Origin of the sequence: Occallatibacter riparius (assembly GCF_025264625.1) — a bacterium.
Lineage (GTDB): Bacteria > Acidobacteriota > Terriglobia > Terriglobales > Acidobacteriaceae > Telmatobacter > Telmatobacter riparius.
On sequence record NZ_CP093313.1, the window covers coordinates 1324669 to 1380370 of the forward strand.

General features: G+C 61.3%; 56 protein-coding genes and 2 tRNA genes (2 of these 58 running past the window's edge). 28 read left to right on the forward strand and 30 right to left on the reverse strand.

What is annotated here, in order from left to right:
• Positions 1-135, forward strand: the end of a protein-coding gene (locus tag MOP44_RS05205) for a DUF3999 domain-containing protein (RefSeq protein WP_260794849.1). 1125 nt of this gene lie to the left of the window's left edge; only the last 135 of its 1260 coding nucleotides appear in the window; its start codon lies off the left edge, out of view; it ends in the stop codon at positions 133-135.
• Positions 136-137: 2 nt separating this feature from the next.
• Here MOP44_RS05205 and MOP44_RS05210 read toward each other — a convergent pair whose 3' ends face one another.
• Positions 138-569, reverse strand: a complete 432-nt coding sequence (locus tag MOP44_RS05210) for a hypothetical protein (protein ID WP_260794850.1) — start codon at positions 567-569, stop codon at positions 138-140.
• Between the two features lie 143 nt (positions 570-712).
• Here MOP44_RS05210 and MOP44_RS05215 point away from each other — a divergent pair, with 143 nt between their 5' ends.
• On the forward strand, positions 713-1024 hold the full coding sequence (locus tag MOP44_RS05215; RefSeq protein WP_260794851.1) for a hypothetical protein: 312 nt from the start codon (positions 713-715) through the stop codon (positions 1022-1024).
• Between the two features lie 203 nt (positions 1025-1227).
• Here MOP44_RS05215 and MOP44_RS05220 read toward each other — a convergent pair whose 3' ends face one another.
• Positions 1228-1677 (reverse strand): hypothetical protein, encoded by a 450-nt coding sequence (locus tag MOP44_RS05220; protein ID WP_260794852.1) that lies wholly within the window; start codon positions 1675-1677, stop codon positions 1228-1230.
• Between the two features lie 246 nt (positions 1678-1923).
• Between MOP44_RS05220 and MOP44_RS05225 the strand changes: the two genes are divergently transcribed.
• Positions 1924-2706, forward strand: a complete 783-nt coding sequence (locus MOP44_RS05225; protein ID WP_260794853.1) for a hypothetical protein — start codon at positions 1924-1926, stop codon at positions 2704-2706.
• Positions 2707-2920: 214 nt separating this feature from the next.
• Positions 2921-3490 (forward strand): pyridoxamine 5'-phosphate oxidase family protein, encoded by a 570-nt coding sequence (locus MOP44_RS05230; RefSeq protein ID WP_260794854.1) that lies wholly within the window; start codon positions 2921-2923, stop codon positions 3488-3490.
• Positions 3491-3547: 57 nt separating this feature from the next.
• On the opposite strand, the gene MOP44_RS05235 is transcribed toward MOP44_RS05230, so the two are convergent.
• Complete coding sequence (locus MOP44_RS05235; RefSeq protein ID WP_260794855.1) at positions 3548-3832, reverse strand: hypothetical protein; 285 nt, start codon at positions 3830-3832, stop codon at positions 3548-3550.
• Between the two features lie 381 nt (positions 3833-4213).
• Here MOP44_RS05235 and MOP44_RS05240 point away from each other — a divergent pair, with 381 nt between their 5' ends.
• From MOP44_RS05240 to MOP44_RS05285, 10 genes are all read left to right on the forward strand, one after another.
• Positions 4214-4561 (forward strand): hypothetical protein, encoded by a 348-nt coding sequence (locus MOP44_RS05240; protein WP_260794856.1) that lies wholly within the window; start codon positions 4214-4216, stop codon positions 4559-4561.
• Positions 4562-4709: 148 nt separating this feature from the next.
• Positions 4710-5522, forward strand: a complete 813-nt coding sequence (locus MOP44_RS05245; RefSeq protein ID WP_260794857.1) for an SDR family NAD(P)-dependent oxidoreductase — start codon at positions 4710-4712, stop codon at positions 5520-5522.
• A gap of 237 nt (positions 5523-5759) precedes the next feature.
• Complete coding sequence (locus MOP44_RS05250; protein WP_260794858.1) at positions 5760-6566, forward strand: hypothetical protein; 807 nt, start codon at positions 5760-5762, stop codon at positions 6564-6566.
• Between the two features lie 132 nt (positions 6567-6698).
• A complete protein-coding gene (gene fabZ, locus MOP44_RS05255; protein WP_260794859.1) occupies positions 6699-7223 on the forward strand; it encodes a 3-hydroxyacyl-ACP dehydratase FabZ in 525 nt (174 codons plus the stop codon).
• Positions 7220-7990, forward strand: a complete 771-nt coding sequence (gene lpxA / locus MOP44_RS05260; protein ID WP_260794860.1) for an acyl-ACP--UDP-N-acetylglucosamine O-acyltransferase — start codon at positions 7220-7222, stop codon at positions 7988-7990. The genes fabZ and lpxA overlap by 4 nt, the downstream gene beginning before the upstream one ends.
• Before the next feature lie 52 nt (positions 7991-8042).
• The gene (locus MOP44_RS05265) at positions 8043-8303 is read left to right on the forward strand and encodes a DUF4160 domain-containing protein (RefSeq protein ID WP_260794861.1); all 261 of its coding nucleotides are present in this window, start codon (positions 8043-8045) and stop codon (positions 8301-8303) included.
• A 3-nt stretch (positions 8304-8306) separates the two neighbouring features.
• Positions 8307-8561, forward strand: a complete 255-nt coding sequence (locus tag MOP44_RS05270; RefSeq protein ID WP_260794862.1) for a DUF2442 domain-containing protein — start codon at positions 8307-8309, stop codon at positions 8559-8561.
• A 37-nt stretch (positions 8562-8598) separates the two neighbouring features.
• Positions 8599-9465 (forward strand): LpxI family protein, encoded by an 867-nt coding sequence (locus tag MOP44_RS05275; RefSeq protein ID WP_260794863.1) that lies wholly within the window; start codon positions 8599-8601, stop codon positions 9463-9465.
• A gap of 200 nt (positions 9466-9665) precedes the next feature.
• Entirely contained in the window at positions 9666-10205 is a 540-nt protein-coding gene (locus tag MOP44_RS05280) for a peroxiredoxin (RefSeq protein ID WP_260794864.1), read from the forward strand.
• A gap of 307 nt (positions 10206-10512) precedes the next feature.
• Complete coding sequence (locus MOP44_RS05285; RefSeq protein WP_260794865.1) at positions 10513-10959, forward strand: DinB family protein; 447 nt, start codon at positions 10513-10515, stop codon at positions 10957-10959.
• Between the two features lie 85 nt (positions 10960-11044).
• Here the strand turns inward: MOP44_RS05285 and MOP44_RS05290 are convergent, their stop codons facing one another.
• Both MOP44_RS05290 and MOP44_RS05295 read right to left on the reverse strand, forming a co-directional pair.
• Positions 11045-11656 carry a hypothetical protein gene (locus tag MOP44_RS05290; protein ID WP_260794866.1) on the reverse strand — a complete coding sequence of 204 codons (612 nt, stop codon included), beginning with the start codon at positions 11654-11656 and terminating at the stop codon, positions 11045-11047.
• Positions 11657-11784: 128 nt separating this feature from the next.
• Positions 11785-13569, reverse strand: coding sequence for a lytic transglycosylase domain-containing protein (locus tag MOP44_RS05295; protein ID WP_260794867.1), 1785 nt, complete (start codon positions 13567-13569; stop codon positions 11785-11787).
• 189 nt (positions 13570-13758) lie between these two features.
• Between MOP44_RS05295 and lepA the strand changes: the two genes are divergently transcribed.
• A complete protein-coding gene (lepA, locus tag MOP44_RS05300) occupies positions 13759-15570 on the forward strand; it encodes a translation elongation factor 4 (RefSeq protein WP_260794868.1) in 1812 nt (603 codons plus the stop codon).
• 354 nt (positions 15571-15924) lie between these two features.
• On the opposite strand, the gene MOP44_RS05305 is transcribed toward lepA, so the two are convergent.
• The 3 genes from MOP44_RS05305 to bamA all read right to left on the reverse strand — a co-directional run bounded on the left by MOP44_RS05305 (position 15925) and on the right by bamA (position 20892).
• Entirely contained in the window at positions 15925-16614 is a 690-nt protein-coding gene (locus MOP44_RS05305; RefSeq protein WP_260794869.1) for an OmpH family outer membrane protein, read from the reverse strand.
• A 358-nt stretch (positions 16615-16972) separates the two neighbouring features.
• Entirely contained in the window at positions 16973-17599 is a 627-nt protein-coding gene (locus tag MOP44_RS05310) for an OmpH family outer membrane protein (RefSeq protein ID WP_260794870.1), read from the reverse strand.
• Positions 17600-17931: 332 nt separating this feature from the next.
• Positions 17932-20892, reverse strand: a complete 2961-nt coding sequence (bamA, locus tag MOP44_RS05315) for an outer membrane protein assembly factor BamA (RefSeq protein ID WP_260794871.1) — start codon at positions 20890-20892, stop codon at positions 17932-17934.
• 324 nt (positions 20893-21216) lie between these two features.
• On the opposite strand from bamA, the gene MOP44_RS05320 reads away from it, so the two are divergent.
• The 3 genes from MOP44_RS05320 (at position 21217) to chrA (ending at position 23620) form a co-directional block, all read left to right on the forward strand.
• Positions 21217-21717 carry a glutathione peroxidase gene (locus tag MOP44_RS05320; RefSeq protein WP_260794872.1) on the forward strand — a complete coding sequence of 167 codons (501 nt, stop codon included), beginning with the start codon at positions 21217-21219 and terminating at the stop codon, positions 21715-21717.
• A gap of 46 nt (positions 21718-21763) precedes the next feature.
• Positions 21764-22213, forward strand: coding sequence for a DoxX family protein (locus MOP44_RS05325; RefSeq protein WP_260794873.1), 450 nt, complete (start codon positions 21764-21766; stop codon positions 22211-22213).
• 270 nt (positions 22214-22483) lie between these two features.
• Positions 22484-23620 carry a chromate efflux transporter gene (gene chrA, locus MOP44_RS05330; RefSeq protein WP_260794874.1) on the forward strand — a complete coding sequence of 379 codons (1137 nt, stop codon included), beginning with the start codon at positions 22484-22486 and terminating at the stop codon, positions 23618-23620.
• Between the two features lie 186 nt (positions 23621-23806).
• Here the strand turns inward: chrA and MOP44_RS05335 are convergent, their stop codons facing one another.
• On the reverse strand, positions 23807-24619 hold the full coding sequence (locus tag MOP44_RS05335) for a DODA-type extradiol aromatic ring-opening family dioxygenase (protein WP_260794875.1): 813 nt from the start codon (positions 24617-24619) through the stop codon (positions 23807-23809).
• Between the two features lie 82 nt (positions 24620-24701).
• Positions 24702-25136 (reverse strand): DUF6249 domain-containing protein, encoded by a 435-nt coding sequence (locus tag MOP44_RS05340; protein ID WP_260794876.1) that lies wholly within the window; start codon positions 25134-25136, stop codon positions 24702-24704.
• Between the two features lie 165 nt (positions 25137-25301).
• On the opposite strand from MOP44_RS05340, the gene MOP44_RS05345 reads away from it, so the two are divergent.
• Together MOP44_RS05345 and MOP44_RS05350 are read left to right on the forward strand one after the other, a co-directional pair.
• Positions 25302-25913, forward strand: a complete 612-nt coding sequence (locus MOP44_RS05345) for an RNA polymerase sigma factor (protein ID WP_260794877.1) — start codon at positions 25302-25304, stop codon at positions 25911-25913.
• Positions 25910-26293 (forward strand): hypothetical protein, encoded by a 384-nt coding sequence (locus tag MOP44_RS05350; RefSeq protein ID WP_260794878.1) that lies wholly within the window; start codon positions 25910-25912, stop codon positions 26291-26293. Before MOP44_RS05345 ends, MOP44_RS05350 begins: the two co-directional genes overlap by 4 nt.
• A 242-nt stretch (positions 26294-26535) precedes the next feature.
• On the opposite strand, the gene MOP44_RS05355 is transcribed toward MOP44_RS05350, so the two are convergent.
• Positions 26536-27246 carry an SIMPL domain-containing protein gene (locus MOP44_RS05355; protein ID WP_260794879.1) on the reverse strand — a complete coding sequence of 237 codons (711 nt, stop codon included), beginning with the start codon at positions 27244-27246 and terminating at the stop codon, positions 26536-26538.
• Between the two features lie 57 nt (positions 27247-27303).
• Positions 27304-28362, reverse strand: a complete 1059-nt coding sequence (gene trpD, locus MOP44_RS05360) for an anthranilate phosphoribosyltransferase (RefSeq protein WP_260794880.1) — start codon at positions 28360-28362, stop codon at positions 27304-27306.
• Between the two features lie 109 nt (positions 28363-28471).
• Here trpD and MOP44_RS05365 point away from each other — a divergent pair, with 109 nt between their 5' ends.
• On the forward strand, positions 28472-28909 hold the full coding sequence (locus tag MOP44_RS05365) for a hypothetical protein (RefSeq protein ID WP_260794881.1): 438 nt from the start codon (positions 28472-28474) through the stop codon (positions 28907-28909).
• Positions 28910-28957: 48 nt separating this feature from the next.
• On the opposite strand, the gene MOP44_RS05370 is transcribed toward MOP44_RS05365, so the two are convergent.
• From MOP44_RS05370 to sucC, 3 genes are all read right to left on the reverse strand, one after another.
• Positions 28958-29137, reverse strand: coding sequence for a hypothetical protein (locus MOP44_RS05370; RefSeq protein WP_260794882.1), 180 nt, complete (start codon positions 29135-29137; stop codon positions 28958-28960).
• A 117-nt stretch (positions 29138-29254) separates the two neighbouring features.
• Positions 29255-30130, reverse strand: coding sequence for a succinate--CoA ligase subunit alpha (gene sucD, locus MOP44_RS05375; protein WP_260794883.1), 876 nt, complete (start codon positions 30128-30130; stop codon positions 29255-29257).
• Positions 30130-31308: an ADP-forming succinate--CoA ligase subunit beta gene (gene sucC / locus MOP44_RS05380; protein WP_260794884.1), complete on the reverse strand. Its 1179-nt coding sequence runs from the start codon at positions 31306-31308 to the stop codon at positions 30130-30132. The genes sucD and sucC overlap by 1 nt, the downstream gene beginning before the upstream one ends.
• Before the next feature lie 249 nt (positions 31309-31557).
• On the opposite strand from sucC, the gene MOP44_RS05385 reads away from it, so the two are divergent.
• Positions 31558-32463: a hypothetical protein gene (locus MOP44_RS05385; protein WP_260794885.1), complete on the forward strand. Its 906-nt coding sequence runs from the start codon at positions 31558-31560 to the stop codon at positions 32461-32463.
• Between the two features lie 269 nt (positions 32464-32732).
• Positions 32733-34163, forward strand: a complete 1431-nt coding sequence (locus tag MOP44_RS05390; RefSeq protein WP_260794886.1) for an APC family permease — start codon at positions 32733-32735, stop codon at positions 34161-34163.
• 83 nt (positions 34164-34246) lie between these two features.
• Here MOP44_RS05390 and MOP44_RS05395 read toward each other — a convergent pair whose 3' ends face one another.
• The 13 genes from MOP44_RS05395 to MOP44_RS05455 all read right to left on the reverse strand — a co-directional run bounded on the left by MOP44_RS05395 (position 34247) and on the right by MOP44_RS05455 (position 50179).
• Positions 34247-35140, reverse strand: a complete 894-nt coding sequence (locus tag MOP44_RS05395; protein ID WP_260794887.1) for a cytochrome c oxidase assembly protein — start codon at positions 35138-35140, stop codon at positions 34247-34249.
• 5 nt (positions 35141-35145) lie between these two features.
• Positions 35146-36684, reverse strand: a complete 1539-nt coding sequence (locus MOP44_RS05400) for a cytochrome b N-terminal domain-containing protein (RefSeq protein ID WP_260794888.1) — start codon at positions 36682-36684, stop codon at positions 35146-35148.
• Positions 36624-37298, reverse strand: coding sequence for a QcrA and Rieske domain-containing protein (locus MOP44_RS05405; RefSeq protein ID WP_260794889.1), 675 nt, complete (start codon positions 37296-37298; stop codon positions 36624-36626). Before MOP44_RS05405 ends, MOP44_RS05400 begins: the two co-directional genes overlap by 61 nt.
• Before the next feature lie 39 nt (positions 37299-37337).
• Positions 37338-38108 (reverse strand): c-type cytochrome, encoded by a 771-nt coding sequence (locus MOP44_RS05410; protein ID WP_260794890.1) that lies wholly within the window; start codon positions 38106-38108, stop codon positions 37338-37340.
• Complete coding sequence (locus tag MOP44_RS05415; protein ID WP_260794891.1) at positions 38105-38992, reverse strand: hypothetical protein; 888 nt, start codon at positions 38990-38992, stop codon at positions 38105-38107. Before MOP44_RS05415 ends, MOP44_RS05410 begins: the two co-directional genes overlap by 4 nt.
• Positions 38992-39588, reverse strand: coding sequence for a cytochrome c oxidase subunit 3 (locus tag MOP44_RS05420; RefSeq protein ID WP_260794892.1), 597 nt, complete (start codon positions 39586-39588; stop codon positions 38992-38994). The genes MOP44_RS05415 and MOP44_RS05420 overlap by 1 nt, the downstream gene beginning before the upstream one ends.
• 8 nt (positions 39589-39596) lie before the next feature.
• Complete coding sequence (ctaD, locus tag MOP44_RS05425; protein WP_260794893.1) at positions 39597-41291, reverse strand: cytochrome c oxidase subunit I; 1695 nt, start codon at positions 41289-41291, stop codon at positions 39597-39599.
• Positions 41292-41301: 10 nt separating this feature from the next.
• The gene (coxB, locus tag MOP44_RS05430) at positions 41302-42438 is read right to left on the reverse strand and encodes a cytochrome c oxidase subunit II (protein ID WP_260794894.1); all 1137 of its coding nucleotides are present in this window, start codon (positions 42436-42438) and stop codon (positions 41302-41304) included.
• A gap of 310 nt (positions 42439-42748) precedes the next feature.
• Positions 42749-44647: a M2 family metallopeptidase gene (locus tag MOP44_RS05435; RefSeq protein WP_260794895.1), complete on the reverse strand. Its 1899-nt coding sequence runs from the start codon at positions 44645-44647 to the stop codon at positions 42749-42751.
• Positions 44648-44770: 123 nt separating this feature from the next.
• The gene (locus tag MOP44_RS05440) at positions 44771-47584 is read right to left on the reverse strand and encodes a UPF0182 family membrane protein (RefSeq protein WP_260794896.1); all 2814 of its coding nucleotides are present in this window, start codon (positions 47582-47584) and stop codon (positions 44771-44773) included.
• A 79-nt stretch (positions 47585-47663) separates the two neighbouring features.
• Positions 47664-48566, reverse strand: a complete 903-nt coding sequence (locus tag MOP44_RS05445; RefSeq protein WP_260794897.1) for an aldo/keto reductase — start codon at positions 48564-48566, stop codon at positions 47664-47666.
• A 32-nt stretch (positions 48567-48598) separates the two neighbouring features.
• Positions 48599-49087, reverse strand: coding sequence for a TM2 domain-containing protein (locus tag MOP44_RS05450; RefSeq protein ID WP_260794898.1), 489 nt, complete (start codon positions 49085-49087; stop codon positions 48599-48601).
• Between the two features lie 165 nt (positions 49088-49252).
• On the reverse strand, positions 49253-50179 hold the full coding sequence (locus MOP44_RS05455) for a hypothetical protein (RefSeq protein ID WP_260794899.1): 927 nt from the start codon (positions 50177-50179) through the stop codon (positions 49253-49255).
• 146 nt (positions 50180-50325) lie between these two features.
• Between MOP44_RS05455 and MOP44_RS05460 the strand changes: the two genes are divergently transcribed.
• A complete protein-coding gene (locus MOP44_RS05460) occupies positions 50326-51816 on the forward strand; it encodes a M20/M25/M40 family metallo-hydrolase (protein WP_260794900.1) in 1491 nt (496 codons plus the stop codon).
• A 173-nt stretch (positions 51817-51989) separates the two neighbouring features.
• On the opposite strand, the gene MOP44_RS05465 is transcribed toward MOP44_RS05460, so the two are convergent.
• Positions 51990-52949, reverse strand: coding sequence for a class I SAM-dependent methyltransferase (locus tag MOP44_RS05465; RefSeq protein WP_260794901.1), 960 nt, complete (start codon positions 52947-52949; stop codon positions 51990-51992).
• Positions 52950-53105: 156 nt separating this feature from the next.
• Between MOP44_RS05465 and MOP44_RS05470 the strand changes: the two genes are divergently transcribed.
• From MOP44_RS05470 to MOP44_RS05485, 4 genes are all read left to right on the forward strand, one after another.
• Complete coding sequence (locus tag MOP44_RS05470) at positions 53106-53657, forward strand: TetR/AcrR family transcriptional regulator (protein WP_260794902.1); 552 nt, start codon at positions 53106-53108, stop codon at positions 53655-53657.
• Positions 53658-53693: 36 nt separating this feature from the next.
• On the forward strand, positions 53694-54452 hold the full coding sequence (locus tag MOP44_RS05475) for an ABC transporter ATP-binding protein (protein ID WP_260794903.1): 759 nt from the start codon (positions 53694-53696) through the stop codon (positions 54450-54452).
• Between the two features lie 42 nt (positions 54453-54494).
• Positions 54495-54569 (forward strand) — tRNA-Gly (locus MOP44_RS05480).
• A gap of 72 nt (positions 54570-54641) precedes the next feature.
• Positions 54642-54716 (forward strand) — tRNA-Cys (locus tag MOP44_RS05485).
• A 375-nt stretch (positions 54717-55091) separates the two neighbouring features.
• Here the strand turns inward: MOP44_RS05485 and MOP44_RS05490 are convergent.
• Positions 55092-55702, reverse strand: the 3' end of a protein-coding gene (locus tag MOP44_RS05490; protein WP_260794904.1) for a carboxypeptidase regulatory-like domain-containing protein. It continues 2908 nt past the right edge of the window; the window shows 611 of its 3519 coding nt (coding positions 2909-3519); its start codon lies off the right edge, out of view; it ends in the stop codon at positions 55092-55094.

The window sequence follows — 55702 nt, forward strand, 5'->3', positions numbered from 1 at the left end:
TTCAAGGCGCGGCCGGACGCGCGTCCTTTCACGGAGCGGCATCCGGCGCTGTTATGGATTGCGCTGGGCGCGGTGGTGCTGGTGCTGGGCGGCGTGGCGCTGAGGTCGGTGAAGCTGACGAACCCGGCGGAGTGAGCCTAGCGGCGCTTGGCGCGCCAGAAGGAACTGACGGAGAGGTAGAGGAAGACCAGCGTGAGAGCGGCGAAGACCAGGAACTTGGAGTGGTCGGGGCCGTGGGCATAGTCGGCGTGGAGCTTCCAGGCCCAGTTGCCGAAGAGGATGACGAAGAGGAAGAAGAAGGCTCCGGTGACTTCGAGGAAGACGATGCCGCCGACGCGGCGGAAGGGCTTGATGAAGCCGCCCATGCCTCGGCCGACGCTGACGGCTGCAACTCCTGCTTTCTTCGCGGTTTGGCTGACGGAGGGGCTGGTTGTGGCGGGTCCGCCGGCACCAGCGACCGGGGCCGAAGGAGCCGAGGAGGACGTGGCGGCATTGAGGCTCTGGCCGGCCATGCGTCCCGCAACGCGGAGTCCAACGCCGAGATAGCGGCCAACGGTCTGCGGTTTCATCCCGTCTATGATGTTAGCAGCGAGGCAGGTAAGCCGCGATCAGGCGCTCGGGTTGCCGTTCTTCGCTGCCGGAAGTAAGGTAGATTGAACACTCAAAATTCGTTCGCGCAGGTGAGAGCGCGGCGGCCGCCCGGAGGTAGGTTTTGAATTCTCGTTTGCGCGAACTGATTCAGCAGCTGGGCGAGGCCATTCACGAATCCGTCATTGAGAGCGAGCAGATTGCGGGCGTGGTGCAGGACATCCGGAAGCACGGATTCGACGTGCTGCTGATGCTGGAGGCCACGATCGGGCTGAACGAAGTCTCGTCGAAAGAGTCGGATGCGGAGGATGCCGAGGGCGAAGGCGAGGAGGCCGCGCCGTTCAGCCAGACCGACCGCGACTGGCTGCGCTCGCTGCGGATCTCGGTCGAAGGCGACTACGACGAAGAGGAATCGGCAGAGGGCGAAGGCGAGTAGCGCGGCCGGGGCTCGGCGGTCCAGCCTGTTTACAAATGAGTTACTTTATGGATTTGGCGCTCACTCGCGTCTTCGCTTAAGCTTCGTAATTTATTCGCGATAGGGGCGAAAATCGCGAGTTTGTCTGTTTAGGATTGAGGCTTATTTTCAGTTAGTTAAAAGCACAATTGGACTCGACCAGTCCGCAAAACGAAATTTAGCTGTTATTTTTCTGGTAAACCGTCTTGGGCTTTCCGAGCGGGTCGGCCTCGGGGAGATTGCTGGCGCGGAAGGGCGACCAGGGCGGCACGGGCGATCGACATCAGCTTGACGGCCTCCTCAGCCCGGATGGTTTTGATCAGCGCGGCATGCGCAGCGCAGGCGATGAAAGCCTGGATATTCCCCTCAGAAGTGAGAAACGGCATGGCCGTGCGATAGGCTTGGGCAGCGTGTTCTTCAGCCTTGAACGCGACTACTCCTTTGGCCAGGTCCGCGGCAAGAGTCTGTTGGTACGCGCGACGGCAGTTGTGAACAGCGTCTTTGAGGGACATGACGGGCGTGGCGCTGGAGGCTGCGGGCTGGGTCGACGTTTCCGTGGCTTCCACGGGCGCAGCCGCGGCGGAGGCGGAGGAGTAGAGCGGTACGGCCTTGGTTTCGGTGACTGGATCTGACATTTTGGTTCTCCTGTTGAGGGCAAAAGAAAACGCCCACCGGTAGCCGGCGGGCGTCGTTTTTCTTCTCTATATCTAGTGTGGCAGATTTGATCGGAAATCGGCAATTATTTTTCCACATTTTGTGGTGATTAGATTGTGTGGGTTAGGTGCATTTTCCACAGGTCGGGGGCTTGACAAGATTTCGCAAGGCTTCCGTGAAGCGGTCAAACTCTGGATTCTTTGGAGGCGTTTGCATGAGGGTATTGTATGCCTGAGATTTTCAAAGAAGCGAAGCTAAAGATCCAGCGGGCCGAAAAGCACATCAATGACCTCAATCGAATGATCGATGCTTTTGTCGCAGGAAGAAACCACGAAGTCTTCATTGAGCACGATTCTGATGGAGGAGATGATTTGCTCAAAGTTAAAGCCATTTCCTCGCTCCCTGACGACTTCGCAATGGTTCTCGGCGATGCCGTCCACAATCTGCACACTGCTCTGGATTTCGTCATCAACGAGATCGAGTTTCGGACGACTGGTGAGATGACCGACCACACCAAATTTCCCATTTACCCGACCTGGCAGACCCTTGTAGGTGCCGTTAATGGCGGATTTAAAAAGAAAGCCCCCAAAGAGGTCATCGACTGCATTGTGCAGGTGGTACAGCCTTACATCACTGGAAATGGCGAAACCCTTTACGGTTTGCACCGCATGGACATTGCGGACAAGCACCAACTCCTGCTAACTAAGGCGGAATTCAACTTCATCAACGGCATTTGCTACGAAGACGACGCTGGCATCGAAAACGCGCTGGACACATGGCTTGTCATTCCCGGCAAGGTCGCCTCGATGAGGCTTTCCGGGTGCAGAAATGCGAAGATTACAAACCAAGGAAATGCGGCCTACAGGATAATGTTCGACCAACCTCGGCCGTTCACGTGTTCCCACCCGTTCGCGCACCAAGAAGTGATTTGGGTACTCTACTGCCTCTGGGGGCTCGTTGGTCGCACCATCGGAGAGATTGAGAGAGCATACGCCCTCAGCCAAATCTAAATAGTGCCGCCCTGTCACGGCTCCATCAATCTTCATGATCTCCCCCCATGGTGCGCCAAGTATGTTGTTGCCAGATTTCCACAGGCGCTTCGAGATGGTTGTTCCAGTCGAGCGGAAAATGGGGGGAACAGTCGTCAAAAGAGATGAGTTGGCGGCAATCATTCATTCATCGGGCGGGTGGTAAATTTAGGCTGAGAGCAGCTCAGTTTCCCCCATGGCCAAACACTTCCCCAGCATGGAGCCAACTCATCGCGAGTTTATCTCGCGACAGCGCATATTTTTCACCGCGTCAGCGGCGCGCACCGGACGGGTAAATGTCTCTCCTAAGGACTCCGCTGCGCTGCGCGTCCTCTCTCCGAATCAGGTGGTTTATCTCGACATGACGGGCAGCGGCAACGAGACTGCGGCGCATCTGCTGGCCGATGGACGGCTGACGCTGATGTTCTGCGCCTTCGAGGGCGCACCGCTCATTCTGCGACTGTATGGCCGCGGACGGGTGCTGGCGCGTGGCAGCGCGGAGTATGGGGAATTGCTGGGCACGGAGTTTGGCAATGAGGAGCGACCTGGCACCCGGCAAATGTTCGTGCTGGACGTGGAGAGCGTGCAAACCTCGTGCGGTTACGGCGTGCCGTTGTTCGATTACGTCGAGGACCGGGATACGCTAACGCGCTGGGCTGCTGCCAAGGGCGATGTTGGGCTCCGCGAATACTGGCATGCGAAAAACATGGCCAGCATCGATGGGTTCCCGACTGGGCTGGTGGACTCAGAATCGCCGGTGTCGTAAGAGGGTGGTGCGCCCGGCGTACTTCCGGGAGGGCGACAAACCTCCCTTGACCGCCCTTCAGCGTATCCCGCCCCGTGTCCCCTTCAGCCTGAGCCAGTTGTCGTACGTCGATTCGATCTCGTCCAGTGGCGTGTCGAACCATCGGTCCCATTCCTGGGCCGATAGTCGGAGTCCGTGGCTGATCTCGTTCAAGCAGTTGTTGATAGCAAGGAAACCGATGCTATTTTCCGCGTGGTCGTCAATGTTCGGCCATCGTGCGATTTGATCCTGGAGTTCGTGCGGTTCCAAACCCAGGCGAGCATGCTTCTCCGACTCATGGATATGTGCAGCCGCAGCCTTCATGCACCTGAGCACGATCTCCTTTTCTCTCGCCGACAATCTTTGGAATCCCATATTCATGCAGCTTCGAGTTTACGTTGCTGTCATTGCTATAAGACGGTGTTGCCGCCGATTCTGAAATAACGAAAAATAAGGGCGGATCCCTCCAGTTCCCCTTCGCTGCGTTCGGGGTGTGGTCGGGATGACACCTCCTGGGGGAGCGGGTTTCTTGTCAGACAATCAGATTCCCGGGAGATGGCAGAAACAAAAACAGAGGGCTCGGATGGAAGAGGTCGTGCTTTCCCACCCTTCGTGCGACCTGCTGCGCGAAGGATGGGGCTCCGGAGACGCCGTCGTATAGTTAATTCTGATTTCAATTCGTCAGCCTAGATTCCGGGGAGAGTGATGCCTGTCTGGCTCATTTCGTGGATTGTTTTCTGCGCCGTTGGCGTGGCCTTTCCAGCCATTCTCTTACTACTTGCATGGCGTCGGGGTGCAGCGGTCAATGCACTCACACTCATCCCACTCATCGCGACCATTGTTCTCGCCCTTTCCATGAACCACAATGTCCGATGTGTGCTAATCGGCGCGGATTACACTCGACGACTGTACGCCACGATTCTTGCTTTCGCCGCGCTGACATTGACAAACGCCGCTTTCGCCACGATCCGCAAGTCATGGGCTGTCGCCGTAGCGTCTGGGCTGCTATCACTGGCTTGGCTCTTTGTGGGCGTGGTAAATTCTGTCGTCTGAAAATGCGAGACGAGGGAGCGCCGAGTTGGAAGTTACGAAAGGCAACCGCAGATCCTTCACTTCGTTCAGGATGACAGCGTAGGGTAAGGGCGAAGCGGTTGTGTGACTCCGCCTTTACTTCCCACTGTTAAGCCTTTAGCGTGAGGGCATGGCGGGAGTTGCTCTTGTTTTGGAAGATAAGGTAGCGCTGATCACGGGTGGGTCGCGCGGGATTGGCGCGGAGACCGTAAGGCTGTTTGCCCAGGCGGGGGCGCGGGTGGCGTTCAGCTATCGGCAGGCGCGGGAGCGGGCCGAGGCGCTGGCGGTGGAGTGCGGCGGCGAGGGCCGGTGCCGGGCGATTGAGCAGGACCTGGCGACGCCGGCGGATGGACGGGCTCTGGTGGAGTCGGCTGTGGAGGCGTTTGGGCGGCTGGACATTCTGGTGGTGAATCACGGGATCTGGCCTCCGCACGATGCTCCGATTGCCACGATGGCGGAGGCGCAGTGGCGGCAGACGCTGGGGGTGAATCTGGACTCGGTGTTTGGGCTGGTGCAGGCGGCGGTGGCGCAGATGGAGGCGCAGGCGCGGGTGGGTGGCGAGGGCCGGTCTGCCAAGGATGGGGCCGCCGGGCATATCGTGCTGATCAGCTCGACGGCGGGCCAGAGGGGCGAGGCGTTCCACGCGGACTATGCGGTGACCAAGGGCGCGCTGATCAGCCTGACGAAGAGCTTGTCGAGCGAGCTGGCGCCCAAGGGGATTCGGGTGAACTGCGTAGCGCCGGGCTGGGTGATGACGGAGATGTCGCAGGGAACGCTGAAGGATCCGGAGCTGGGGCCGCGCGTGGCGGCGGGGATTCCGGTGGGCAGGCCGGGGGACCCGCAGGAGATTGCGGGGCCGGTGCTGTTCCTGTGCACGCCGTTGGCGGGGTTTATCTCCGGCGAGGTGCTGAATGTGAATGGGGGAGCAGTGCTGGTGGGGTGATGAGGCAGGGAACAGGGAACAGAAAAGCAGGGACAAGAACAAAGGCAGGGAGTAGGGAGTAGAAAAGCAGGGGTTAGGGGTTAGGGGTTAGAAAAGCAAGGACGAGGGACACGAGGGACAAAGGGACAAGTAGCCATTTGAATTAGGCATTGGGGTTGGATTTGCGTCAAAGGGATTGAGGGCCTGGGGTTCTGGGGGCCGGATCTTATATTTGCCTCGGAGTGAGGAGAAGACTGGATGCGCCGTTTCGGGTTGGTCGCACTGGGAGCCGTGCTGCTGTTGATGCCTGTTGTGCCGCATGCGCAGGATGCGCAGACGAAGTCCGTGGAAGACAGCGCCACGAAGAATGCGCGGCAGGCGCGCACGGTGCTGGATGCGATGCTGCAGGCGATGGGCGGGCAGGCATGGCTGGATGTGAAGAATCGCTACCAGCATGGACATATTGCGGGGTTCTATCACGGCGTGCCGAATCCGGGGACGCTCGAGGTGTTCGAGTATCACGCGTGGCCCGACCGCGACCGCATTGACGCAACGAAGAAGCGCGACGTGGTGACGTTCTATGTGGGGCGCGAGGCGTGGGAGCTGACGTATCGAGGCAAGCGGCCGCTTCCGCAGGAGCAGCTGGATGATTATCTGCGGCGGCGCGACCACTCGATTGAGACAGCGATGAAGGTTTGGCTGCACGATCCGAAGACGATTCTGGTGTATGAGGGGCAGAGGCTGGCGGCGCGGCATTTGACGGACCAGGTGACGCTGATCTCGGCGAACAACGAGGCGCTGACGATCATGATTGACACGCAAACGCACCTGCCGGTGAAGCGGGATTTTCAGTGGCGCGATCCGGAGTACAAGGACAAGAACACGGACTCGGAAGAGTACGACGACTACCACACGTTCGATGGGATCCCTACGCCGATGCGGATTACGCGCTATAAGAACGATGAGATCGTGCGGCAGTACTACATCGACAAGGTGGACTATAACCAGGACCTGGGCGCGGACTTCTGGAATGTGAACGCGACGGCGGCGCGGATCAAGAAGTAGGAGACGATGGCATCGCTGGTTGTTGAGTTGTTGCTGCGGTGTCACGATCTGCGAGGGGCAGGCGCGGAGCGGGGTTCGTTATAATCCTGTTCGAGCGCGGTGCGGATTGCGCATTGCTCTTGGAGCCAGCGAATGACCATCGACATCCAGGAGATCCTGGGCTTTCTTCCTCACCGCTACCCGTTTCTATTGATCGACCGCATCATTGAGTTTGAGCCGCGCAAGCGTTGCGTGGCGATCAAGAACGTGACGATCAACGAGCCTTTCTTTCAAGGACACTTCCCTGGGCACCCCATTATGCCGGGCGTGCTGGTGATTGAGGCGATGGCGCAGGCCGGCGGCATCATCATGATGCACGAGCTGCCGGATCGCAACGAGAAGCTGGTAGTGTTCACGGGCATTGAGCGCGCCAAGTTTCGCGCGCAGGTGACGCCGGGCGACCAGTTGCGCATGGAGATCAACGTGCTCGCGTTCAAAACGAGGGCGGGGCGCATTGAGGGTAGGGCTTATGTGGGCGACAAGCTGGCTTGCGAAGCGGTGCTGATGTGCGCGGTTGTGCAGCGGGTGCCCGAGGCGAAGGCGTCGGCGAAGTCTCCGATCGATGGCGATCCCAATCGAGTTGCAGCAGCGGCCGCAGCGGTGACGAGCACAGAGTGAGCGTTCATCCCAGAGCGATAGTGGCGGCGGGGGCGGTGGTGCCTGCGTCGTGCACGGTAGGCCCGTATTGCACGATTGGCGCAGAAGTGGTGCTGGGCGAAGAGTGCAACCTGGTGTCGCATGTGGTGGTGGACGGGCGCACGAAGCTGGGCGCGCGGAACACGATTTATCCATTCGCTTCGGTGGGTGTGGCTCCGCAGGATCTGAAGTATGCAGGCGAGCCGACGCTGACGGAGATCGGCGACGACAACACGATCCGCGAATGCGTGACGATCAGCCGCGGGACGAACAAGGGCGGCGGCATTACACGTGTGGGCTCGAACAACCTGCTGATGGCGTATGTGCATATTGGCCACGACAGCCATGTGGGGAGCCACTGCATTCTGGCCAACGCTGCAACGCTGGCAGGGCATGTGACGATTGAGGACTACGCCAGCGTGGGCGCGTTCTCGCCGGTGCACCAGTTCTGCACGGTGGGGCAGTATGCGTTTATCGGCGGCGGGACGATTGTGACGCAGGATGTGCTGCCGTACTCGCTGACGTCGTCGCGGCGCGAGAACAAGGCGTTCGGCATAAACAAGATTGGGCTGACGCGGCGGGGGTTCACGCCGGAACGGCTGAATACGCTGCAGAAGGCTTTCCGGCTGCTGCTGGCTTCGCGCCTGAATACGACGCAGGCTGTGGAGAAGATTCGCGAGCTCGAGGGCGAGGATGCGAAGGTGGTGGCGGATTTCATCGAGCGCAGCCAGCGCGGAGTGATTAAGTAAGACGTCCGGTTGAGCATCGGGATATCCTTGAGGAAGAACGAGAGGCGATGAGATGCCAACGATCAGCGTATTCTTTGGTATTTTCATCCGGATGTACTTCAATGACCACGCTCCGCCACATTTTCACGCGATCTACGGCGATAATGAGGCGGTCATCGTAATTGAAGACCTGGCAGTCCGGGAAGGCTCTTTGCCTCGGCGGGCTCTTTCGCTGGTTCGCGAGTGGGCAGAATTACACAGGGGCGAGTTGCAAGCGGACTGGGAGCTTTGCAGAGCCAGGCAGACGCCTCTTCAGATCGCACCGTTGGAGTAGACGATGTATTGGTCAGTGGTTTCAGTCGAGCCCAAGCCACCGTTGGCCATCGCTGTCCGCTTTCTGGATGGCACGGCGGGAACTGTGCGCTTTGAGCCGGGGCACCTCAGCGGAGTTTTCGAGGCGCTGAAGGATCCAGAGATCTTTCGTCAGGTCCATATTGAGTTCGGAGCAGTCTCATGGCCGGGCGACATTGATCTTGCCCCGGATGCCATGTATCGGGAGATCAAGCAATCCGGGGAATGGGTTCTGAGTTAATGCGTGATCGACTGACACTCATGAGCCGAGGCCTGCGGTGAAACTCGGCCTTATTGCGGGGAATGGGCGGTTTCCGTTTTTGATTCTGGAGGCGGCGCGCGCGCAGGGGCTGCAGGTTGCCGTTGCGGCCATTCGCGAAGAGACGGATCTGGAGATCAATGAGCGCGCGCAGGCTGATGCGGGCGTGACGGTGCACTGGCTCTCGCTGGGCGAACTGTCGAAGCTGATCGATACCTTCCACAAAGAGGGCGTGACGCAGGCCGTGATGGCGGGGCAGGTGAAGCATAAGCAGATCTTCTCGTCGATCCGGCCGGACTGGCGGCTGGCGAAGCTGCTCTTGAATCTGCGCACGCGCAATACGGACATGCTGCTGGGGGCGGTGGCCAAGGTGCTGGGCGATGAAGGGATCGAGCTGATCAGCTCGACTTCGTTTCTGGAGCCTCTGCTGGCGCAGGAGGGTGTGCTTACTGAGCGCGGACCCGATGAAGAGGAACGCAAGAACATCGAGTATGGGCTGGGTGTGGCGCGCGCGGTTGCGGGGTTCGACATCGGGCAGACTGTGGTGGTGGCGGCGCAGGCATGCGTGGCTGTCGAGGCAATGGAAGGGACAGACGCAGCGATTGAGCGTGCGGGCATGTTGATGCGGTCTCTGGAAGAAGACGAGCCGGGCGAGGCGTCTACACTTCATCGGCACCTGACGGTGGTGAAGGTGGCGAAGCCGAAGCAGGATATGCGCTTCGATGTGCCGGTGATTGGGATGCGGACGATTGATGCGATGCTGAAGGCGGGAGCGACATGCCTTTCCGTCGAGGCGGGACGTACGCTGCTGTTTGATCGCGAGGCGCTGCTGCGACGCGCTTCGGAAGAGAAGATCGCTATCGTTGCGGTTCCGCGGGGCGAGTAGAGCCGATCCCGCCCTAGCAGAGCTAGGACGGGGCACCCCCACCCGGGGTGATGCGTGGGCGCCAAAATATTGGCTGCGAGGCACGCTGAAGCGATAGCATGTTCGCAGGCGGTACGGAGCCCTCGATTGTGATTGGAGCTCCGGCCCGGCTCTCCCCGGCCCTGATCGCACATCTCGCGCAACACACCCGGAGGTCTCCCATGAAGAAATCCGTATTGCTTAGCTGTGCCGCGGCGCTCGTGCTCGCGGGCACATTTGTAACAGCGCATGCAGCCGACCAGGCGATGCCCACAGTGGGGCAGGCTGCTCCCACGTTTACGCTTCCCTCGCAGGATGGATCCCAGATATCGCTGGACAGCTTCAAGGGGAAGTGGGTGGTGCTCTACTTCTATCCCAAGGACATGACGCCTGGGTGCACGGTAGAGGCGCATAACTTCCAGCGCGATCAGGCGAAGTATGACGCGCTGAACGCGGCGATTGTTGGAGTCAGCGTGGATACACCGGACAGCCACAAGCAGTTCTGCACGAAGGAGGGACTGACCTTCCGGCTGCTCGCCGATCCCGAACACAAAGTCGTAGACGAGTACGGATCGCTGGGGCACTTCGGCGAGATGACGATTGCGCAGCGGAACACGTTTCTGATCGATCCCAATGGAAAGATTGTGAAGGTGTGGACGAAGGTTGATCCGCGAGTGCATTCGGATGAGGTGCTGGCGGCGATTAACGAGTTGAAGAAGTAAGTTGAGCCTTTCTGCCCGGCTGCGGCCCGCGAATGCGGGCCGCTTGGCTTTTGGGGCTGATGACAAATGCCGCGTTCGGGGGATTAAAGCCCGATAATTCATGGGGGGGCATTAGTGCACGACTAAATGCAGATGAGCCCCTGCTCAGTGCGCAAAACCATCCCTCAGGGGCTGAAGCCCCGTGCTTTTCATTGGCTTTTCGGCACGGCTGAAGCCGTGCCCCTTCAAAACAGTGGCTCTGCACAGTTTTGCGCGAGTTTGTAGAGTCGTGGCCTTTCACGTGGTTCTATGGCATAGGGGACTGATCATGATGAGTACCGAAACTGCGATTCGGTTTCGCAAGGGGATGGATGAGGTGCGCGAAGCGCTGCTGGCGGTGAGGTCCGATCTGGCTGATGTTCCGTGGCGGCCGAATGGATGGACGCGCAAGCAGATCGTGGGGCATCTGCTGGACTCGGCTGCGAACAATCGGCAGAGGTTTGTACGCGCGGCGCTGGATGGGGCCTACAGCGGGCCGGGGTATGCGCAGGATGCGTGGGTTGAGCTGCAAGGGTACGCGGAGCAGAGCTGGGAGACGCTGCTCAGGTGGTGGCAGGCCGAGCACGAGATGCTGGCGGCGATTGTAGATCGCATTCCGACGGAGCGGCTGGGGGCGCAGTGCGTGATTGGTGGAGACAAGCCGGTGACGCTCGCGTTCGTGATCGATGACTATGTGCGGCACCAGAAGCATCATCTCGGGCAGATCACGGCCTAGCGCGTTGGGAGCGGCTGAGTACAGACGCAAAAAAGCCCGCCGGGAGGGCGGGCTCTTTTGCTTGCCTGGTTGTTGCCTGGTGTTGTTACTTCTTCTTAGCAGGCGCCTTCTTTGCGGCCTTCTTAGCTGTGGCCTTCTTGGCGGCTGCCTTCTTCGCCGGAGCCTTCTTTGCAGGAGCTTTCTTCGCTGCTGCCTTCTTGGCGGGCGCCTTCTTTGCTGCTTTCTTAACTGCCAAAGGTTTACCTCTTTGCATGGTTTTTTTGGCGCTCCTGGCTGCGGTCTTCTTTGCAGCCTTTCCGCCCTTCGCGCCAGACTTCTTTGCGGCGGACTTCTTTGCGGCCTTCTTGGCCACAGCTTTTTTCGCAGGCGCCTTGCTGGCCGTCGCCTTCTTGGCGGGGGCTTTCTTGGCAGCCTTCTTTGCGGGAGCTTTTTTCGCGGCCTTCTTTGCTGGAGCTTTCTTCGCAGCTTTTTTGGCGGCGGATTTCTTCGCGGTGGGTGCGGGTGTTGCGGCCGGCGTCATGGCCGGGGGCTCATCAGGCACTCCCTCATCATCGTCGGAAGAGGTGAGTACGCTGGAGGTTTCGACTTCTTCATCCTCGTCGTCCAAGCTCTCGTCCTCGTGGTCTCCGTCCACTTCGGCGGGCTCGGTGTTGTCGTCGTCTGCGCTCATCGCGTACATCTTATAAACATCATCCATCGCATTGCCTCCAGCGGCTCGGCGCTGTATTCATCGATGCGGTTCATTACACTCCGCATGCGGAAGCCATTGTAGCAATAGCTTGCAGCAATGGTCATCAAAAGACAAGTGTTGAGTGAGGCACCACGTCATTTTTGCTTCTTCGAGGAGCCCTTTGCATGTGCGCTGCTCTTCGATGAGGACGATTTCTTGTGCGTAGTCTTGCCCGATGACTTCGCGTGGGGGTGCAGATCTTGCGCAGTGATGGTGGTGCGATGACGGCTGCGCGAGCTACGCGCCGCGACGGGCTCGGCTACATGCAGGCGCTGGCCTGGCGTCACCTTTGTGCCGGAAGCGATTTTGTTCCAGCGCCGGAGTTGATCGAGGGAGACGCCGAAGCGGTCAGCGATGGAGACGAGCGAATCGCCGCGGCGGGCCGTGTACATCACGGTATGAGCGGAGGGAGATGCGGCGGGAGCGGTGGGCACCACAACGGCTTCAACACCCGAGAGGCTTTCGCCTGCGGTCAGCTCGTTGGCATTGGCGAGGTCGGAGACGGACACGTGATAAGTGTGCGCGATGGACTCGAGGGTGTCATCTGCGGTAACGCGGTGATAGCGCCACTGGTCGCGCTTGCGCTCAGGGATGACTGCGATGCGCTCCTGAAAGAGCCCTGAGGTGCCGGCGGGAAGATGCAGATCGAAGGGGCCGTCGGGCGGCGTGACCATGCGCAGCAGGCTGGGATTGAGCGCCATGATCTCATCGATGGGCGCGCCCACCAGGTCGGAGACGAGGCGGAGGTCGACCGAGTAGTTGATGGAGACGGTGTCGGTTAGCACGGGCGGGTCGAGGGTGATTTCGTCGAAGCCGTACTGGTGGGGATTGTTGGCGATGATGATGGCGGCGAGGATTTCGGGGACGTAGTTCTGCGTTTCGCCGGGCAGGTTGTGGCGCTTGTAGAGTTCCCAGAAGTCGGCGTAGCCGGTCTTCTGCACGGCGCGCTGGATGTTTCCCGCGCCCCAGTCGTATGCGCCCATCGACAGATACCAGTCGCCGAGCTGGCTATAGAGGAACTTCATGTAGCGGGCGTAGGCGCGCGTGGACTTTTCGGGATCAAACCGCTCATCGACGTAGGCGTTGCGCTTGAGGCCGTAATCGCCGTAGGGCATGAACTGCCACATGCCACCGGCGCGGGATTTCGGATTGATGGCGCGGGGCTGGAAGCCGGATTCGGCGACGGCAAGGTAGATGAGATCCTGCGGAACGCCTTCTTCCGCCATTACGCGCTGAATCATGGCCCGGTAGCGGCCGGCGCGCTGGAACGAGTGCAGCAGTGTGTTGTGACCGCGCTGCGAGTTGGCGAAGAAGTTGATGAAGGAAGCAACATACTCGTTCACCATCAGCGGAAGGTCCGACTTGGTGGTGGCGAGCTGAGCCTTAGCCTTGGCTTCGATGTCGGGATTCGCCTCGAAGGTGACGTCGCTTGCGACTTCACCGGGAGTCTCTTCGACTTTAGGGACGAATCCATTGCCGACCTTGAGGGCTTCCATCTCGAGCGCGTTGACCTGGTCGACGATGCGATCGAACTGCTCTTTGAGAACTGGCTCGCTGTTGATGTCGAGGCCGCTGGAGAGCATGATGTCTACGGCTTTGTCGAACTGCGTCTTGGCCTGGGTAAGCTCTCCGCGGCGGTAGGCGGCATCGCCGGCGGCGTACGCCTTGTTCACCCGTTCGATGAGTTGCTGAAGCTGCTGCTGGTGGATTGCTTGCTTTGAGGGCGCGGCGGGCTGCTGGGGCTGCGGCGCTGCCTGTTCAACTGCGGGCGCGAGGGCCTGCGGAGCAACGGGTGTGTCTTTCTTCTGCGCGGGATCGCACCCCACCAGCAACAAGGCCAATGCAGCGCAGCCAAACCAGCGATAACGATTGAGATCCATGCTGAACAACGCCGCGATTGTTCCAGCGGCCGCACTACTCCAGAGGTGGAAGTGAAACCCTTAGCCGATGATAAGCTATGGGGAGGGCTCTGCTGCGGCAGACGCGCAGATTCAGCTCTCAGTGCGCCTTCCGCGCTGCCCTTTTGAATTGACGAAGAAAGCGCCGGAATCATCACCCGCAAATCCTGAATGGACGCACGTTTCATACGCAATTTCGCAATCATTGCCCACATCGACCATGGCAAGTCGACGCTGAGCGACCGTCTGCTTGAATTGACCGGCTCGCTGACGCAGCGCGAGATGCAGGCCCAGGTGCTGGACGCCATGGACCTGGAGCGCGAGCGCGGCATCACGATCAAGGCACACGCCGTGCGCATGATGTACAAGGCGAACGACGGCGTGACGTATCAGCTCAACCTGATCGATACGCCGGGGCACGTGGACTTCAGCTATGAAGTTTCGCGGTCGCTTTCGTCGTGCGAAGGCGCGCTGCTGGTAGTGGACGCGAGCCAGGGCGTGGAAGCGCAGACGCTGGCCAATGCATATCTGGCGATTCATCACGGTCTCGAGATTATTCCCGTCATCAACAAAATTGACCTGCCTTCGGCCGACATTCTGCGCACTCAGGAAGCGATCGAGAAGGCCGTGGGATTGGACGCAACCGACGCGATTCCGGTGAGCGCGAAGACGGGCCAGGGTGTGGCGGAGGTGCTGGAGGCAGTGGTGCATCGCCTGCCGCCGCCGAAGGGCGATCCCGCGGCTCCGCTGCAGGCGCTGATTTTTGATTCGTGGTTCGATGCTTATCGCGGCGTCATCGTGCTGGTGCGCGTGATGCAGGGCACGTTGCGCAAGGGGCAGCGGATCAAGCTCATGTCGAACGGCAAGGGCTTCGATGTTGAATCGATGGGCGTGCTGACGCCGAAGCCGGTGGAGATAGGCGAACTGGTCGCGGGCGAAGTTGGATTCTTTGTCGCGACGATCAAGACGGTCAGCGACACCAAGATCGGCGATACGGTCACCGACGAGGAGCATCCGGCTGACAGCCAGCTTCCAGGCTTTGAAGACATCAAGCCGATGGTGTTTGCGGGGCTCTACACGGTGGACTCGCACGAGCACACGATGCTGAGGGACGCGCTCGAAAAGCTGCGGCTGAACGATTCGTCGTTCTTCTTCGAGCCTGAAAGCTCGGAAGCGCTGGGCTTCGGATTCCGTTGCGGCTTCCTGGGTTTGCTGCACATGGAGATCATCCAGGAGCGGCTGGAGCGCGAGTACGAACTGGACCTGATTACGACGGCTCCGGGCGTGCGGTATCACATCACGCTGACCGATGGCACCGTGCTCGAAGTCGATAATCCTTCGCGCTGGCCGGAGCCTACGAACATCGAAGCGATTCGCGAGCCGATCATCAAGGCGCAGATCCTCACCAATGAGGAGTATGTTGGCGGGATTCTGAAGCTGGTGGAGGAGAAGCGCGGCAAGCAGGTCAATTTCGAATACGTGACGCCGACGCGAGTGTTGCTTACCTACGAGCTACCGCTGAATGAGATCGTGCTGGACTTCTACGATCGGCTGAAGTCGATCAGCCGCGGGTACGCGTCGCTCGACTACCAGTTGGCGGGCGAGTGGGTTTCGCCCATGGTGAAGATGGACATCCTGGTCTCGGGCGAGCCGGTGGATGCGCTCTCGATCATCGTGCACCGCGATTTCGCTTACGAACGCGGTAAGGCGCTGGTGTCGAAGATGCGGGAGCTGATCCCAAGGCAGCAGTTCGAGGTGGCGATCCAGGCCGCGATCGGATCGAAGATCGTCGCCCGCGAGACGGTCACTGCGCTGCGGAAGAACGTACTCGCTAAATGTTATGGCGGGGACATATCGCGTAAGCGGAAGCTCTTGGAGAAGCAGAAGGAAGGCAAGAAACGCATGAAGCGGATCGGGAAAGTGGACATTCCGCAGGAAGCGTTTTTAGCCGTTCTCCGGGTGGGCGAAGATCAGCAAAAATAGGGCCGTTCGGCCCCTTTTTGCGGAGTTTCATTAATTTTCTTTCACATGCGCCTGTGGAAACCGGTCGAGCTGAACCGGTTATTGTGCATTTGAGGCGCAGCCTGCATAGGCGCAGGTATAACCCGCGTTTGTATCTGAAATTTAAGGACTTACGATTTCTACCAGAAGGGCTGCCTTTTTGGCAACAGTTTAAATTAACCTTTCTTTAATCGGTCACCCGCGGCTTTCCACAGAAATTTCCACAGAAACAGGCCCCTCGGAAAAGGTTGCCTGCGCCTGTCTGGAGCCTATTGAAATTGGAGCGTTTGAGGCCGGATCTGACTGGATCAGATCCGGCCTTTTTGAGCGAGGATTTTACTTCGGCGGGGCGGTGGGCTTGGGAGCTGCCGGACGGGGCGCCTGGCCCGCCGGAGCCGGAGCTGCCGGGGTGCCCTGCGGAGGCGCCGGTACACCGGACTTGACGTTGTAGGCTTCGATCACAGGCTTGGTGATGTCGGTGGAGGGCAGGGCGTAGAGAACGGGCGTCTGCTGGCCGGCGACATCGAGCACCAGCGTATAGCCATTCTGCTGGGCGTAGGTCGAGAGGACGTCGTAGACCTTGGAGGCGGTGCCGGCGTAGAGGTCCTGCATCTCCTGCTGGAAGTCGTTCTGGGCATCCTCGGCGGAACGATCGAGCTGCTTCTTCTTGTCGTCGATCTGCTTGGCGCGGTTGGCGCGCTCGGCATCGCTGAGGGTTGCGCCCTGGGACTGAAGCGCCTTCGTAGAGGCGTCGATGTCGTCGCTGAGCTTCTTGATTTCCTGGCGCTTCGGGTCCCACTTCTTCTGCAGGTCAGCAAAGCTGCGCTGGAACTCATTGGTCTGGCCAACAGCCACCTGGAAGGCGATGACGGCGATCTTGGTGGGGCCGGCGGGTGCGGTAGCAGCCGTAGCTGGAGCGGCAGCGGGCTTGGCGGGCGCCGCGGCTTGAGCAGTGGCGGTCTGAACGGCAGAAGTCAGGGCAAGGCCCGAGGCCATGAGGACAGGGATTAAGGTCGAACGCTTCATTGGTACCTGGAAACTCCTTCGCGGTCCCTGTTTTTAGACTGGCTGCGCGAAAGGCGCGAGAGCAAGCCTCTGCCCGTCTCCGCAGATTTTCTTCTGTCTGGGGGCACTCCACGCCGGACGGAGCGGAGCAGAAGAAGACACGAAAGGAGAGGACCAGGAACTAGTGAGGATTATAGCGCAGGGGACAGGGAACAGGGACAGAGGGCAGGGGTTAGGGTTCAGGGGTTAGAAGGCTAGGGACGGAGTGCCGGAGTTACAAAGTTACAGAGTGACAATCGGGAACAGATAGGAAGAGGGCCGCTCGATGATGAGCGGCCCTTCTCCTATTCCCTACTGCCAATTCCCTGCTCCCTGGTTCTTACTTGCTGGGGGCCTTGGGTGTGGTGGGACGGACGCCTGCGGGGGCGGGGGCTTCCACGGGGGGAGCCGGCACGCCGGACTTCGCGTTGTAAGCATCCACGATGGCCTTGGTGATGTCGCTAGAAGGCGCCGCGTAGAGCACCAGCGGCTGCTGCTGCTGGTTTTCGCTGGCATCGATCACGACGGTAAAGCCCTGCTCCTTGGCGTAGGAGTTCAGGACGTCATCGACCTTCTGGGCGACCTTACCGAAGGTATCCTGCATGGCCTGCTGGTAGTCGTTCTGGGCGTCCTCGGCGATGCGCTGAGCCTGCTTCTTCTTGTCGTCGATGGCCTTTGCCTTGTTGGCGCGATCGGCATCGCTGAGGGTGGCGCCCTGCGCCTGGAGCTGCTTGGTCAACGAGTCGACTTCGTCGCCCAGCGACTTGAGCTGGGTGCGCTGGGGTTGGAACTTCTTCTGCAGGTCGCCGAAGTCGCGCTGGAATTCGTTGGTCGCCGTCACGGCTTGCTGGAAGGCAATCACGGCAACCTTGGGCGCGCCGGCAGAGGCTGCGGCGGGGGTTTGGGCTGCGGCGCTCAGGGCAAAGCCCGAGGCGACGACGGCTGCAAGGACAGATACACGCTTCATGCGAATGGAAAACTCCTTCTCAGGTTCCCGCTACTGGCACGCGCTCAAATGCGGAGCCGCTTTCTGCCTGAGGTTGAATCTCTCTATTCAGGCGTTGCACCGGAAGGGCACAGGCAGGAAAAGACTCGACTCACAGTAGGCCGGAACTAATTCGGATTATAAGACAGGGAGTGGGGATGAGGGAACAGGGGGTGCCAGGGACAGTGGCGGAGTGGCAAAGGGACAGAGGGACAGAGGGACAGAGGGACAGAGGAAAGGGCCGCTCTTGCGAGCGGCCCTTGTTTCTATTCACTTCTGCCTGATCCCTACTGCCTGCTTTCTACTCCCTGCCTTTAGAAGGTGGTGGAGACGGTCAGGCGGAAGGTCTTTCTGGGTTCGCGGAAGAGGTTCTGGGCGCCGTAGCCCTGCTGGGCCTGCTGCCAGGTGAAGTCGCCTGCGCCGCCCGGGGGGAACAGGTCACGGGTGATCAGCTGAGCCGAGCAGCTCTGGTTCTTGGAGCTGTTTGACAGATCGGCGTTGCAGTAGGGCCGCTCATAGAGGCGCAGCGGGTTGTATGCGAAGTACAGCCGGAACGGTGCGTTGATGATCGGCATGAGCACCGAGATTTCACCGCCCACCGACATACGGGGAACGAAGTTGGTGCCGGCGACCGGGTGAACGTTCCTCTGGAATCCAACCAAGGAGCCGGGGATGCCGCCCTGGCAGGAGCCGTTGTTGTAGACGGGGCAGCCGTAGAGCGGAGCGGTCAGTGAAGCGAAGCCCTCAGGGCTTTGCTTGAGCTGGCCCTTGTTGAGCGCCGCGGTGATTCCGAAGTCATCGAAGAACGCGAACGTCACCGGCCCCGCGATGGGGATGCGGTACTCCATATTGGTGACGAAGTTGGTGTCGCCGCCGATGGAGGCGATGCCATACACCGGAATGGGAACCAGGATGCACTGGTTGAGCTGCGGATTGTTTGGATCGCGCGGCACGCAGGTGCCATCAGGATTGGTCAACTGCACCGTAGCGCGGTTGGGAACGTAACCGTAGGGCGTCGCTCCGCGGATATCGAATCCGCGCAGGTCGGCTTCACCGCCGGAGTAGAAGCGGTTGTTGGGCGGAGCCACGTCGCCGCCGAAGCCCTGGATGTAGCCGAGCTGGGCGCGGATGCCGAAGACATTGCGGCCGTCCGCCCTCGGCGTGAGGTAGTGCATCGAGGTGAAGCTCTTGTAGGCGACGAGCGGCGAGAAGTAACGCAGGTTGCCGCCGATGCCCGAGAACTGGAAGACACCCGTGATTTCCCTGCCGGAGCGCGGACGCACCGGATTGTTCACGGTGTTGTACATGTAGCTGAACGAGGCCGAGCTGTTGACGATATTAGTCAGCGCGTTGGATCCAACAATGCCGGACCGGAAGCTAATGGTCTGGAAGAAGGTTTGCGACGCGGTGCTGAAGGCCGTGATATCGGACTTGGTCAGCGAATAGGTAAGGCCGAGGCGCTGGAACGAGTGCTTCTTCAGCGGGTAGTTGATGCTGAAGTTCAGGCCCGTCGAGGACTGATTGTAGTTCTGCACCAGCGATTGCTGCGCGGAGCTCAGGTTCGCCGCCTGGCCGGTGGTGGCCTCGTAGTTCTTGGCGGCGTTGTAGTCCTGCTTCTGGGAGAAGATCTGGAAGCCGAGGTTCAGCGGGCGGTTGTGAACGTAGGGCTGCGAGAAGCCGAAGAGGAACTGGCGGCTCACGTTGCCGAGGTTGCCCTGCACGCTGAGCGTTTCGCCGAGTCCGAGGAAGTTATTGGTCTGGTAGTTGACACCGAGGAACGCGCCGGAGAGGCCGCTGACGCCGCCGTTCAGGCCGATGGAGTTCTTGCCCTTTTCCTTGACCTTGAGGAGCAGGTCAACGGTGCCGGCATCGGGATCCTGGTGTGCTTCGGAATCCTGCTCGACCTTGAGCGGTTCGAAGTACTCGAGCTGATTGAGGCGGAGGAGGCTGTACTCCCATGCCTGGGAGTTGTAGACCTGTCCTTCTTCGAGGAGCAGTTCGCGACGGATGACGCGGTCGCGCGTGATGGTGTTGCCCTGGAACTCGATGCGCGATACGTAGAACTGCTTGCCCTCGTCGATATCGACGGTGAAGGAGACGGTCTTCTTCTGCTCGTCGTAGTGAGGCGTGGGGATGGCGCCAAAGTTGATGTAGCCGAGCTGGCCGTAGGCCTTCTTCAGGTTCTCAAGGCCCTTGCCCATGGCGGTGGCGCTGAAAACGTCGCCGTCTTTAAGCGGGAACTGCGCCCGCATGGCGCGCACGTTGTTGAACGCCTTGTAGCCGGAGAAGGTGATGCTTCCCAGCTTGTAACGCGCACCCTCTTCGATGGGCATGAGGATGTCAATGCGCTTGCCCTTGTTGGGGCGGAAGGTGAGCCAGTTGAGGCCGCCCTGATCGCGAATCTGCGTCTGCGGCTCTTCAACGGCGGCATTGGCATAGCCCTTGTCGCGGTAGGCCTGGCGGACGCGCTCGGAGTCCTCTTCGAGCTTCGACGAGTCGAAGGTCTTGGGGAAGAGGTTTTCGAGGAACAGCGAGTAAGGAATGCCGATCGGCTTCAGGTTCTTCATGGAGCGGCGCAGCTGCAGCGAGCTGATGTGCTCATTGCCCGTGAAGCGGATGTTGCCAACCTTTACGGTAGGGCCTTCCTTGATGTTGAAGTTGATCTGCACCGAAGCCGGCGGGATGGTCTTCACGTCGGTCTTGATGGTGGCGAACTGGTGGCCGTGCTCGGCGAGCATCTGGCGCAGCACCGCTTCAGCCCGCTTCACCTTGGTGGGGTCGTACTGGCTCTCCACCGAGATGGCGACCTTCTCCTTCTTGAAGCGGTCGAGTGCGTCGGAGACCGAGAAGGAGTTGAGGCCCTTGTAATTGACCTCGCGGATGGTGGGCTTCTCCGTCACGTAGACGTTCAGGATGATGCCCTTCTCCGAGTCTTCGCGTTCGATGCGCAGGTTCTCGAAGTAGCCGGTGTTCCAGAGCGAGTTGAAGTCGCGCTCGACAGAGATGGGATCGTACTGGTCGCCCACGTGGGTAAACAGGCGCGCCAAGACGGTTTCCTTGGGAATGCGCCGGTTACCGATCACACGAATCTGTTCGATGGTCTGAGAGCCCTGCGCCAGAACGGCAACAGAAGAAAAAATGAAGGCAAACAGCAGCAGCGCGCACGCCGCTTTGTTGGCGATCCGGAGGGCCCGGCCTGAAAGAATGTGCCGCATCTTCACCGTGGGAAACCCCTTCGGCGAGCGCACATCATACTGGTGCGGTCGATGGTTCAAGTTCACGGGAAGAATATGCACACCCTCATTGCTCAAAAGAATCTGGTTCTGCCCTCGCGGAAAGATTGATTATATTGGACCGCGGCCACCCGGCCCAAACCCGCGTCGCCCCAGCGTGGGCCGAGGAGACTGCGTCTCCAGGCCGCACGCAGATGCGTGACCCGCGCCACGGGCCTGGGAACAGGCAAAAATGAACCCTGACCCCAGTCTAAAGGACGCACCCGGCGCAGCGGGGACGGTCAACCAAACTCCGCTTATTTGTGTCGCACGGAGCTTAGACGCAGCACATCGAAACATGACATCCTCAAAGCTGTGAGGAATTCGATGACCGCCGAGAAATCGCCCCTGTACGAGATCACCGCAGACCTGCTCGACGGCCATCCGCTGAAGCTCTCCTATTTTGCAGGGCGCGCGCTTTTGATCGTGAACACAGCGAGCCAGTGCGGTTTCACGCCGCAGTACGCGGCGCTCGAGCAGCTCTATCGCGATTTCAATCCGCGCGGATTTGAGGTGCTGGCGTTCCCTTCGAACCAGTTTGGTAACCAGGAGCCCGGCACAGCGGCTGACATCGCTACGTTCTGCGAACGCAATTACGGCGTGAGTTTCCCGGTGTTCGCCAAGATTGACGTGAATGGGGCGAATGCGCATCCGGTGTTTCGATTTCTGACTGGGGCGCGCCGCGGGTTCTTCGGCACGAAGCGCATCAAGTGGAACTTTACGAAGTTCCTGGTGGACCGCAGCGGGAATGTTGTGGGCCGCTATGCGCCGTCGACGGAACCGGCAAAGCTGCGCGATATGATCGATCTGCTCCTCAAGCAGCAGTAATTCTGTTCTTGAAAAAACAGGCTTGTAGAATGCACGCGAGGGATTAATGCGCCGCAACTTTCCGCTGTTGCTTGTCCGCATCATTGTGGGAATCGTGTTCCTCACAGAGGGCATTCTGAAATTCATGCAGCCGGAGGAGCTTGGATACGGCCGGTTTGCTCATATTGGACTGCCGTTGCCGCACATGCTTGCGCCGGCGGTCGGGATCGTGGAGATCATCTCCGGTGCGGCGGTAATGCTGAACCTCTATACAGGCGAGGCTGCAGTCCTGCTGCTCGGCGTGATAATCACGGCGCTGATCACGACCAAGATTCCCATTCTGCTGGGGCATTCTGTGGGGCGGTTCGGTGTGCCGAGGAGTGTGGCGCACACCGGGGTGCTGGCGTTTGTGCATGAGGCGCGCACGGATCTGGCGATGCTTTTCTCGCTGGTTGCGATCCTGATGGACTCTGGCATGCACGTGGTGCGGCCGCGCGAGTGGTGGCAGCGCCGGTAGGGTGTACCGACATATACGAGTGGGCAGCGTTGCCAGCGAAAATCCGGTCAGGCGAAGCGGAGGCCGATGGCTGTGGCGAGTCTACCGTCGAGACCGAGGATGAAGTATAGCCGGATTTTCGCAGCAACCCGAAGGGACGGGGCCATTTTTACTCATTTCGTTGTCGCTCGTCGCTAACAGACACTCGGTATGCGTCACTCCTCGCTTCTAGAACTGAGAAAAAATGGCTCCCGTCGCTGCACACTCGTATATGTCGATACACCCTAGAGCATGACCGAGATCGCCCCATCCCGATTGCCGGAGCTGTCTCGGTTCTTTCTTCGACTGGGACTCACGGGCTTTGGAGGCCCAGCGGCGCATATTGCGCTGATGGAGACTGAGGCCGTGGAGCGCCGCGGCTGGATCACGCGCGAGCGATTTCTGGACCTGCTGGGCGCGTGCAATCTGCTGCCCGGACCGAGCTCGACGCAGGTAGCGATGGCGCTGGGCTACACGCGCGCAGGATGGGCGGGGCTGGCGATCGCGGGAGCGTGCTTCATTACGCCGGCTGCGACGTTCACGCTGGCGCTGGCGTGGGCTTACGTGCGCTATGGACACCTGGCGCAGGTGCAGGGGCTGCTGTATGGCGCCAAGCCGGTGATGGTGGCGATTGTGCTGCAGGCGATCTGGCGGCTTGCGCGCATGGCGCTGCGGACGCGGGCGCTGCTGCTGACTGGGGTTTTGTGCCTGGCGGCGAACCTGGGCGGTGTGACTCCGATTGCGGTGCTGCTGGCGGCAGGCGCGGTTTTCGCGGCGTGGGCTGCGCGCGGGCGCGTGAAGGTGACGAGGGGCGGGGTGTTTGCGTTTGCTCCGGTGGCAGGAGTTGCGGCGGGGCCGGGGTCGCCTGCAGTGCTTTCGATTGTGCTGGTGTTCCTGAAGCTGGGCGTGGTGGTGTTCGGCTCGGGGTATGTGCTGCTGGCATTTCTGCAGGCAGATTTAGTGGATCGCCTGCACTGGGTGACGAAGACGCAGCTTCTGGATGCGATCACGGCGGGCCAGGTTACGCCGGGGCCGCTGTTTGCGACGGCGACGTTTCTCGGATACCTGCTGCACGGGTATACGGGGGCTGTGGCCGCAACGTTGGCCATCTTTCTGCCGTCGTTTTTCATGGCGGGGCTTGTGGGAGCGATGGCGGGGCGGCTGCGGAAGTCGCCGGCGCTGGCGGGGTTTCTGGATGGAGTGAATGCGGCGGCCGTGGCGCTGATGGCCGTAGTCACTTTGGCGCTGGGGCGCGCGGCGCTGGTGGATGTGTGGACATGGGGGATCGGGCTGGTGAGCGCTGCGCTGCTGTTGCGATTCAGGCTGAATGCGACGTGGCTGATTCTGAGCGGGGCAGTGCTGGGGATTGTGCTGCAGGTGATGCGCTAGGCACATCGGATGAAAGATGGATTTCAGAACGCATCCCTTAGCGGCTAAAGCCCCAGTCAACCAAGGGAGCACCATGTGGGCTGCCTGAAGGCAGCCCCTGGTACAAAGCCTGTTCCGAACGGCTTTTCGGCAAGCTGTGAAGCCGTCCTCGTTCAAACTTCGACTTATTTAGAGATTTCCTCAGTGCTAGCCGTCGAAGCGGTAGGCGGTGATGGCTGCGCCCATTGGCTGGTCGTGAAAGATGCGCTTGCCGGGAGCTTCGCCGCCGGCGCCTGCTGCGACCATGAGCGGGATTAGGTGTTCGGCACGGGGGTGCGCGAACGAGGCGTTGGGAGCATTCTGCCAGTAGCGGAGCATCTCGTTGCGCTGCGGCGCGGAAGATTCGATTGCTTTGGTGAGCCAGGCGTCGAACTGGGCGGCTGGTTCCGTTGTCTCGGGACGCATATAGGCGCGGAGATTGTGGAAGCTCATGCCGCTGGCGATGATTAGCACGCCTTCGTCGCGGAGGGTCGCGAGCACGCGGCCGGCTGCGAGGTGCAGTTCGGGATCGAGGCCGCGGTCGAGCGAGAGCGGGACTACGGGAATCTGCGCCTGGGGAAATGCGACCTTCAGCGGCACGAAGATGCCGTGATCGTAACCTCGGGTGCGGCTGAGGCCGGCGGGCAGTCCTGCCTCGCGCAGCATTTTGGTTACGCGGGCGGCGAGTTCGGGATCGCCGGGAGCGGGCCAGGTCAACTGATACGTGTGCGGCGGAAAGCCGGAGTAGTCGAAGATGAGCTCGGGCTTTTCAACTGCGCCGGCGGTGAAGCCGGGCTCTTCCCAGTGGCCGCTGATGACCAGCATCGCTTTCGGTGGGGCGGGCAGCGTGGCCTGAATGCTCTCGAGAAAGCGTTGTGTGGGGTGCCAGGTGTCGGCTGGGCCCCAGGTCCAGTCCATGAAGAAGCAGGGGCCTCCGCCATGGGGGAGGAAGAGGGCGGGCTGGCGGACGTGCTCAGTCATGGCTGGGCTCCTTGCGGCCGGATATCTGAAAATTAGTCGTTGTCACGACTATCTCTTCGATGCCGGTTGGTGCCGGGCGGATTCAGCGGGGTTCGATGGGGGCCGCCATCGCGAAGACGTAGACCAGCAGAGCCACGCCGAGGAGCCCGGGAATCAGGCCGACAAGGTACGGGCCGTGATCTCTACCGCCTATGGAGTAGAGCATGATGCTCAACCCGATCCCGATGGCAACGTTGACCAGGCCGCCGATCTTCAGTCCTTCGCGCTGCTTGATGGCCTTGATCCGCTCTTCCTCGCGCAGCAGCTCGAGTGCGGCCTTGGCGCCGTCGCCTGAGGCCTCGGCCAGGCGCCGCATCATGTCTGCCTTGTAGAAGGCTTCGCGCTCTTTGCGGCGGCTGTCGATCCAGCTCACCAGCGGAATGAAGACCACGAATAATGCCACTGCGCCGATGGACAGAAACATCCAGAGACCGAAATCCATTGGGAGTCCTTCAAAAGCCATCGCCATGTGTTCCATCTCGCCCTCCTCCAAACGTTGGGGACTTTTCGTCCCTTGCGAACTGTACGACCGGGGGGCTGCGGATGCGGTTGCATTTTTTGAAAGGGGCTTTTGCGGGCGGGCGTGGGAATAAAATGCAACCGGAATCCCAGAGGGCTTGTCGCACCGGATGAAAGATCACCCATGAGTGCGCCCACCGAGACCGCTTCTGCCGATGTGCACGATGTGCAACGCGTGCTTGCCGGGGACGTTCGCGCGTTTGAGGGGATCGTGCGTCGGTGGCAGGGGCCGCTGGTGAATATGGCGTGGCGCTACTGCCGTGACAGGGGCCGTGCGGAGGAGCTGGCGCAGGAGGCTTTTCTGCGGGCGTGGAAGGGGCTGGCGTCGTGGCGCGGCGAAAGCAGTTTTTCGACATGGCTGTTTGCGCTGGCGGCGAACGTCTATCGCAATGACCTGAAGCGGGTGCCAACGGTGATGGTGCCGATGGAAGATGCGCCGGAGCCTGCCGGTCCGGCGGCGCAGCACGATGAGCTGGCTGAGCGCTCGCAGAATGAACTGGTGCGGCGGGCGGTGCTGGCGCTGCCCATGCGCTATCGCGAGCCGGTCATCCTTTATTACTTTCACGAGATGGATGTGGGAGCAGCGGCGCGAACGCTGTTGCTGCCAGAGGGCACGGTGAAGGCGCGGCTGGCCCGGGCGCGAGCGATTCTGAAGAAGAGATTCCCCCGGCTCGAATCGGAGGCCGGCGTGGGAACAGTGGCGCATCCAGCAGCAAAAGAGGAGGTCCTGAGATGAATCGAGACGAGAGAGAACGAAACCGGCTCGACGCGATCCTGGCCGAGGAGGGTGAGATCGTTCCCAGCTCAGGCTTCCTGGCGCGGGTGATGGAAAAGGTTGAAGACGAAGTCACTGCGCCGCCGCCGATTCCCTTCCCGTGGAAGCGCTTCCTGCCGGGTTTCGTGCTGGCGGGCGGGGTTCTGGGCTGGGGCGCGGTGGAGACTGTGCGCTACGCAAGTCAGGCAGCCGCGGGTGGATTCGTGCTGCCGAAGATCCAGATGGCTGCGGCACTGAGCGAGCCGATGCAGCAGGCAGGATGGGTGGTGGGGGCGCTGGCTGTCTCTGGCGCGTCGTGGCTGCTGTCGCGGCGGATCGCGGGTCGGTCTGGGATCTTCTAGAGTGGACTCGGCTGGGTGGTCTCCCACCCTTCGCTTCATGGAAGCAGAGGGGCGGGGGCTGAAGCCCCATGCTTATTGCGTCGCTAGTGGGCTGATTAAAATCAGCCCCTGATACGAAGCTTGCTGGTCAGCCCCTGATACGAAGCTTGCTGGGATGGGTTCGTGGTTTCCCACCCTTGGCGCAAAGACAAAGACGCGCCAAGGATGGGGCACCCGAGATTTGGGGCTGATTCATACCGGAACTATTCGATGGCGTAGACGGCGTAGACGGTGGCGGATCGGGTTACCTTTCCGGGCTCGATCGATAGAGGCTGGTCATTCTGCGCCTTTGCCATCGCCATGACGCGGGGGCGCACGGGCATAATTTCAGGCTCGCTGGTTCTGCTGACGTAGACCAGAGCTCCGAGGCGCACTCCCATGCCTTTGGCAAGCGCCTCCGCATCGGATTTGGCCCGGGTTGCGGCGTTCTCGAGAGCCTGTGCGTCGAGCGCCGCGGGATCCTTGACGGTCCATTCGATGTCGCCGCTCACCGATGCTCCGGCGGTCACGGCCGCATCCAGGATCTGGGCGACGTGCATGGGATCGGTTTTCACGGTCCATTGCTGCACCAGCTTGAACTTGTGCGATTTGGGCACCGTGTAGTCGCGGTCGAGTCGCTGGCTCTCGCTATGAATGTCGCTTTGCTGCACGCCAGCTTGCTTGACTGCGGCGATGATGGCATTGGAAAGCCGTGTGCCCTCCGCGTAGGCCGATTGGGCGTCCGACGGATCGGTCTCAAAGCCGATGTGCAGAATCGCTGTGTCCGGATCAGCCGTGACCTGCGCCTCCTTGCTCACGCTGAGGGTTCGGTTAGACGAATCGATCTTGAGTTCTATCTGTCCCGGAAACTGGGCGAACGAGGCGGTTCCGCAGATAAACGCGAGCGCCACAAACGACAGCGAATGAAAACGCATAATGCTCCTCTCCTGTGTGCCGGGGGTGCCGGACTATCAAAGAACGCCCAGACTGCGTCAGCTTGCAGAGTATTTTTCGCCGAACTGACGGAGCTTGGCGAGGGTGGCCGCAGCTTGGCCGGAGTCGATGGCCTCGTAGCCGAGGGCGACACCTTCTTTGAGATCGCCGGCCAAGCCTGCTGCTACGAGCGCCGCAGCGGCGTTGAGAACGACGATATCGCGGCGCGCGCCGGGAATTCCGGTGAGGACGTCGTAGAGCAGCGAGGCGTTGGTCTGGATATCACCGCCGATGAAGTCTTCGAGCTTGGCGCGCGGAACGCCGGCCATCTCCGGAGTAGTTCGGGCGGCGCGCATTTGCGGAGGGCCGCCGTTGGGATCTTCTTCGATGTGGGCAACCACCGACTCGCCGGTGGTGGTGAGCTCGTCGATGCCGTCGGTTCCGTGGACGACAAAAGCTCGCTTTGCGCCGAGGGCTACGAGTGTTCGGCCGACGAGGAGCACTCGGCTGGGCGCGAGGACGCCGATGACCTGAGCGCGGGCGTGAGCCGGGTTGGTGAGGGGGCCGACGAGGTTGAAGATGGTGCGGAAGCCGAGAGCACGGCGCAGGGGGTTGAGGGTCTTCATCACGGGGTGGTAGAGCGGCGCGAAGAGGAAGACGAATCCGGTTTGGCGAAGGCACTCTGCGGCGAGCTCAGGCGTGAGCTGGATAGGGACGCCGAGGGCTTCAAGGACATCAGCGGCTCCGCAGCGGGAGGTGACGGCGCGGTTGCCGTGCTTGGCGACCTTTGCACCGGCTGCGGCGGCCACGAGCGCGGCTCCGCAGGAGATGTTGAAGGTGAGCGGGCCGCCGCCACCGGTGCCGACGCAGTCGACGAGTTGGTCGCGTTCCTCATCGGTGAAGGGGATGGGTGTGGAGTGCTGGCGCATGACGTCGACGAAGCCGGCGAGTTCGGGGGCTTGTTCGCCGCGGGTAGCCATGACGGTCAGCAGGGCGGCGGTTTCTACTTCGGGCACTTCGCCAGAAAGGATCTCGGTCAGCACCTCGGCGGCCTGTTCGCGGGTCAGCGCCGCGCCGTCTTCGGCCAGCGGCTTCAATAAGTCTTTAACTCGGCTCATCTGATTCGATGATAGCGGGTCGGCTTAATTGAAGCGGACCGCCAAGCTACCCGATGCGGCTCGTCGCATCTAACCCGACCGTTGAGCTTGACCCTCGAGGAGGATATCTATGAACCTGCCGAACGCCGCGATTGAACAGATTGAGAAGCGCCTGCCTAAGGTGGTGGACGCGCGTACCCACGGAATTATTGATTATTGCCACGCCGCATTCTTCTTTGGAATGGCGTGGATGTGCCGCAAGAAGGAACCACGTGCCGCGATGGCCGCGCTGTTGACTGGCGGGTTCATCCTGGTGGAGTCGATGCTGACGGACTACCCGCTGGGCGTGAAGAAGGTGATTCCGTTTGAGACGCACGGGCGCATGGATGCGGCGTTTGCGGGCGCGTCGTTCATGGTTCCCAAGGTGTTTGGCTTTGAAGGTACGACGGCCGCGAATATTTTTGTCGGAAACGGATTTACGGAGAGTGCGGTTGTGGGCATGACTGACTGGAACAGCGAGCAGGCGCGCGCGGAAGAACACGACGGCGGGTTTGCGATCGCGTCGTAGAGCACGAGAAAGGCGCAGCGGTTCGGCTGCGCCTTCTTCAACTGCGAATTAGCCGCCATGCCGCACGGACTGTGGGCGGTCGTCGCCGCGGACGACGTTCGTATCTTTGGCGGTGTCGGAATGGTGGCTGTCCACTTCGGGTTCGTCATCGATGTTCTCGCGCTCGGTGGTGGGAAGGCGGGCATCTTGTTGCGATGTGGCTTTGTGCTTGTGCAGGTCGTCGGACATGTTGCTCTCCTGCGCGCTAAGATGCGCGGGAGCGAGAGACGCGTGGCCCGAAGGCCGAAATGGAAAGGCTCGCCTTGCGGCGAGCCTTTGTTCTTAACGCATGGTTGAGGGCTGTTTCTATGCCTTGCCAATCACGCGGGCCAGGGTCTCACCCATTTCCGCGGGGGAGACGACGACCTCAATGCCGGCTTCGCGCATGGCCTTCATCTTGCTGGCGGCCGTGCCTTCGCCGCCGGAGATGATGGCTCCGGCGTGGCCCATGCGGCGTCCGGGAGGCGCGGTCTGACCAGCGATGAATCCGACGACGGGCTTCTTGACGTTGGCTTTGACCCAGGCGGCTGCGGCTTCTTCAGCGGTGCCGCCGATCTCGCCGATCATGATGATCGCTTCGGTGCCGGGATCGTCGTTGAGCAGCTTGAGTGCATCGATGTGCGTGGTGCCGATGATGGGGTCGCCGCCGATGCCGATGGCGGTGGACTGGCCGATGCCGCGCTGGGTCAACTGATGGACGGCTTCGTAGGTGAGCGTGCCGGATTTCGAGACGATGCCGACGCTGCCTTCCTTGTGAATGCGGCCGGGCATGATGCCGATTTTGGCCTTGCCGGGCGAGATGACGCCGGGGCAGTTGGGTCCGATGAGGCGCGACGACGAGTTCTTGATCTTCGCCCAGACCTTCACCATGTCGAGCGTGGGAATGCCCTCAGTGATGCAGACGATGAGGGGAATCCCCGCGTCTTCGGCTTCGAGGATAGCGTCGGCCGCGAACGGCGGCGGCACAAAGATCATGGTGGCGTTGGCGCCGGTTTCCTTCACTGCGTCAGCCACGGTGTTGAACACCGGCCAGCCTTCGTGTTTGGTTCCACCCTTGCCGGGCGTGACACCGCCGACGACGTTGGTGCCATATTCGGCGCAGCCTTTGGCGTGGAAGGTGCCCTCTTTGCCGGTGATGCCCTGAACGATGAGCCGCGTATTTTTATCTACGAGTACTGACATTACTTCGCCTCCTTCGCGGCTGCTACGACGAGTTCCGCAGCTTCCTTCATCGTTGCGCCTACCTGGAAGTTGAGGCCGGATTCCTTGAGGATCTTGCGGCCCTCTTCGACGTTCGTTCCTTCAAGGCGAAGGACGATGGGTACCTGCACGTTGAGGTTCTTCGCCGCTGCGACCACGCCGGTGGCGAGACGATCGACGCGAAGGATGCCGCCGAAGATGTTGATGAAGATGGCCTTCACGTTCTTGTCGCTGAGCAGAATTTCGAACGCGTGCTCGATCTGTTCCTGCGTGGCGCCGCCGCCTACGTCGAGGAAGTTGGCAGGCGAGCCGCCGGCGTACTGGATGATGTCCATGGTGGCCATCGCAAGGCCCGCGCCGTTGACCATGCAGGCGATGGTGCCGTCGAGCTTGATGTAGTTGAGCGAGTACTTGCTGGCTTCGACTTCGAGCGGATCTTCTTCGTCCACGTCGCGCAGGGCCTTGATGTCGGCGTGACGGAAGAGCGCGTTGTCATCGAAATTGATCTTGGCGTCAAGGGCGAACAGCTTGTCGTCTTTGGTGGTGATGAAGGGATTGATCTCGACGAGCGAGGCGTCGGTTTCGAGCGTCGCCTTGTAAAGGCTCTGGAAGAACGCGACGGCCTGGTTGACCTGCGTGGGCTTGAGGCCGAGCGCGAAGGCGAGTTTGCGGGCCTGGTAAGCGCCCAGGCCGATGGCCGGATCGATGCTCTCTTTATAGATGGCTTCGGGCGTCTTGGCGGCGACCTCTTCGATCTCCATGCCGCCGGCCTGCGAGGCCATGAAGGTCAGTTTGCCGGTGGAGCGGTCGAGCACGATGCCAAGATAGAGCTCGCGGTCGATCTGCGCGGTCTCTTCGATCAGCAGGCGGCGGACCTTCTGGCCCTGGGGGCCGGTCTGGTGCGTGATGAGCTGCATGCCGAGGATCTTCTGCACGTGCTGCTCGGCTTCATCGCGGTTCTTGGCCACCTTCACGCCGCCGCCCTTGCCGCGGCCTCCAGCGTGAATCTGCGCCTTGACCACAACGCCCGATGCGCCCTCCGCGAAGAGCTTGCGCGCCACGGCGGCGGCCTCTTCCGGAGTGTTGGCGACTTCGCCCCTGGGAACGGGCACGCCGTATTTCGCGAGGATTTCTTTCGCCTGATACTCGTGAATCTTCATTGGATTGGAACCGCCACGGCCGCTGAGATTTGGGGTTTCGGAGAGCCTGGCTGGAGGAAATCCGGCCAGTGCAGGAACGAGCCAGCGGTAGAGAAAGCATAAATTGTGGGGGTTGAGGCGGGCAAACCACAGGTGGGACGATGCTGTGGCGATGCGCAGGTTAAGGTGCGGCGATGTACGAGTGGGCGACTACTTATCGAGTGCTCCCACCCCGTGATGGCTGACGGTTCGGCGGTAGACTGGATGGCGATGAAAGCCGCAGTTGTCCTCCTCATAGCAATGACGGCTCTAACCTCCTTGCCTGCCGAGCGCGTCGCCTTCGGACAGGGTCCGATTGTCGGCGTGCTTGAAGACGTGCCAGATGAGTATGGCGGCAATTCCTCTCCTGGTGTTCGAGTCGTGTTTAAGAAAGATGGAAACGATTGGAAGGCGTTTCCAACTTGCGGTGATGTTGACTGTTTAACGACCGTCTCCCAGCAATATCCGCAGCAGGTCACTTGGACCATTGCGTTTGATGGAAGGGGTTTGGGCCAGGTGACAGGACGCATTCCAACTGGATTCAGCTTTTACTCGCGTGTAGGCCTGCAGGACGTAGGGAACGGGGCATTGCCGAGAGTCGGCTCGAGGTCTGCAGCGTATGGAGGGGAGAGCGGCGCATCTGTATATCGTCCACTGGTTGCGAACTCGCAGCCGTATGTCAGCGATCCGGAGTCTTGGCAACCATCGCAACTCACGCCTCAGCAGACCAGAACCGTGCGGCAAGCCTTTCGAAGCCGCTTTCCGAAGCTTTGCGCAATCAGCAAAGCAGACGAATCCAAACTACAGTCATTCCCCTATCTCGACGAAGACTTGAAGCTCGTAAAAGCCTACGAGGGAAAAGGCGGATGGATGATTGCCCGCCTGCATCTCGCTGGAGCGGTTGACTGTGAGGATGCCGAGACTGGTTTTGAGATGAATGACACTTGGTTCACGATTGATCCGCAGAAATCGGTGAAATACCTCGATGAAGGTTTGTGGCTGGTCGACGCTGGCGATTACGACAACGACGGTCAGTCAGAGATCCTGTTCGCGATCAATAGCCATAACCGGGGCGGCTATAAGCTGTTTTACGATCACTTCAAGAAGCACACCACATTCGAATACGCTTTCCACTGAATACTGGATTCCTTGTTCTCGCTGGGTGAAAGGATACGGGTGCTTCATTGAACGGATTGGCGCCTACTCAGACATTCGAAAAGCAACCGCAGATCCTTCGACTCCGCTGCGCTCCGCTCAGGATGACAGCTGGTGGAAGGGTCGAGGTGAACGAGGGATCGGAGTCGAAGCAATCAGAAGAAACCGTCCGCCCCGCACTGACCACTCTGTCGCGTCTCCGCTATGATTCCATGTACTGTTCAGCAAAGTTCTGACCTGCAGGTGTCCGCATGACAATCTCCGCCGGCGATGCCGTTGCGACGAAGTCCCAGCTCCGCAAGACGATGGGGTTCTGGGATGTGCTGCTGTTCAATATCGCTACGGTGCTGGGGCCGCGGTGGATTGCGGCGGCGGGGCACAACGGCACCTCGTCGATCAGTTTGTGGGTGCTGGCCGCGGTGTTCTTCTTTGTGCCGGGCGCGTTCGTCATCAACGAGCTTTCGTCGCGCTTTCCGGAGGAGGGCGGGCTCTACGCGTGGTCGCGCGAGGCGTTCGGGCCGTTTCACGGATTCGTCGCCGGGTGGACCTACTGGATCTACACCGTCTTCTACTTTCCGGGGCTGCTGCTGGCGTCGGCGTCGATGTCGGCTTACATCATCGGCGGCAACGGCGTGACGCTTGCGGGGAACCGCACGTATCTTCTCGTGGTGTCGCTGGCGCTGCTGCTGGTGGCGGTGGTGCTGAACATCATCGGGCTCAATATTGGGAAGTGGCTGCAGAACGCGGGCGGGGTGGGGACGTATGTTCCGCTGTGCATTCTTGTGGTTCTCGGCGCGGTCATCGCGCTCACACGCGGCTCGGCGACGCAGTTCACGGTGCACAACATGATGCCGGCGTGGAACTGGGACACGGTGAACTTCTGGTCGCAGATTGCGTTTGCGTTTACGGGGCTCGAGCTGGTCTCGGCCATGAGCGAGGAGGTGCGCGACCCGCGGCGCACGCTGCCGCGGGCCGTGTTTGGGGCGGGCGCACTGATTGCGCTGATGTATATCGCCGGGACGTTTGCGATTCTGGCCCTGGTGCCTGCGGGGAATATCGATCCGCAGAGCGGCGTGTTTCATGCGATTACGGTGGGATCGACGGCGCTGAAAATCGGGGTGCTGGGCGTGATTGCTGCCCTGCTGGTGACGGCGGGGAATGCGGGCGGCGTGGGCTCGACCGTGGCGGGCATTGCGCGCGTGCCGTTTGCCGTGGGCATCGATCGCTATCTGCCCGCGGCGTTTGGGAAGATCCATCCGAAGTGGAAGACGCCTTGGATTTCGATCCTGGTGCAGGCGGGATTGTCGGGCGCGATCCTGCTGCTGAGCCAGGTGCATACGCGGTCGGCGATTGTGGGCTACCAGATTGTGGTGGACGCGGCGATCATCCTCTACTTCATTCCGTTTCTCTATATGTTCGCGGCGGTGATCGTGCTGGCGGCCCGCAAGGATCGCCGCGAGAATGAACATGCGGTGCTGGTGCCGGGGGGCAAGGCCGGTGTGTGGATCTGCGGAGCGCTGGGATTTGTCGTTGTGCTGGTGGGGATTGGGCTCTCGTTTGTGCCGCCGGGTGGGTCAGATGCGATGGATTTCGAGATCAAGCTGGTGGGCGGTACGGTGGGGGCGATTTTGATCGGGCTGGTGCTTTATTGGCGGGGAGTCCGGTCGAAGGCCGCGGTGTAGGGATAGCAGAGGAGCGGCGGAATCAGTGGTAAAAGCGGGTTCTTCGTCGCTGCGCTCCTCAGAATGACAAGTTGGTAGGGGAGTCAGGCGACTGGAATGCGCCGCGACGCGCTGCTTCCTTGTTGCTGACGGAGAAGAGCAGCGGGCGTCAGCAGTTGCAGGGTGATCACCACGGCGGGTGCGAGCATCACCAGCGAGTTCAGTACCCACATTTCAGAGCCTGCGGCCACTTGATCCTGTAACGGGGTGAGGAATGAGACGCGTTCGGCTGCGGCGTAGGGCGCATAGAGCACGCGGCCCGAGAACGCGAGCGTAGCAGAGAGCACGGTGTTGAGGATGTCGGCGCCGAGCAGGTAGGGGATGACGGTCCATCGGGGCCAGCGCGGCTGCGTGGGCCAGGGCGCGAGGACCACCCACCAGAATGCGACCGAGGTGAGTAAGAAGCACAGGTGCTCGAAATCGTGGATGCGTTCCGAGGTGAAGGTCAGTTCGAACATGGCCGGCACGTGCCAGCCGAGATAAGCGATGTTCATCGCAAGCCAAGCGAACACGGGATGCGTGATCAGGCGACAGATGGCGTGGAACCAGCGCGCGCGGAATACGGGCCGTGATAAGAGGCGGATGAGCGGGCGAGGCAGCCCGCGGAGCAGCGGCACCGTTGGCGCGCCGAGCACTAGAAGTGGAGGCGCCACGCTCATGAGGATGAAGTGCTGCAGCATGTGCGCGGTGAGCAGGTAGTCGTCTAGGGCATCGATAGGCGAGGCTAGGGCGATCCAGAGCGCGGCCGCTCCGCCGACGAAGCACGTTGCGCGCCAGGCGGGGAGCTCAAGCGGGCGCGTGCGGTTTGCGACGAACCATCCGCGGAGATAAAGCGCTAGCATTACCGCGAGGCCGATGAACGGCACCACGGGAAGCGACCAGGCCGCGAGCCAGTTGTCGGGGAGCGGGTCGGAATCGAAGATGACGATCGCGAACATGCCGGTCACTTCGGGGGAATCTGCGTTCCGCCGCGCTGGACGTTTGAGTCGGGCGGCACGCCTCCCTGGCCGGCTACCTGGCGCGACATGTCCTGCGCCTGCGGACGATAACTCGGGCGCAGCGTGATGAGGTACTTGACGAGGGCGGTGGTCTCGGCGGGCGAGAGTGCGCTGCCGTAGGCGGGCATGTTGCCGCCGCCGAGGAGTACCTGGCGGTAAAGCTGATCCTCGGTCAGACGCGTTGCCACATCATCGAGAGCGGGGCCACGCATTCCACCGAGGCCGCCGACGGAGTGGCAGTTGCGGCACTGCTTGGCCTGGAAGACGACTGCGCCTTTGCGCTCGAGCGGGGTGCGGTCTTTCAGGAGATTGGCGGGAATGACGGCGCCACTCCACGCGGTCATCTGCGGGCTCCATGGTGTGTAGGTGCCGAGATGCGTGAGCACGCCGAAGCAGATGGCGAGGAACATCACCATGAATACGGCGACGGGACGCCGCCACCAGCTCTTCTCGCCGACGCCTGCGATGAGCGGCAGCGCGACCAGCGCGGCGACGGCGACGACGGGTGCGATCAGGATGAAGGGCGTCTCCATTTCGGGAGGGAGGAAGGAGAGCACCGAGTATATCCAGAGGAAGAAGAAGTCGGGCTTGGGGACGGTGTTGATGATGGTGGGGTCGGGTACGCCCTTGGGGCCGAAAGGACCGAAGATCGCCGCGCAGATGGCGACCGCAAGGATGATGGCGGCTGAGAAGAAAAGGTCCTTCCACACCGCGCCGGGAACGAAGGGGATGCCGTGCTTGTGCGATAGCTCGTTGTACTCCTCGATGTAGGTTTCGCGGCGCACGACGCGGCCGGGCATGGGCCACTCATTGATACCAAGCTTGAGCACCATCCATACATGAAGGGCTGTGAGGCCGAGGAGGGTTCCAGGAATGATGAAGACGTGGAGCGCGAAGAAGCGCGTGAGCGTAGCTCCGTTGATGATGGGCCCGCCGAGCATGATGTGCACAAGCTGTCCACCGATGAGAGGCACGCGGCCCATGATGGAAGCGCCGATGCCGAGGCCCCAGTAGGCGTCCTGGTCCCAGCGCAGCACCTGGCCGGTGAACGCCATGCCGAGCGTCATGAGCAGCATGAAGACGCCGACGATCCACGTGAGCTCGCGCGGAAATTTGTAGGCGCCGAAGAGGAACACCTGCGCCATGTGGATGAGCACCACGGCGACCATGAAGTTCGAGCCCCAGCCGTGCATGGCGCGCAGGAACCAGCCCAGCGGCAGTTGATGATTCAGAACCTGGAGGGACCCCCATGCGTGCGCGGCCGACGGTTGGTAGACAAGGCCCAGCAACACGCCCGTGACCACCTGCAGGATGAGCAGCGTGAGGCTGGCGGAGCCGAAGACGTACCACCAGCTTGCAGTGCTCTTCGGCACCGGATGCAGAACGGCATCCTTGACCGGCCCTTCGATTTGTACGCGCCGTTCTAGCCAATCGTAGAGGCGTCGGTACCACGGGCCGTGATGGCCGGGGATGTATCCGGGCATGATTCAATCCTTGCGATGAGTGCGGGTTGTTTCGGTTCGGCTGCACCGGGGCAGGGCCCGGACTTGGCGCGATTTTGCAGGGTGGGCATCTGGCCGGCGTTGATCATGAGCTTGCCGTTTTCGACCTTGACTTCGTAGGTGAAGAGGCCGCGCTCGGGCGGACCGGAGGCACGGCTGCCGTCGGCGTAGTAGACGCCGCCATGGCAGGGGCACATGAAGAGTTGCGACTCGCTGAACCAGCGCACCGGGCATCCGAGATGCGCGCAGTTGATGGCAAACACGGTGAAGTTTCCCTGTTCTACACTGCGCACGTAGGCGGGAATTTTGGCGGTTTCGCCGTCCCACGGGTCCGTGACGGGATTGGTGAAGGTGACCAAGCGGGTTTCGCCGGGCGGGAAGTCGGACGCGTTGCCGATCGCGATCCACTGCAGGTATTCCTTGCGGCGGAGCACGGGGCCGAAGAGATATCCGACAACCGGAACTGCAACAAGCGCGCCCACGATTGCATTGAGCGCGACGCCGACGTTCATGAGGAATGTGCGGCGCGAGACGCGTTCTCCATGCAGCCGCTCTTCCTGTTCCTGTGGGCTCGGCGGTGGAAGTTTTTCATCCATTATGTTGCTCCCTTTGGGGAGTGTTGTTCCGATTCGTGATCATGGCTTGCTCGCGCTGGGCTGCGTCTCAACGGGTTTCGCATTGGGCTGCATGTTGGGATAGGGCTGACCGGGACGTGCGGGGCGCTGGGCGATCAGCCATGCGGTCACGTTGGTGATTTCGTCGTCGCTCAGCGGGTGGCCCTTGATATGGTTGCGCCAATCGGGCTGGGCGATGTTTGGGTCGGGGTCAGGGCGGCCGGCGATGATGATGGTGCGCACGGTTTGCTCGTTGATGAGCGCCAGCAGCGAGCCGTCGAGGATTGACCCGTCTCTGCCGGGCTTCTGCGCATTCTCGCCGTGGCAGCTTGCGCATGCGGCTGTGTAGACTTGCTGGCCTTTGCTCACGTCGCCTGCATGCGTGGCCTTGTACGGTGGCGGTGTGTCGCTGCCGAAGGGGTTGGGCTTGCTCCAGCGCGCGCGCATTTCTTTCATCAACGTGTCGATTTGCGCATCGCTGAGTTCGCCTCCGGAGGAGACGTTGAAGCCAGGCATCAGCGTGCCCTTCTCGCCTTTGGCGATGATGTCGCGCATAGTAGTGTCGTCAATCAGCGCGAGGTATTCAGGATTGTTGAGTGCGATGGCGGCGCCGCCCTGGCCGTTGGCTCCGTGGCAACCGGCGCAGTTCTCGCCGTAGAGCTTGTCGAAGGACATGACGGCTTCGGGCCGCGGGACTTCAGGGCCGGGTTCAGGGCGGCCGGGCATGTTGCATCCGGCGATCGCAAACGCGAAGGGTGCAAGCAGGCACGCGTGGATGAGGGTCGGTCTCATTTGCGGTGCTCGTCTCCCTCATGTTCGTGGCCGCCCTCATGACCCGGGTGAATGCCGGGAGCTTCAATGCCGAGGCGGACCGGCAGCGGGACCTGACTCAGCCGTTTGAGCCGACCGGATCGGGAAACGACGTATCCGGCGACCAGGCCAAAGATGACCTGCGATGCGGCGAAGGACCACCAGTCGATGCGCTCGGCGAGGAACGGATTGACGATGCCGAGAATGCTGTGCAGCAGGCCGGTCCACGCGACGGGCGCGATGATGCCACCGAGGAGGATGGGACGCTTCGGCCAGATGGGCAACATCGCGCCATAGAGGATTCCGACCAGCAGTGTGGTTGCTCCCTGAATGATGTTGGCCGTGATGAACGCCTGGAGATTGAAGCGCTGCATCTCTTCGACGCTGGGGTTGGACCATACGCCGACGCCCGCGCCGCCGAGGAGATTCACCACGTACCAGACGCTGTGATAGCGGATGATGCCGTAGATTTCGGCGGGGATGACCATCGCGATGCCGCCGAGGATTCCGCCTTTGATGCCGCTGGAGATGGGGAATGTTTCGAGGGGCAACTGCGCGCGATGGGTTTCGTTGATTTCGATGCGCGCGACTTTTTCGTACTCGGGGATGAAGGAGAAGAACTCATCAGCGACAGGGACGTCGTCGTGAGCTTCGTGAGGCAGCACTGCGCGGAACCACCCCACCGCGGAGATAACGAAGAGGAACAGCCCGAGCCAGATGAGCCACATGCTTGTGACGAGCGCGGCGCACATGAGCACCACGCCCAGCGACATGAGGAATGGCCAGGGCGTGGAAGCAGGCAGGCGGACGATGCCTGACGGCGGCTCGCCGTGACCCGTTGCGTGCGAGTGAGGATCTGCGCTCATTAGCGGCCCACCACGTAAACGACGGTGAAGACGACGATCCAGACGGCGTCGACGAAGTGCCAGTAGAGAGCCAGTGTCTTTACGCGATAGGCATGATGCGGATGCACCGCTCCCATCAGCGAAAACACCAGCACGAACAGCATCATGACGAGGCCGACGACCACGTGCGACGCATGCAGGCCGACGAGCGAGTAGTACGTCGTGCCGAAGAGGTTGGTGGCGATGGTGAGGTGATGGTCGACGATCAGGCTGTGCCACTCCACGCCTGTGCCGTAGAGGAAGATGATGCCTAGCAGGATCGTTATCGCCCACCAGAGGCGGAATGCGGCAATCTTGCCGTGCTCGATGGCGCGCTCTGCGAGCACGATGAAGAAGCTCGAAGAGATGAGGCAGATGCTGTAGAACCAGGGGACTTCGAGCGCGTCCTTCGGCGTGGGGCCGTGCACGTCGCGGCCGAGGTAATAGAGGTACGCGACCACGAAGATGGTGAAGATGGACGACTCCGCGGTGATGAGCGCGGCCATGGCGACAGTGCCGCGCGAAGGCAGCGTCCATTCGGCGTCATGTTGATCGTGCTGGAGCGGAACTGTGGCCATCTCTCCTCTTACTCGAAAGCGGAATCAGGATCTTCAGGATGCTTGCGGTCCCATAGAGGACGCCGGCTTGCGACCTCCGGCTCGATTGCGAAGTTGTACACGGGCGGAGGCGATGCGGTGGCCCACTCCAGCGTCCACGCATCCCACGGATCCGGCCCCGCGTCGTCGCCGCGGAAGTAGGAGTGAACCATGTTGTAGACGAAGATCAGAATTGCGATGGCCTGGATGAATCCGCCGATGGAGACGATGAAGTTGAGAGTGTTCCAGCCGCGGTCTGGCTCGTAGGTGTAGATCTGGCGGGGCATTCCAAGAAGGCCGGGGAAATGCATCACGTCGAAGGTCACGTGGAAGCCGATGACCATGAGCCAGAAGTGCCAATTGCCGAGTGTTTCATCGAGCATGCGTCCGGTTATCTTCGGATACCAGTAGTAGATCGCTGCGAAGATCATGAACACGATGGCGCCGACGAGCACATAGTGGAAATGCGCGACGACGAAGTAGCTATTGTGCAACTGCCAGTTCCACGCCGAGACCGACAGCATGATGCCGGTAAGCCCGGCGATGACCCACTGGAAGAGGAAGGCGATGGAAAAGAGCATCGGCGTTTCGAAGCGAATCTTGCCGCCCCATATGGTTGCGAGCCAGTTGAAGGTCTTGATGCCGGTGGGGATCGAAACGAGCATGGTCGACAGCGTGAAGAACGCGTTACCGAACGACGTCATGCCGATGGTGAACATGTGGTGCGCCCACACACCGAGGCTGATGAAGCCGATGCCGACTGAAGCGGCCACCATAGCGGGATAGCCGAAGATGGCCTTGCGCGAGAAGACGGGAATGATCTCGTTGGCGAAGGCGAAAGCGGGAAGGACGAGCACGTAGACCTCGGGGTGGCCGAAGATCCAGAAGAAATGCGCCCACAAAATGGCCGAGCCCCCTGCTTGCGTGTCGAAGAAGTGGGCGCCCAGGTAACGGTCAAGCAGCAGCATGGCCTGGCACGCGGTGAGGGGACTCACGGCGACGAGCACCAGGAACGACATGGTGGCGTAGAGCCAAGGCAGCAGCGGAATCCGCGACAGAGTCATTCCCTTGCAGCGCATGCAGAAGACGGTGGCGATGATGTTGATTGCGGTGCCGATGCTGCCGATCCCGTTGGCCAGGATGGCGATTGCCCAGTAGTCGGTGGTGTGGCCGGGCGAGAAGGCCTTCTCGGTCAATGGGGCATAGGCGAACCACGCGATGTCGGGCGCGGAGCCAGTGCCGGAGAGGCCCACGCCGCCGATGAAGCTGTAGTAGAGCAGCAGGCCGGCGAAGGAGCTTATCCAGAAGCTGAAGGCGTTCAGGCGCGGGAAGGCCATGTCGCGCGCGCCGATCATAAGCGGCACAAGGTAGTTGCCGAACCCGAAAAGAATCGGCATGCCCACCAGGAAGACCATGGTCGTCCCATGCATGGTGAACATGCGGTTGAACGTATACGGGGACAGGAAATCGTTGTGCGGCTTGATGAGCTGGATTCGGATCAGCATCGCCTCAAAGCCCGCGACGAGCAGGAACACAAGGGCATAGGCGATGTACATGATGCCGAGCTTCTTGTGATCGACGGTGGTGATCCAGTCGTGGACAACCTCGAGCCAGGTGCCGCGCGCAGGGGAGCGTTCGACGGTCACTTCCACTCCCTGCCCTACGGGATAACTCTGGTCGGCCATCGTTCGCTCCCTACTTGAGTGTGAGCAGGTACGCGGTGATCTGCGCATTCTGCCGGTCGTTGAGATGCATTGCGGGCATCAGGCACCCGGGCTTGAAGGTGTTGGGATCGGCGATCCAGGCGAGGAGATTGCCTGGGGTGTTTTGAGCGGCGCCGGAACCAAGCGTGGCGCGGCTCATGAGGTGCGTGAGATCGGGACCGTAGCGGCCATTGGCCATGGTGCCCGCGACCGCATGACAATTGATGCAGGCCTGCTGCTCGAAGACGATCTGGCCATTGTGCGCGTTGATGGCGTTGTCGGGCGCCTCGGTGGGAACAACGGCAACAGCGCCATGCGTGGGCGGCGAGTTGGGCGGTACGGAACCTTTGCTTTGATTGCCGGGATTGGGCACGGAGGCCAGTGCCACCTGCGCCTGCGCAAGCTCAGCTTGCGTACGCTGCTGGTTCTTGATCCACGCGTTGAACTCTTCGGGAGTATCGACGGAAACGCGCAGCAGCATCTTGGCGTGCTGCGGGCCGCAGAACTGCGCGCACTGGCCGACGTAGACACCGGGCGACTGCGGGTCGATCCACATTTCGTTGACGCGATTGGGAAGCAGGTCAGTCTTACCGCCGAGTTGCGGAACCCAGAAGCTGTGCATCACGTCCGCCGAAGTCAGTTTCATGAACGTGGGGTGAGGCGCGGATGCGGGGCTTACCGGAATGTGGAGTTCGTTGGCGGCCACCACGTTGTATTGCGGATAGCGGTACTCCCACCAGAACTGGTGGCCGATCACAACGACGTCGAGCGCGTTCGCCGGCTTCTTCGCATCCTGCACGGAGAAGAGCACGCGCGCGGTGCCAAGGAAGAGCACGGCGATGATGAGGATGGGGATGATGGTCCATGACAGCTCGATCTGGAGGCTGCCGAAGACCTGCGGCGGTTCAGTGTCGTCGTTGGGCCGCGCGCGGAATTTCAGGATCGAGTAGGTGAGCAGGCTGCCGACGCCGAGAAAAATCAGCAGGGCGATCCATAGAACGAAAATGGCAAGCTGATGCTCTTCGCGCGCAGGCGTGGAGTGCGGCGCAAATATCGATGCCGGCAGCGAGGCGCGCGCTGCTGATGCGCAACCGGCGATCACAAGGGCGGGTGCGATCGCGCGGCACAAGCGAAGAGTCGATTTTAATCGGGAGCGCATCCTGAGCGTTCGTTTCCTGATTAACGGCAAGAAACCGGTACGATGCTCGTCGCCTGAGGGCGGTTGCCCTTTTCAAGGACGGGGAAGTTGAACGGCTAAAGCGCAGCTGGTTGGCGGCGCGCTTACCTTACAAAGGGCCGACCTACCCTTAACGGGTTTATCTTAACGCAGGTAACGGGATGTGCAGAACTAGAAGAAGGTGAAAGTACCGCAATGAGGCGCGCGGCGCGAAAAGGCATGAGGCAGACGCTTGGGTCTGCCTCATTATGTGAAACGCAATTCAGTGGGAGGCGTTGCGGTTCTGATCCTTGAGCCATGCATACAGCGGGGCGAAGTAGTCGAGCATGGGCTGAGCGTCGAGATGATCGGTGCCGGTCATTTCCTTGAGGGTCTGCTGCCACGGCTGCGACTGGCCTGCTTCGAGCATGTGGGCGAGCTTTTCACCGGCGGCCTTTGAGCCGTAGAAGCTGCAGCGGTTCAGCGCGCCCTTGTAGCCGCTGGCGTCGCACATCGCCTTGTAGAACTGGAACTGATAGATGCGCGCCAGGAAGTAGCGCACGTAGGGCACGTTCGTTGGGATGTGATTCTTGGCGCCGGCGTCGAAGTCGGCTTCGGTGCGGTCGACCGGCGGCGCTACGCCCTGGTACTGTGCGCGGAGCTGCCACCAGGCCTTGTTGTAATCGGCAGGCTTGATCTGGCCGGAGAAGACCTGCCAGCGCCACTTGTCGAGAGCCAAGGCGAAGGGCAGGAACGCGACCTTGTCGAGGGCGGTGCGCAACTGCAGCGGGATGTCAGCCTCGGCGGGCGGTTCGGAGTCGGTGAGGCCGAGTGTCTTGAGATAGGTGGGCGTGATCGAGAGGGCGATGGAGTCGCCGATGGCCTCGTGGAAGCCGTCGTTGGCGCCGTTGCGAAAGAGGTAAGGCTGTTTGTTATAGGCGCGCTGATAGAAGTTGTGGCCCAGCTCGTGATGAACCGTGGTGAAGTAGTCGGCGTTGACCTCGATGCACATCTTGACGCGCAGGTCGTCGACGTTGTCGACGTCCCAGGCGGAGGCGTGGCAGACAACCTCGCGGTCGCGCGGATGCACGAACTGCGAGCGTTCCCAAAAAGTGGCGGGCAGCGGCGGGAAGCCCAGCGATTTGAAGAAGTCTTCGCCGTAGTGAACCATCGCCTTGCCGGCCGCGAGTGACGCAGCGTGGCCTTTGTCGGAGCTGAGGTCTACGCCAGAAGCGAAGGTCGGCGCGGCAGCGGGGTCCTTTTCTGCAATTTGCTTCTTGAGCGCGGACTCAAGGTCGACGGGCTTGAATTGCGAGAGCTTCGGATCAGTGGGCGCGACGATGTCGTAGATGTTGCCCCACTCCTGCGCCCACATATTGCCGAGCAGTTGCGCGGGGATGAGGCCGTCGGGCCGCTCGGCGGCTTTGCCGTACTTCTCAATGAGCCGACGGCGGACGTAGATGTGCAGCTCGCGATAGAGCGGCTCAAGCTGCTTCCATGCGCGTTCCACTTCCGTGGAGAATTCGGCGGGAGTCATGTCGTATCCGGCGCGCCACAGCTCGCCTGTGTCGTGGTAGCCGAGTTCGCGCGCGCCGATGTTCTGGAGGTCCATGAAGCGGGCGTACTTGTCGCGCATGGGAGCGCCCACCGCGTGCCAGCCTACCCAGAGCTTCGTCAGCTCTTCAGGATCGCGCGAGTGCGCCATGATGTTCGAGATGGCGTCGATGCCCACGCAATTGTCGGGCGTGGGGCAGAATTTGCCTTTGCCGTACATGCCGGTGAGCTGGGCGGCGAGCTGCGTTTCCTCGGCCAGCAGTTTCGGATCTTTGGGTGCGGCAGGCGCGTTGACCTGCAGAAGCATGATCTGGCGCCGCATCTCGTGCGGGAGTTGTAGGTGATCGAAGCGGTGGCTTTCTGCGGTGATGGCGAGGGTGCGCGCGGTGGCTTCCTCGTTGAGGCGCGCTGTGGTCGCCTCGGTATCGCCGGTGATGTTGGTCTCGGCGGTCCACTCCGCGTGAGCTGCGGCGACGCCCAGCTTCAGGAGATCGGCGTTTGCGGAGTCGAGAAATTTACGGGCGTCTTCGAGGGTGGGTTGGGCGGCTTGTGCGTAGATGATGGCGGGCGAGATGAAAGCGAAGCTAAGTGCTGCGTAAAACCCAATGCGTTGAAGCGGAATGTTCATGTGATTCTTCCCGGGTTGGATTGATACCTCAGGGGCTAAAGGCCCTCGAGTAACGATCGTTGGATGTCAGGGCTAAAGCCCTGACCTGCCAGACCTGGCATGACAGTCCTAACGCAGGGCCGCCTACTTCTGGCGTGCGTTGAGGGTGTCGAGTTTCTGTTTCAGGTCTTCGAGCTTCTTACCTGCGTCGGAGAGTTTGCCTTCGGCGGTTAGGCGTTGGTAGTCATTGAGGTCGCGGGCGGCGGCCTGGATGAGCGCGTTGGTGTCTGGTGCGGCCTGCGGCGCGCCGGATGGATTCTGAGCTGATGGCTGCTGCGCGGCTTCTGCCGTCATCGACGAGGCCGCTCCGGCGAAGAGCGATTGCAGAGCCGCTTCGTATGTGGTGCCGTAGGCGAGCTTGTCCTGTAGTGCGAGAACGACCAATCGCAGCTCCGGCATGGGGCTGCGCTGCGCCTGCAGATAGATGGGCTCGGCGTAGAGCAGTGCTTTACCGCATGGAATGACAAGCAGCGTGCCGCGGCGGACGTGCGAACCCTGCTGGTTCCAGAGCGTGAGCTGGCCGGAGAGCTGCGCGTTCTGGTCGATGCGGGCCTCGATCTGCAGCGGGCCGTCGACGAGGCGCGTCTTCGGGAAGTTGTAGGCCAGAGCAGTGCCGTAGTGGTCACCGTCGCCGCGGCCGGCGATCCAGCCGATGAGGTTATTGCGATTGGCGGGCGTGAACGGAAGGATGTCGATGAACTCGAGGTCGGAGTGGCCGGGCAGCTTCATCAACACGAAGTTGGGTTCCATCGGAAGAGAGGCCTGCTCGTTGTTGCCGTTCGTGCCTGTTTCTGAAGCGACGGTCCAGAGGTCTTCGCGGTTGTAGAACACCACGGGATCAGTCATGTGATAGAGGCCATACACCTCGGCCTGCAGCTTCAACTGCAGCTCGGGATAGCGGATGTGCCGGCGGAGATCCTGCGGCATGGCCGACGCCTCTTTGAACAGCGCCGGGAAGATGCCGCGCCACGCGGCAATGATGGGGTCAGTGGGGTCGAAGACATAGAAGGTCGTCTCGCCGTTGTAGGCGTCGATGACCACCTTCACGCTGTTGCGCAGGTAGTTGATGGATGTGTCGCGCAGTTCGTAGTGGGTGGCATAGGGATAGGTATCGGCGCTGGTGAAGGCGTCGATGATCCAGCGCAGGCGGCCGTCGTCGCCGATGGTGATGTACGGATCAGCCTCGAAGGTGAGAAACGGCGCGATGGCGTGCACGCGCTGGCGGATGTTGCGGCGCATCAGGAGGCGGCTGCCGGCATCGATGTCATCGCTGAAAGGGACCTTTGTGAGATCGCCGCGATCAAACGCGATCAACAAGCGGCGCAGCAGGCCGCCCATTTCGATGCCGCCTGTGCCTTCATAGGATGAGAAGCTGTCGGTCTGGCCCTGCGGGAAATTGAATTCCTTGTGGTGCGTCTTCACGTAGACGTCGAGATCCGTGAGTTGGCCGAAGTAGATTTCCGGGCGTGTCACGGCGGGAGCCGAGCCGGTGCGCTCGACCGGCATGTTCGACAGCAGCAGTGTGGGCATGCCTTCAGGCGTGAAGCCGTTGACCGGGTTCATGGTGATGCCGTAGCCATGCGTGTAGGTCAGCTTTTCGTTGATCCAGTTGCGGCTGCTCTCGGGCAGCTTATCGACATTGAGCTCGCGGGCGGCGAGCAACACCTGTCGCGTCTGTCCGTCGAGCGTGTAACGATCGATGTCGACGTCGGGGAAATCGTAGTAGGTGCGGATCTCTTGAATCTGACGGAGCGTATCCTGGAGGGCGCGCCAGTCCCAGAGACGGACATTGCGCAGCGTGTCCTGGTTCTTGTCGGGCTCGGCCGCGGCGAGTTCGGTTTCCGCGGGGAACTCATGCTCCGTGACACGGTCTAACGCATAGGCGCGGCGCGTGAAGTCAATATTGTGCGCGATGTATTGCTGCTCACGGGCAAGCTGATTTGGCTTGACGATGAAGCTGGCCACGTACCAGCCGACGATCTGCACGATGAAGTAGCAAACGATGGCCGGAACTGGTGCAAGGGCGATCCAGCGCAGGCCAGGGCGCGTAACGAGATTGAGGAGCGCGATGGCCGCGCCGATTATGAGAAGGACGCAGACCAGCAGTTGGCCCGTGAGGAATACGTGTGCATCGGTGTAGGTGACGCCGCTGAAGACGGTGTGGTCGGTAATCAGCAGTTCGATGCGGCCGATGTAGACGCGGGCCGCGATGACGAGCAGCAGAAACGCCACGGGAATGGAGAAGACGCTCCAAGGCAGGTGGCGCGTGGTGTCGAAGCCCCGGATGGAAATACGGCTGCCGCCCGAGAGCACGGCCGAAAACGCGGTGGCAATGCACATGAGGATGGCGAGCGTGAGGAGCCATCCGGCGAGAAGCTCCCAGATCGGCAGCGTGAAGAGATAGAAGTCGAGGGGCCGGCCGAGGATGGGGTCGGCAAATTCGCCTGCGATCGACGGCCGGTGCAGGTAGAGCGCGAACTTCGGCCAGTCGGACATCATGCCGCCACCTGCTCCGAGCGAGATCAGCGCGGAGAGGACCAGCGCGCCCCAGCCGAGCACCCTCTCCAGCGGAAGATGGATGATGCGGTCGCCGAAGCGGAGCGTGCCGGCGGCGAGGACATCGCGCTCGGTGGCGTGCAGCAGGATGCGACACCAGCCGTAAAGGACGGCGAAGGTGGCGATGGCGAAGACCGCGAAGGCGGTCCACTCCAGGCGCAGGGATGTCCAGAAAACGGAGGCGTAGCCCAGTGATCCGAACCAGAGGTTTTCGACGTAGTACGAAACCAATGTTCGGAAGCTGAAGAGGAGGACTACAACGACGAAGGCGAGAACGATCCAGGCAACGCCGCGGCGATTTTGATGCCCAGAATCAGTAGGATAGATGACGGTATCGTGCATCAGGCCAGCTTTCGGCCCAGCGCGAGCAGCGCGCCTGAGGCCCCCGCCATTGTAACGCCGGAAAAGCAGCCGATAGCCGTCAGCCCTCAGCCGTCAGCTTATCCAGCTCGGTCCAGGTGGCGGAGTCGATTTGGAGGGAAGCGGCGGCGACATTCTCCTCTAGATGGGCGATCTGCGACGTGCCCGGGATGGGTAGCAGTACCGGCGAGCGGTGCAGGAGCCAGGCGAGCGACAGCTGGGCGATGGTGATGTTGAGGCGCTGAGCGATGCGGCTGAGGGTGTCGGTGAGTTGCGGCGAGACGGCCGTCTTGGTCGGGGCGTTCTGGTTCATGAGCTTGCCGGCGGCGACGGGGTACCAGGGCAGGAAGCCGATACCTTCCTGCTCACACCAGTTCAGGGTGTCTTCGTGGCGGCGGTCGGCGATTGAGTAGCGGTTCTGGATCGTGACGATGGGGACGATCTTGCGAGCCTGCTCGATCTCCGCGGGGGTGACTTCGCTGAGGCCGATGTGGCGGATTTTGCCCTGGTCCTGGAGTAGTTTCAGGGCTCCGAGCGATTCTTCGAGTGGAGTCCGCGCGTCGATTCGGTGGAGTTGGTAGAGCTCGATGCGCTCGAGCCTGAGGCGGCGGAGACTCATTTCGACGCATTGGATGAGGTAGCCCGCGCGGGCAACGAACTCGGTTTTGGAGGGGCCCTGGCGGGTGACGCCGCCCTTGGTGGCGATGACGAGGCCGGGGGGGTAGGGGTAGAGGGCTTCGGCGATGAGGCGCTCGGCGATCTCGGGGCCGTAGGCGTCGGCGGTGTCGATGAGGTTGACGCCGAGGTCGACAGCGCGGCGGAGGACGCGGCGGCACTCTTCGGGGTCGGAGGGCTCGCCCCAGGCGCCCTCACCTACTAAGCGCATGGTGCCGTAGCCGAGGCGGTGGACGGGGAGGTCTCCGCCGATGAGGAAGGTGTTGCCGTTGCTGGAAGCGCTGAGCATGTCAGTACGATGCTAAAACGCGAGGGGCTTGTTTAAAGAACGGATCCGCAGGAGGAGCAGAAGCGGGCGGTGGCTACGTTGGTGGCCTGGCAATGGCGGCAGGTGAGCAGCGTGCCGGGGAGGGGGAGGGTGGATCCGCCTAACGGGGCGGCTGCAGCTGCGGCCGGGACCGGCACGGCAGGTGCGACGTAGACGTTTCCGGCAGCGCCGACGGGCCAGCCCCATCCGGCGGGGACGTTCATGCCGAGGGTGGCGGCGATAGCGGCGGCCTGGATGGCGTTGAACTCGCGGACCCGGGCGGGCATGAAGAAGCACTCGATGAAGCCGAGGATGGCGGGGATTCCCGACCAGAAGAACACTAGATAGAGGATGCCGAGGCCGGTGCGGCGCAGGTAGAAGTGGTGGGCGCCGAAGGTGCCGAGGAAGAGTGCAAGCAGGATGCCGACCACCTCATCGCGGCGGACAGCCTCGTACTGCTCGTAGAACATTGCCTGCGTGTTTGGATAAGCGACCCCGCTCATAACGACCTCTTGTACATCACGATAACTGATACGTGTTGGGGGCGGGGGCGGTTCCGTTGGGGATGCAGGGACAAAGGGGACCCGGAAGGGTTCTTCGCCTACGGCTCAGAATGACAAATTCTGGTTAGGGCTTATCCCCTTGTCCTTTTTCCCGAGTTCCCTGCTTTACATGTTGGCCTGGCCGGAGCGCATTGCTTCGTTGAACTGGGGCTTGATGAAGCTGAGTGCGGCGTCGAGACGGGCCTGGAACTCTGAGGCGCGGGCCATGAGCGCGGGGGTCGCGGCGGCAAACTCGCCATCGACGGTCATGAGGCCTTCACCGGCTTCATCGTTGGCCATGCGGAGTAGGTCCTTCTCCGTTGTGTTGAGGTACTGGGCATCCTTGGGGTCGGCGATCCAGACGGGCTTGGAGGCGCCGAGGACGCCGGAGAGCCAGTAGACCTTGCTGAGCAGGTACTCGAGACGCGCCTTGTCGTCGGTCTCGGTGAAGAGAAATTTCTTCTGCCAGCGGGAGTAGAAGCGGGTGGTGACGGGGACGGGCTGGCGATTGCCGGACTTGAGGAACTCAAGCTGGCCGAAGTCGACGGTTTTGCGGATGGCGTTGTAGACGAAGGACTCGGCGTAGGGCTGTTCCATTGCCGGAACGATCTCGGCGAAGGTGACGGTAACGGAGGCAGCTACCTTGGCGTGGAGGCCGGAGTTCTTGCCGTCGGCCAGATCCAATTCGCCGTGGACGATGTAGGTGTCGGCGCCGGAGGTGGAGCGGTGGAAAGGCCACTGGAACTTGCCGAAGGCAACAGGGATTCCGCCGAGGGTGACGTAGCACTCGGGGCGGGGATTGCGCAGGCGCTTGGCCTCGGCGGCCAGGTGCGCGGTGATCTCGGGCAGTAGCGTCGGCTTGTCGAAGTCGAAGTCGTGGCTCAACTCCAACTTGAGGGAACGGTTGGAGCTGTCGGCTAGGCCGAGCTCGAAAACGGTGGTGGGCTCACCGTGAAAGTCGCTGCCCTGGGTGACGGAGGCGAGAGTGAGGCCGGCCTGGGCGGCGGCTTTTTCGATGGAGGAGACAAGCGAGGTCTTGGGCGCTGCGGTCATGAGTACAGAAATCCTGCGGGTGGAATCGGTCTCTTTCAGTTTAAAGCAGGGACCAGGCACCAGGGACCAGGGAACAGAAAAGCAGGGACAAGGGACAGAAGGGTAAGAGGCTGCTAGACTGGCGGGACTTCTGGAGGAGATTGCGCGTGCGAGTAAGAGCGGTGATTGGGTGGGTTGGAGTGGGGATGGGGGTTGCTCTGGCGCCGATTGGGGTGAGGTCGCAGGGGGCGGTTGGAGCTAGCCAGGTGGATGCGGCGACGCGGCAGGCGGTGGTGAAGCTGGGCGGGCAGTTGATGATGGCGGGCAAGGCTTATGACTATGACCGGCAACTGGCCGATGAGCTGGGGCCGCGGCTGACGGGGTCGGACAACTATATAAAGGCCGCCGATTGGGCCGTGGGGGAGTTCAAGCGGCTGGGGCTGACGAACGTCCATAAGGACGAGTGGGAGATTACGAATACGTGGGAGCCAGAAGAGTGGGCTACGGCGCGGATTACGGCTCCGCGAGAGATGCGGCTGCACCTGGAGAGCGACGGGTGGAGTCCTTCAACGCCGAAGGGTGGCGTGAAGGGGCGCGTGTTCTATCTAAAGGCGTTGACCGAGGAGGCGATCAAGACGGGGGCGCCCGATATTAAGGATGCGATTGTGCTGCTGGATCGAGATTCGATGGAGGGGCCATTGCTGTGGGGTAAGAGCCTCGACTTGGTGGACATGATGGCGAAAGAGGGCGCGAAGGCGTTTCTGCTGGGAGTTGGGGCACAGGATAATGTGCCGGTGATGTTTGGGTTGACCGGCAACAACGGAGCGGTGGCCCCGGTTCCCGTGGCGAACGTGGGGAAGGAAGATACGTTGCTGCTGCGCCGGATGCTGGAGAAGGGGCCGGTGCAGGTGGAATTCAGCTTCAAGAACAAGGTTCGGGACCATGTGAAGGTGCCGAATGTGGTGGCGGATATTCCGGGGACGGATGGCAGCGGTGAGTACGTGCTGATTGGAGGGCACCTGGATTCCTGGCAACTGGGAACGGGGGCGCAGGATAACGGCACGGGCGCGGCGAGCGTGATGGCAGTGGCAGAGGCGGTGAAGGCTAGCGGGATCCAGCCGAAGCGGACGATGCGGTTTGCGCTGTTCGGCGGGGAAGAAGAGGGACTGCTGGGATCGATCCATTACGCGCAGATGCATACAGCGGAGCTGGCGAAGTGCGCGGGGGTGTTCATCACGGATACGGGCGCGTCGGCTCCGACGGGATGGTACGTGTATGGCCGGGACGACGAGCGGAAGATGCTGGAGGCTCTGAAGCCGCAACTCTCAGCTCTGGATGCGGCTGGGATCTCCGATGACGGGCGATTTACGTTCGCGACAGATCATGGGCCGTTCCTGGTGCAGGGTGTGCCGGCCTTCGTGCTGTGGACGCCGTTCGAGGAGTATCACAAGATCCACCACAAGCCGAGCGACACGTTCGACAAGGTGAACCAGCGGGATTTGAACCTTGGAACTGCAGTCGTAGGAATCACCGCCCTGACCGTGGCTGACTCGGCCCAGCCGCTGAAGCACTATTCGCAGGCGGAGATGGAAGAGCAGTTGAAGAAGATCAAGGAATACGACGAGTACAAGGACATGGTGGATCACAAGATGCTCTAGGCACCTGCGGGGCACCTGCGGTGCGGCCACTGCGGCTTCGCCGCCACTCGTGTGAGCTAATGGCGATGGTTCTTGTCCTTCGCGCCAGAAGAAAGGCGCGAAGGTACCCGTGGCCGGTTTCGCTGCGCTGTTCTCCCCCTGCCGCTTGAGCAGATTCATAGCCTGAGGTCGCTTCAGTCAGGGCGCTCGAGGACGGCGAACCAGTAGCCGTTGAAGCGGCCTTCATCGGCGAGGCGGAAGCCGGCTTCGGCTACTCGGCGGCGCCATACGCGAGGCGAGGCCAGGAAGAACGAAAGCACATTGGCGATGGTGAACATGGTCCATCCGGGAACCCAGACAATGAGCAGGAAGCGCGCACCGGGCTTGAGGACGCGGTGGATTTCGCGGAGGCCCTGGGCGGTGGAGCGGCCGAGGTGATCCATGGCGTGGGCACTCACGGCCGCGTCGAAGGTAGCGTCAGGCAAGCCGAGCCGGGTGATGTCGCCGGGGGTGATGCGAACGCGGTCTCGCAAGCCGGCTAGGCGGAGATTTTGCTCGATGAGCGTGCGGCCACCACCCTCGATGTAACCAGCGTCGAAGCGGTCGAGGGCGACGATGGTTCCCTGGGTGAGCGCGCGGGCGAGCGCTATGGTGGTACGGCCCGAGCCGCAGCCAGCGTCGAGGATGATGGGATTCTCAACACCGACAGGCGTGAGCGCGACCATGGGCAGAACAGCGTCGTCGACGCGCGTCACTGAGCGGGCGAAGATGCCTCCGACGAAGAAACAGGCGGCGAGAAGAGTGAAGATGAGGGCGGCCGGCCAGTAGTGCGTGGCTGCGATTTCGATGAGGATGGCGGCGGCGAACAGGATGGCCGCGGCAATTATGGGGCCGAGTGTCCATGCCGGAGCCCAGCCGAAGTTGAAGGTGTGATTGCGGCGGCGGGGAGTAAAGCGCGCCAGGAGTTTGTCGGCGCCGATCACGTAAGCGGAGGCGAACATGATGGCGGCGCCAGCCACGTGGAATCCCGCGAAGAGGAAGAGGGTGCTGGACACGGCCTTGAGGCTGGGGGCGTAGAAGAGGAAGGCGGCACCGGCGAGGAAGCCGAGGACGCCGACCCAAAGCATGTGCCCGTGATGACCTTTGGTTGCCATGATGCACCTCCTGAAGGCTTGACGTCGGCCTCCATATAACCGAACATACTGTTCGGAAACGCGATGACACAGAACACAAGCAGCGAAGATGTTCGTTCCCGAACACAGGGGAAGTTGTTGTTCGGGAACGTTGCGGGGACGAGCCGGGATAGGCGCGTGCAGCGCACGTTGAACGACCTGCGGCAGGCACTGCTGAGACTGATGGTAGAGCGGGGCTATGAGCCGCTGACCGTGCAGGACATTCTGGATCGGGCGGGCGTGGGGAGAGCTACCTTCTACCAGCATTTTCGGGGTAAGGACGATCTGCTGCGGAGGTCACTGGAACCGCTGCGCGAGCACCTGCTGGAGGAGTGGAAACGGGCCGCTGCGGAGGCGGGCGAGGGTGGCGCTCCGCTGGGATTCGTCCTGCCGTTTCTAAGGCATGTGGACAGCCAGAGGGCGCTGTATCGGGCGACGGTGGGACGGGAGAGCTGGGCGATCGTGCATCGTGAGATCAAGCGGATGCTGACGGAGTTTGCGGCCGAGTCCGCGAAGGGTATGCGGGCGAGGAGCCTGGTGACGGAGGCGGCTCCGCAATATGTGGCAGGTGCGCTGATGAACGTGGTGGTGTGGTGGCTGGAGAGCAGGGCGAAGGCGACTGCGGAGGAGATGAACGAGGTGTTTGTAAGGATGACCGGTGCGGCGCTGGGAACCATGCAGAAGGCGTAGGGAGTGTCTGTTGTTGGGGCATTTACAATCGAGGGTGTGCAGGCACAAGCGGCGTCGCCCATCATTCTGGCTGAAAATTTGAGCAAAGTTTATCGTTCAGGACGGATCGAGGTCCCGGCGGTGCGCGGGGTTTCATTCGCGGTGCAGCGCGGCGAGTTTGTTGCGATTGTAGGGCCGTCGGGATCGGGCAAGTCGACGCTGTTCTACCTGCTGGGAGGCTTGACGCAGGCGTCGAGTGGACGCGTGGTGATTGACGGCGTGGATTTCGCCACGCTGAACGATGCGCAGCGGACGCAGTTGCGTCGGCATCGGATCGCCTTCGTCTTCCAGAAATTCAATCTACTGCCAACGTTGTCCGCGATGGGGAATATCGAGGTGGCGTACTCGGTGAGCGGGCGCAAGGAACCGCTGGATCGGGCGTATCTGGACCACCTGAGCGACATGCTGTCGATCAAGGGCCGGCTGGTGCACCGACCGTCTGAGCTGAGCGGCGGCGAGCAGCAGCGGGTGGCGATCGCGCGTGCGCTGGTAACGCATCCCTCGATTGTGCTGGCCGACGAGCCGACCGGGAATCTGGATACGAAGAACTCGGACGTAGTTTTAAGTATGTTGCAGCATTGCAATCGCGAACTGGGGCAGACGGTGCTGATGATTACACATAACCCTGAGGCGGCGGCGATTGCGGACCGCATTCTGCATATGCGCGACGGCGAGATTGTGCGCGTCGAGAAGGGCCGGGGTGGGGGCTCCCACAGCACGGGACAGGCGGAGACGGGTCGGAGCGCGCAGGTTTGACCCGTTTTGGACCGATCGGTATACTCAAACTTGCGACACCAAGCGGGAGTAGCTCAGTGGTAGAGCATCGCCTTGCCAAGGCGAGGGTCGCGAGTTCAAATCTCGTCTCCCGCTCCAATTCACCCTCCGGCGCCAGCCGGATTGGCTACGGTGAAGGGGCGATCCGCAATGGTTAGGCTGCCCTGCCAAGGCGCGGTACCCAAGTGGTAAGGGAGAGGTCTGCAAAACCTTTATGCGCCGGTTCGATCCCGGCCCGCGCCTCCAAATCTTCCCATTCAAATCAATCAGTTCAGAGGCTTAGGCCTGTTTACCGCATGCCTTCACGAGTGGTCTTGAGAGACTTCTCGACGCTGTGCCTGAGCGAAGCACCGCGCCGGTGCTGACGTAAGCGAGCGCTTGGGTTTCTGTTCCCCGCAAGATGTAATGACGAAGCGCGTCGGCCTATTGCTGTAGGCAATGAACGGGTAAGAACGGCCGCCGGTTAGGTCTTCCACGAAGTCTGTTTGAACAGTTCGGCGGGAATTGTTTGCAGTCTCGGACTCAAGTGTAGGAATCTTGTTCGGTATTTATGGGCGTATTGAGATCGCTGCAGAAAGCGGCTGAAGATCCGCCCCTCTATGCAGCGATTCAATTAAGTGGTTAGAAGTTGAACATGGCTTGGATCTGGCCCTGGCGGTTTGCGGCCGTGAACTTGCTGTTGATGTAGCCGAAGTTCGAGGCGTTGATGTTCGTGCCCTGCGGCCAGGCGATCTGAGTTCGGTTAAATGCGTTGAAGTAGTCCATGCGCAGCGAGAGCGAAGTGCCCTCGGTGATGCGGAAGAGCTTGCGGAGGCTCAGGTTCTCTCCGGGATAATGAGGTCCGCGGATCGAGTCATAAGCTCTCTTCGAGTTGCCCAGCACAAACTGGCTTCCCGTGTTGGCGAAGGCATCGTTGCTGAACACCGGGGTGAGGGGGCCTTTCCCTTCGAAGTAGGGCTTTACCTTATCCCAGTTGCCGGACCACCTCTTGACTCCGGGAACAACGTTGGGGCGGTTCAGTCCGTTCAGGCCCTGGCCGCTCTGCGAGATCTGCACCGTGCCGCCGTTGTTGTAGGTGAGAATGCCGGCCACTTCCCAACCGCCAATCCAGCGGCCCAGCTGGCCCTGATTCAGGAACCTCTGTCCCTTGCCGATGGGCAACTGGTAGGTGGTGGCGATCTTGCTTTCCCAGGTGTCGCTCGTGATGACGAACTCCGGCGACGGATTGTAGC

What these genes read in the sequence shown, in the direction of transcription:
- MOP44_RS05240 (WP_260794856.1), top strand. Translation starts at nt 4,214, where the DNA reads ATGCCTGTCTGGCTCATTTCGTGGATTGTTTTCTGCGCCGTTGGCGTG.
- chrA (WP_260794874.1), top strand. Translation starts at nt 22,484, where the DNA reads ATGACCGAGATCGCCCCATCCCGATTGCCGGAGCTGTCTCGGTTCTTT.
- MOP44_RS05420 (WP_260794892.1), bottom strand. Translation starts at nt 39,588, where the DNA reads ATGGCCACAGTTCCGCTCCAGCACGATCAACATGACGCCGAATGGACG.
- MOP44_RS05355 (WP_260794879.1), bottom strand. Translation starts at nt 27,246, where the DNA reads ATGCGTTTTCATTCGCTGTCGTTTGTGGCGCTCGCGTTTATCTGCGGA.
- MOP44_RS05220 (WP_260794852.1), bottom strand. Translation starts at nt 1,677, where the DNA reads ATGTCAGATCCAGTCACCGAAACCAAGGCCGTACCGCTCTACTCCTCC.
- MOP44_RS05280 (WP_260794864.1), top strand. Translation starts at nt 9,666, where the DNA reads ATGAAGAAATCCGTATTGCTTAGCTGTGCCGCGGCGCTCGTGCTCGCG.
- lepA (WP_260794868.1), top strand. Translation starts at nt 13,759, where the DNA reads ATGGACGCACGTTTCATACGCAATTTCGCAATCATTGCCCACATCGAC.
- MOP44_RS05340 (WP_260794876.1), bottom strand. Translation starts at nt 25,136, where the DNA reads ATGGAACACATGGCGATGGCTTTTGAAGGACTCCCAATGGATTTCGGT.
- MOP44_RS05465 (WP_260794901.1), bottom strand. Translation starts at nt 52,949, where the DNA reads ATGGCAACCAAAGGTCATCACGGGCACATGCTTTGGGTCGGCGTCCTC.
- MOP44_RS05310 (WP_260794870.1), bottom strand. Translation starts at nt 17,599, where the DNA reads ATGAAGCGTGTATCTGTCCTTGCAGCCGTCGTCGCCTCGGGCTTTGCC.
- MOP44_RS05345 (WP_260794877.1), top strand. Translation starts at nt 25,302, where the DNA reads ATGAGTGCGCCCACCGAGACCGCTTCTGCCGATGTGCACGATGTGCAA.
- MOP44_RS05350 (WP_260794878.1), top strand. Translation starts at nt 25,910, where the DNA reads ATGAATCGAGACGAGAGAGAACGAAACCGGCTCGACGCGATCCTGGCC.
- MOP44_RS05440 (WP_260794896.1), bottom strand. Translation starts at nt 47,584, where the DNA reads ATGCACGATACCGTCATCTATCCTACTGATTCTGGGCATCAAAATCGC.
- MOP44_RS05290 (WP_260794866.1), bottom strand. Translation starts at nt 11,656, where the DNA reads ATGGATGATGTTTATAAGATGTACGCGATGAGCGCAGACGACGACAAC.
- MOP44_RS05400 (WP_260794888.1), bottom strand. Translation starts at nt 36,684, where the DNA reads ATGCCCGGATACATCCCCGGCCATCACGGCCCGTGGTACCGACGCCTC.
- MOP44_RS05385 (WP_260794885.1), top strand. Translation starts at nt 31,558, where the DNA reads ATGAAAGCCGCAGTTGTCCTCCTCATAGCAATGACGGCTCTAACCTCC.
- MOP44_RS05320 (WP_260794872.1), top strand. Translation starts at nt 21,217, where the DNA reads ATGACCGCCGAGAAATCGCCCCTGTACGAGATCACCGCAGACCTGCTC.
- MOP44_RS05285 (WP_260794865.1), top strand. Translation starts at nt 10,513, where the DNA reads ATGATGAGTACCGAAACTGCGATTCGGTTTCGCAAGGGGATGGATGAG.
- MOP44_RS05445 (WP_260794897.1), bottom strand. Translation starts at nt 48,566, where the DNA reads ATGCTCAGCGCTTCCAGCAACGGCAACACCTTCCTCATCGGCGGAGAC.
- MOP44_RS05435 (WP_260794895.1), bottom strand. Translation starts at nt 44,647, where the DNA reads ATGAACATTCCGCTTCAACGCATTGGGTTTTACGCAGCACTTAGCTTC.
- MOP44_RS05370 (WP_260794882.1), bottom strand. Translation starts at nt 29,137, where the DNA reads ATGTCCGACGACCTGCACAAGCACAAAGCCACATCGCAACAAGATGCC.
- MOP44_RS05295 (WP_260794867.1), bottom strand. Translation starts at nt 13,569, where the DNA reads ATGGATCTCAATCGTTATCGCTGGTTTGGCTGCGCTGCATTGGCCTTG.
- MOP44_RS05230 (WP_260794854.1), top strand. Translation starts at nt 2,921, where the DNA reads ATGGCCAAACACTTCCCCAGCATGGAGCCAACTCATCGCGAGTTTATC.
- sucC (WP_260794884.1), bottom strand. Translation starts at nt 31,308, where the DNA reads ATGAAGATTCACGAGTATCAGGCGAAAGAAATCCTCGCGAAATACGGC.
- MOP44_RS05210 (WP_260794850.1), bottom strand. Translation starts at nt 569, where the DNA reads ATGAAACCGCAGACCGTTGGCCGCTATCTCGGCGTTGGACTCCGCGTT.
- trpD (WP_260794880.1), bottom strand. Translation starts at nt 28,362, where the DNA reads ATGAGCCGAGTTAAAGACTTATTGAAGCCGCTGGCCGAAGACGGCGCG.
- MOP44_RS05450 (WP_260794898.1), bottom strand. Translation starts at nt 49,087, where the DNA reads ATGAGCGGGGTCGCTTATCCAAACACGCAGGCAATGTTCTACGAGCAG.
- MOP44_RS05390 (WP_260794886.1), top strand. Translation starts at nt 32,733, where the DNA reads ATGACAATCTCCGCCGGCGATGCCGTTGCGACGAAGTCCCAGCTCCGC.
- fabZ (WP_260794859.1), top strand. Translation starts at nt 6,699, where the DNA reads ATGACCATCGACATCCAGGAGATCCTGGGCTTTCTTCCTCACCGCTAC.
- MOP44_RS05235 (WP_260794855.1), bottom strand. Translation starts at nt 3,832, where the DNA reads ATGAAGGCTGCGGCTGCACATATCCATGAGTCGGAGAAGCATGCTCGC.
- MOP44_RS05415 (WP_260794891.1), bottom strand. Translation starts at nt 38,992, where the DNA reads ATGAGCGCAGATCCTCACTCGCACGCAACGGGTCACGGCGAGCCGCCG.
- MOP44_RS05405 (WP_260794889.1), bottom strand. Translation starts at nt 37,298, where the DNA reads ATGGATGAAAAACTTCCACCGCCGAGCCCACAGGAACAGGAAGAGCGG.
- sucD (WP_260794883.1), bottom strand. Translation starts at nt 30,130, where the DNA reads ATGTCAGTACTCGTAGATAAAAATACGCGGCTCATCGTTCAGGGCATC.
- MOP44_RS05335 (WP_260794875.1), bottom strand. Translation starts at nt 24,619, where the DNA reads ATGACTGAGCACGTCCGCCAGCCCGCCCTCTTCCTCCCCCATGGCGGA.
- MOP44_RS05365 (WP_260794881.1), top strand. Translation starts at nt 28,472, where the DNA reads ATGAACCTGCCGAACGCCGCGATTGAACAGATTGAGAAGCGCCTGCCT.
- MOP44_RS05325 (WP_260794873.1), top strand. Translation starts at nt 21,764, where the DNA reads ATGCGCCGCAACTTTCCGCTGTTGCTTGTCCGCATCATTGTGGGAATC.
- MOP44_RS05455 (WP_260794899.1), bottom strand. Translation starts at nt 50,179, where the DNA reads ATGACCGCAGCGCCCAAGACCTCGCTTGTCTCCTCCATCGAAAAAGCC.
- MOP44_RS05270 (WP_260794862.1), top strand. Translation starts at nt 8,307, where the DNA reads ATGTATTGGTCAGTGGTTTCAGTCGAGCCCAAGCCACCGTTGGCCATC.
- MOP44_RS05395 (WP_260794887.1), bottom strand. Translation starts at nt 35,140, where the DNA reads ATGTTCGCGATCGTCATCTTCGATTCCGACCCGCTCCCCGACAACTGG.
- MOP44_RS05265 (WP_260794861.1), top strand. Translation starts at nt 8,043, where the DNA reads ATGCCAACGATCAGCGTATTCTTTGGTATTTTCATCCGGATGTACTTC.
- MOP44_RS05305 (WP_260794869.1), bottom strand. Translation starts at nt 16,614, where the DNA reads ATGAAGCGTTCGACCTTAATCCCTGTCCTCATGGCCTCGGGCCTTGCC.
- MOP44_RS05250 (WP_260794858.1), top strand. Translation starts at nt 5,760, where the DNA reads ATGCGCCGTTTCGGGTTGGTCGCACTGGGAGCCGTGCTGCTGTTGATG.
- MOP44_RS05410 (WP_260794890.1), bottom strand. Translation starts at nt 38,108, where the DNA reads ATGAGACCGACCCTCATCCACGCGTGCCTGCTTGCACCCTTCGCGTTT.
- MOP44_RS05225 (WP_260794853.1), top strand. Translation starts at nt 1,924, where the DNA reads ATGCCTGAGATTTTCAAAGAAGCGAAGCTAAAGATCCAGCGGGCCGAA.
- ctaD (WP_260794893.1), bottom strand. Translation starts at nt 41,291, where the DNA reads ATGGCCGACCAGAGTTATCCCGTAGGGCAGGGAGTGGAAGTGACCGTC.
- MOP44_RS05245 (WP_260794857.1), top strand. Translation starts at nt 4,710, where the DNA reads ATGGCGGGAGTTGCTCTTGTTTTGGAAGATAAGGTAGCGCTGATCACG.